This window comes from Embleya sp. NPDC127516 (assembly GCF_044765325.1).
Lineage (GTDB): Bacteria > Actinomycetota > Actinomycetes > Streptomycetales > Streptomycetaceae > Embleya.
In genome coordinates this window covers 1-55,435 of the sequence record NZ_JBIWJT010000029.1, presented here as the reverse complement: position 1 = coordinate 55,435, position 55,435 = coordinate 1, and the positions used below count along the sequence as shown (strand labels likewise).

The 55,435-nt window shown below is 70.0% G+C and carries 56 protein-coding genes and 3 pseudogenes (1 of these 59 cut by a window edge); 35 read left to right on the top strand and 24 right to left on the bottom strand.

The genetic code is table 11. The features are described 5' to 3' along the window. Positions 1-640, top strand: the 3' portion of a protein-coding gene (locus ACIRL2_RS39125) for an alkene reductase (RefSeq protein WP_402238785.1). Its footprint begins 458 nt before the window's first position; 640 of the gene's 1,098 nt are visible here — the last part of the coding sequence; the start codon falls outside the window, past its left edge; the stop codon is at positions 638-640. Positions 641-1,420: 780 nt separating this feature from the next. Here the strand turns inward: ACIRL2_RS39125 and ACIRL2_RS39120 are convergent. The 4 genes and pseudogenes from ACIRL2_RS39120 to ACIRL2_RS39105 form a co-directional block, all read right to left on the bottom strand. Next, entirely contained in the window at positions 1,421-1,978 is a 558-nt protein-coding gene (locus ACIRL2_RS39120; protein WP_395870840.1) for a hypothetical protein, read from the bottom strand. Positions 1,979-2,406: 428 nt separating this feature from the next. Continuing rightward, a pseudogene (locus ACIRL2_RS39115) lies at positions 2,407-2,595 on the bottom strand (IS481 family transposase); the annotation flags it as partial. Between the two features lie 103 nt (positions 2,596-2,698). After that, positions 2,699-2,812, bottom strand: a pseudogene (locus tag ACIRL2_RS39110) (IS5/IS1182 family transposase); the annotation flags it as partial. A 167-nt stretch (positions 2,813-2,979) separates the two neighbouring features. Further along, positions 2,980-4,254, bottom strand: a complete 1,275-nt coding sequence (locus ACIRL2_RS39105; RefSeq protein WP_395870842.1) for an alpha-L-fucosidase — start codon at positions 4,252-4,254, stop codon at positions 2,980-2,982. A gap of 131 nt (positions 4,255-4,385) precedes the next feature. On the opposite strand from ACIRL2_RS39105, the gene ACIRL2_RS39100 reads away from it, so the two are divergent. Then, positions 4,386-5,174 carry an AraC family transcriptional regulator gene (locus tag ACIRL2_RS39100; protein ID WP_402238783.1) on the top strand — a complete coding sequence of 263 codons (789 nt, stop codon included), beginning with the start codon at positions 4,386-4,388 and terminating at the stop codon, positions 5,172-5,174. 266 nt (positions 5,175-5,440) lie between these two features. Here ACIRL2_RS39100 and ACIRL2_RS39095 read toward each other — a convergent pair whose 3' ends face one another. Both ACIRL2_RS39095 and ACIRL2_RS39090 read right to left on the bottom strand, forming a co-directional pair. After that, a complete protein-coding gene (locus ACIRL2_RS39095; RefSeq protein WP_402238780.1) occupies positions 5,441-6,649 on the bottom strand; it encodes an aspartyl protease family protein in 1,209 nt (402 codons plus the stop codon). Positions 6,650-6,714: 65 nt separating this feature from the next. Continuing rightward, on the bottom strand, positions 6,715-7,302 hold the full coding sequence (locus ACIRL2_RS39090; RefSeq protein ID WP_402238778.1) for an ArsR/SmtB family transcription factor: 588 nt from the start codon (positions 7,300-7,302) through the stop codon (positions 6,715-6,717). 566 nt (positions 7,303-7,868) lie between these two features. Between ACIRL2_RS39090 and ACIRL2_RS39085 the strand changes: the two genes are divergently transcribed. Continuing rightward, a complete protein-coding gene (locus tag ACIRL2_RS39085) occupies positions 7,869-8,081 on the top strand; it encodes a hypothetical protein (RefSeq protein ID WP_402238775.1) in 213 nt (70 codons plus the stop codon). A gap of 301 nt (positions 8,082-8,382) precedes the next feature. Here ACIRL2_RS39085 and ACIRL2_RS39080 read toward each other — a convergent pair whose 3' ends face one another. Together ACIRL2_RS39080 and ACIRL2_RS39075 are read right to left on the bottom strand one after the other, a co-directional pair. Then, on the bottom strand, positions 8,383-8,760 hold the full coding sequence (locus ACIRL2_RS39080) for a GntR family transcriptional regulator (protein WP_395870852.1): 378 nt from the start codon (positions 8,758-8,760) through the stop codon (positions 8,383-8,385). A gap of 4 nt (positions 8,761-8,764) precedes the next feature. Then, positions 8,765-9,598, bottom strand: a complete 834-nt coding sequence (locus ACIRL2_RS39075) for a hypothetical protein (protein WP_402238772.1) — start codon at positions 9,596-9,598, stop codon at positions 8,765-8,767. Positions 9,599-9,845: 247 nt separating this feature from the next. Between ACIRL2_RS39075 and ACIRL2_RS39070 the strand changes: the two genes are divergently transcribed. Beyond that, positions 9,846-10,445 (top strand): hypothetical protein, encoded by a 600-nt coding sequence (locus tag ACIRL2_RS39070; protein ID WP_402238770.1) that lies wholly within the window; start codon positions 9,846-9,848, stop codon positions 10,443-10,445. Here ACIRL2_RS39070 and ACIRL2_RS39065 read toward each other — a convergent pair. The 3 genes from ACIRL2_RS39065 to ACIRL2_RS39055 form a co-directional block, all read right to left on the bottom strand. Beyond that, positions 10,385-11,089, bottom strand: a complete 705-nt coding sequence (locus ACIRL2_RS39065; protein ID WP_395870857.1) for a TetR-like C-terminal domain-containing protein — start codon at positions 11,087-11,089, stop codon at positions 10,385-10,387. The two genes, ACIRL2_RS39070 and ACIRL2_RS39065, sit on opposite strands and share 61 nt — an antisense overlap. A 199-nt stretch (positions 11,090-11,288) precedes the next feature. Then, positions 11,289-11,867 carry an ATP-binding protein gene (locus ACIRL2_RS39060; RefSeq protein WP_402238768.1) on the bottom strand — a complete coding sequence of 193 codons (579 nt, stop codon included), beginning with the start codon at positions 11,865-11,867 and terminating at the stop codon, positions 11,289-11,291. Positions 11,868-12,800: 933 nt separating this feature from the next. Further along, positions 12,801-13,556: an IclR family transcriptional regulator gene (locus tag ACIRL2_RS39055; protein ID WP_402238766.1), complete on the bottom strand. Its 756-nt coding sequence runs from the start codon at positions 13,554-13,556 to the stop codon at positions 12,801-12,803. Here ACIRL2_RS39055 and dmpG point away from each other — a divergent pair. From dmpG to ACIRL2_RS38975, 16 genes are all read left to right on the top strand, one after another. Beyond that, positions 13,485-14,546 (top strand): 4-hydroxy-2-oxovalerate aldolase, encoded by a 1,062-nt coding sequence (gene dmpG / locus ACIRL2_RS39050; RefSeq protein ID WP_402238763.1) that lies wholly within the window; start codon positions 13,485-13,487, stop codon positions 14,544-14,546. The two genes, ACIRL2_RS39055 and dmpG, sit on opposite strands and share 72 nt — an antisense overlap. Before the next feature lie 216 nt (positions 14,547-14,762). Next, positions 14,763-15,548: a 2-keto-4-pentenoate hydratase gene (locus ACIRL2_RS39045; protein WP_395870863.1), complete on the top strand. Its 786-nt coding sequence runs from the start codon at positions 14,763-14,765 to the stop codon at positions 15,546-15,548. A gap of 130 nt (positions 15,549-15,678) precedes the next feature. Continuing rightward, the gene (locus ACIRL2_RS39040; protein ID WP_402238759.1) at positions 15,679-16,770 is read left to right on the top strand and encodes an ABC transporter substrate-binding protein; all 1,092 of its coding nucleotides are present in this window, start codon (positions 15,679-15,681) and stop codon (positions 16,768-16,770) included. A gap of 35 nt (positions 16,771-16,805) precedes the next feature. Continuing rightward, positions 16,806-17,717 (top strand): ABC transporter permease, encoded by a 912-nt coding sequence (locus tag ACIRL2_RS39035; protein WP_402238907.1) that lies wholly within the window; start codon positions 16,806-16,808, stop codon positions 17,715-17,717. Continuing rightward, positions 17,714-18,502, top strand: coding sequence for an ABC transporter permease (locus ACIRL2_RS39030; protein WP_402238756.1), 789 nt, complete (start codon positions 17,714-17,716; stop codon positions 18,500-18,502). Before ACIRL2_RS39035 ends, ACIRL2_RS39030 begins: the two co-directional genes overlap by 4 nt. Next, positions 18,499-19,353, top strand: coding sequence for an ABC transporter ATP-binding protein (locus ACIRL2_RS39025; protein ID WP_402238753.1), 855 nt, complete (start codon positions 18,499-18,501; stop codon positions 19,351-19,353). The genes ACIRL2_RS39030 and ACIRL2_RS39025 overlap by 4 nt, the downstream gene beginning before the upstream one ends. Then, the gene (locus ACIRL2_RS39020) at positions 19,350-20,240 is read left to right on the top strand and encodes a creatininase family protein (RefSeq protein ID WP_402238751.1); all 891 of its coding nucleotides are present in this window, start codon (positions 19,350-19,352) and stop codon (positions 20,238-20,240) included. Before ACIRL2_RS39025 ends, ACIRL2_RS39020 begins: the two co-directional genes overlap by 4 nt. Positions 20,241-20,309: 69 nt before the next feature. After that, positions 20,310-21,158, top strand: a complete 849-nt coding sequence (locus tag ACIRL2_RS39015; RefSeq protein ID WP_402238749.1) for a hypothetical protein — start codon at positions 20,310-20,312, stop codon at positions 21,156-21,158. A 33-nt stretch (positions 21,159-21,191) separates the two neighbouring features. Beyond that, entirely contained in the window at positions 21,192-21,521 is a 330-nt protein-coding gene (locus ACIRL2_RS39010; protein ID WP_395870873.1) for an extradiol ring-cleavage dioxygenase, read from the top strand. Then, positions 21,514-22,632, top strand: a complete 1,119-nt coding sequence (locus ACIRL2_RS39005) for an amidohydrolase family protein (RefSeq protein ID WP_395870875.1) — start codon at positions 21,514-21,516, stop codon at positions 22,630-22,632. The genes ACIRL2_RS39010 and ACIRL2_RS39005 overlap by 8 nt, the downstream gene beginning before the upstream one ends. Beyond that, a complete protein-coding gene (locus ACIRL2_RS39000) occupies positions 22,629-23,342 on the top strand; it encodes a FadR/GntR family transcriptional regulator (protein ID WP_395870877.1) in 714 nt (237 codons plus the stop codon). The genes ACIRL2_RS39005 and ACIRL2_RS39000 overlap by 4 nt, the downstream gene beginning before the upstream one ends. Continuing rightward, entirely contained in the window at positions 23,339-23,944 is a 606-nt protein-coding gene (locus ACIRL2_RS38995; protein ID WP_395870879.1) for a cysteine hydrolase family protein, read from the top strand. Before ACIRL2_RS39000 ends, ACIRL2_RS38995 begins: the two co-directional genes overlap by 4 nt. A gap of 65 nt (positions 23,945-24,009) precedes the next feature. Beyond that, complete coding sequence (locus ACIRL2_RS38990) at positions 24,010-24,231, top strand: 2-hydroxymuconate tautomerase (protein ID WP_395870881.1); 222 nt, start codon at positions 24,010-24,012, stop codon at positions 24,229-24,231. Continuing rightward, positions 24,206-25,642, top strand: coding sequence for an aldehyde dehydrogenase (locus ACIRL2_RS38985; RefSeq protein ID WP_395870882.1), 1,437 nt, complete (start codon positions 24,206-24,208; stop codon positions 25,640-25,642). Before ACIRL2_RS38990 ends, ACIRL2_RS38985 begins: the two co-directional genes overlap by 26 nt. Positions 25,643-25,804: 162 nt before the next feature. Then, a complete protein-coding gene (locus tag ACIRL2_RS38980; RefSeq protein ID WP_402238745.1) occupies positions 25,805-26,020 on the top strand; it encodes a hypothetical protein in 216 nt (71 codons plus the stop codon). A 325-nt stretch (positions 26,021-26,345) separates the two neighbouring features. Next, a complete protein-coding gene (locus ACIRL2_RS38975; RefSeq protein WP_395870884.1) occupies positions 26,346-26,720 on the top strand; it encodes a hypothetical protein in 375 nt (124 codons plus the stop codon). 494 nt (positions 26,721-27,214) lie between these two features. On the opposite strand, the gene ACIRL2_RS38970 is transcribed toward ACIRL2_RS38975, so the two are convergent. Beyond that, complete coding sequence (locus ACIRL2_RS38970) at positions 27,215-27,613, bottom strand: hypothetical protein (protein ID WP_402238742.1); 399 nt, start codon at positions 27,611-27,613, stop codon at positions 27,215-27,217. A gap of 904 nt (positions 27,614-28,517) precedes the next feature. Here ACIRL2_RS38970 and ACIRL2_RS38965 point away from each other — a divergent pair. From ACIRL2_RS38965 to ACIRL2_RS38955, 3 genes are all read left to right on the top strand, one after another. After that, positions 28,518-28,946: a nuclear transport factor 2 family protein gene (locus ACIRL2_RS38965; RefSeq protein WP_395870886.1), complete on the top strand. Its 429-nt coding sequence runs from the start codon at positions 28,518-28,520 to the stop codon at positions 28,944-28,946. A gap of 527 nt (positions 28,947-29,473) precedes the next feature. Then, the gene (locus tag ACIRL2_RS38960; protein WP_395870888.1) at positions 29,474-29,878 is read left to right on the top strand and encodes a metalloregulator ArsR/SmtB family transcription factor; all 405 of its coding nucleotides are present in this window, start codon (positions 29,474-29,476) and stop codon (positions 29,876-29,878) included. Then, on the top strand, positions 29,875-30,384 hold the full coding sequence (locus tag ACIRL2_RS38955; RefSeq protein ID WP_402238739.1) for an SRPBCC family protein: 510 nt from the start codon (positions 29,875-29,877) through the stop codon (positions 30,382-30,384). Before ACIRL2_RS38960 ends, ACIRL2_RS38955 begins: the two co-directional genes overlap by 4 nt. Before the next feature lie 542 nt (positions 30,385-30,926). On the opposite strand, the gene ACIRL2_RS38950 is transcribed toward ACIRL2_RS38955, so the two are convergent. The 3 genes from ACIRL2_RS38950 to ACIRL2_RS38940 form a co-directional block, all read right to left on the bottom strand. Next, positions 30,927-31,895 carry a glycoside hydrolase family 113 gene (locus tag ACIRL2_RS38950; protein WP_395870891.1) on the bottom strand — a complete coding sequence of 323 codons (969 nt, stop codon included), beginning with the start codon at positions 31,893-31,895 and terminating at the stop codon, positions 30,927-30,929. Positions 31,896-32,101: 206 nt separating this feature from the next. Continuing rightward, positions 32,102-32,998, bottom strand: coding sequence for an alcohol dehydrogenase catalytic domain-containing protein (locus ACIRL2_RS38945; RefSeq protein WP_402238737.1), 897 nt, complete (start codon positions 32,996-32,998; stop codon positions 32,102-32,104). A gap of 12 nt (positions 32,999-33,010) precedes the next feature. Continuing rightward, complete coding sequence (locus tag ACIRL2_RS38940) at positions 33,011-33,817, bottom strand: TetR/AcrR family transcriptional regulator (protein WP_402238734.1); 807 nt, start codon at positions 33,815-33,817, stop codon at positions 33,011-33,013. Positions 33,818-34,137: 320 nt separating this feature from the next. On the opposite strand from ACIRL2_RS38940, the gene ACIRL2_RS38935 reads away from it, so the two are divergent. Further along, the gene (locus tag ACIRL2_RS38935; RefSeq protein WP_402238732.1) at positions 34,138-35,727 is read left to right on the top strand and encodes an MFS transporter; all 1,590 of its coding nucleotides are present in this window, start codon (positions 34,138-34,140) and stop codon (positions 35,725-35,727) included. A gap of 771 nt (positions 35,728-36,498) precedes the next feature. Here the strand turns inward: ACIRL2_RS38935 and ACIRL2_RS38930 are convergent. After that, positions 36,499-38,097, bottom strand: coding sequence for an MFS transporter (locus tag ACIRL2_RS38930; RefSeq protein ID WP_402238730.1), 1,599 nt, complete (start codon positions 38,095-38,097; stop codon positions 36,499-36,501). Positions 38,098-38,530: 433 nt separating this feature from the next. Between ACIRL2_RS38930 and ACIRL2_RS38925 the strand changes: the two are divergent. From ACIRL2_RS38925 to ACIRL2_RS38915, 3 genes and pseudogenes are all read left to right on the top strand, one after another. Further along, positions 38,531-38,680: pseudogene (locus ACIRL2_RS38925) on the top strand (helix-turn-helix domain-containing protein); the annotation flags it as partial. A gap of 301 nt (positions 38,681-38,981) precedes the next feature. Next, positions 38,982-40,205 (top strand): NAD(P)/FAD-dependent oxidoreductase, encoded by a 1,224-nt coding sequence (locus ACIRL2_RS38920; RefSeq protein ID WP_402238727.1) that lies wholly within the window; start codon positions 38,982-38,984, stop codon positions 40,203-40,205. Between the two features lie 10 nt (positions 40,206-40,215). Further along, on the top strand, positions 40,216-41,181 hold the full coding sequence (locus ACIRL2_RS38915; protein ID WP_402238724.1) for a sigma-70 family RNA polymerase sigma factor: 966 nt from the start codon (positions 40,216-40,218) through the stop codon (positions 41,179-41,181). Positions 41,182-41,558: 377 nt separating this feature from the next. Here ACIRL2_RS38915 and ACIRL2_RS38910 read toward each other — a convergent pair whose 3' ends face one another. After that, positions 41,559-42,029 carry an ArsI/CadI family heavy metal resistance metalloenzyme gene (locus ACIRL2_RS38910; RefSeq protein ID WP_402238722.1) on the bottom strand — a complete coding sequence of 157 codons (471 nt, stop codon included), beginning with the start codon at positions 42,027-42,029 and terminating at the stop codon, positions 41,559-41,561. Between the two features lie 40 nt (positions 42,030-42,069). Continuing rightward, positions 42,070-42,249: a hypothetical protein gene (locus ACIRL2_RS38905; RefSeq protein WP_402238719.1), complete on the bottom strand. Its 180-nt coding sequence runs from the start codon at positions 42,247-42,249 to the stop codon at positions 42,070-42,072. Between the two features lie 74 nt (positions 42,250-42,323). Between ACIRL2_RS38905 and ACIRL2_RS38900 the strand changes: the two genes are divergently transcribed. Then, on the top strand, positions 42,324-42,677 hold the full coding sequence (locus tag ACIRL2_RS38900) for an ArsR/SmtB family transcription factor (protein ID WP_395870941.1): 354 nt from the start codon (positions 42,324-42,326) through the stop codon (positions 42,675-42,677). Here the strand turns inward: ACIRL2_RS38900 and ACIRL2_RS38895 are convergent. After that, complete coding sequence (locus ACIRL2_RS38895; protein ID WP_402238905.1) at positions 42,620-43,555, bottom strand: NAD(P)-binding domain-containing protein; 936 nt, start codon at positions 43,553-43,555, stop codon at positions 42,620-42,622. The two genes, ACIRL2_RS38900 and ACIRL2_RS38895, sit on opposite strands and share 58 nt — an antisense overlap. A gap of 207 nt (positions 43,556-43,762) precedes the next feature. Continuing rightward, positions 43,763-44,137: an ArsR/SmtB family transcription factor gene (locus ACIRL2_RS38890; RefSeq protein ID WP_395870943.1), complete on the bottom strand. Its 375-nt coding sequence runs from the start codon at positions 44,135-44,137 to the stop codon at positions 43,763-43,765. A 105-nt stretch (positions 44,138-44,242) separates the two neighbouring features. On the opposite strand from ACIRL2_RS38890, the gene ACIRL2_RS38885 reads away from it, so the two are divergent. Genes ACIRL2_RS38885 through ACIRL2_RS38875 form a run of 3 tightly spaced genes read left to right on the top strand, consistent with a single transcriptional unit; the run spans position 44,243 to position 47,163 of the window. Continuing rightward, complete coding sequence (locus ACIRL2_RS38885) at positions 44,243-45,730, top strand: FAD-dependent oxidoreductase (RefSeq protein WP_402238716.1); 1,488 nt, start codon at positions 44,243-44,245, stop codon at positions 45,728-45,730. Positions 45,731-45,769: 39 nt separating this feature from the next. Further along, positions 45,770-47,023, top strand: coding sequence for an MFS transporter (locus ACIRL2_RS38880; protein ID WP_402238713.1), 1,254 nt, complete (start codon positions 45,770-45,772; stop codon positions 47,021-47,023). Further along, positions 47,020-47,163 (top strand): hypothetical protein, encoded by a 144-nt coding sequence (locus ACIRL2_RS38875; protein WP_395870949.1) that lies wholly within the window; start codon positions 47,020-47,022, stop codon positions 47,161-47,163. Before ACIRL2_RS38880 ends, ACIRL2_RS38875 begins: the two co-directional genes overlap by 4 nt. Positions 47,164-47,199: 36 nt before the next feature. On the opposite strand, the gene ACIRL2_RS38870 is transcribed toward ACIRL2_RS38875, so the two are convergent. From ACIRL2_RS38870 to ACIRL2_RS38860, 3 genes are all read right to left on the bottom strand, one after another. After that, entirely contained in the window at positions 47,200-47,982 is a 783-nt protein-coding gene (locus ACIRL2_RS38870; protein ID WP_395870951.1) for a sulfite exporter TauE/SafE family protein, read from the bottom strand. A gap of 329 nt (positions 47,983-48,311) precedes the next feature. Beyond that, positions 48,312-49,406, bottom strand: coding sequence for an ACR3 family arsenite efflux transporter (gene arsB, locus ACIRL2_RS38865; RefSeq protein ID WP_402238709.1), 1,095 nt, complete (start codon positions 49,404-49,406; stop codon positions 48,312-48,314). Further along, on the bottom strand, positions 49,406-49,717 hold the full coding sequence (locus ACIRL2_RS38860; RefSeq protein ID WP_402238708.1) for an ArsR/SmtB family transcription factor: 312 nt from the start codon (positions 49,715-49,717) through the stop codon (positions 49,406-49,408). Before ACIRL2_RS38860 ends, arsB begins: the two co-directional genes overlap by 1 nt. 61 nt (positions 49,718-49,778) lie before the next feature. Here ACIRL2_RS38860 and ACIRL2_RS38855 point away from each other — a divergent pair, with 61 nt between their 5' ends. Further along, positions 49,779-50,579 carry a low molecular weight phosphatase family protein gene (locus tag ACIRL2_RS38855; protein ID WP_402238707.1) on the top strand — a complete coding sequence of 267 codons (801 nt, stop codon included), beginning with the start codon at positions 49,779-49,781 and terminating at the stop codon, positions 50,577-50,579. Further along, complete coding sequence (locus ACIRL2_RS38850) at positions 50,506-50,859, top strand: arsenate reductase ArsC (protein ID WP_402238705.1); 354 nt, start codon at positions 50,506-50,508, stop codon at positions 50,857-50,859. The genes ACIRL2_RS38855 and ACIRL2_RS38850 overlap by 74 nt, the downstream gene beginning before the upstream one ends. A gap of 232 nt (positions 50,860-51,091) precedes the next feature. Here ACIRL2_RS38850 and ACIRL2_RS38845 read toward each other — a convergent pair whose 3' ends face one another. Further along, positions 51,092-51,238, bottom strand: a complete 147-nt coding sequence (locus ACIRL2_RS38845; RefSeq protein ID WP_402238703.1) for a hypothetical protein — start codon at positions 51,236-51,238, stop codon at positions 51,092-51,094. Between the two features lie 1,235 nt (positions 51,239-52,473). On the opposite strand from ACIRL2_RS38845, the gene ACIRL2_RS38840 reads away from it, so the two are divergent. Beyond that, the gene (locus tag ACIRL2_RS38840; RefSeq protein WP_402238701.1) at positions 52,474-54,165 is read left to right on the top strand and encodes a hypothetical protein; all 1,692 of its coding nucleotides are present in this window, start codon (positions 52,474-52,476) and stop codon (positions 54,163-54,165) included. A 700-nt stretch (positions 54,166-54,865) separates the two neighbouring features. After that, complete coding sequence (locus ACIRL2_RS38835) at positions 54,866-55,135, top strand: HGxxPAAW family protein (protein WP_402238698.1); 270 nt, start codon at positions 54,866-54,868, stop codon at positions 55,133-55,135. Positions 55,136-55,435 lie beyond the last annotated feature (300 nt).

Sequence of the window (55,435 nt, the reverse complement as noted above, 5' to 3'; positions counted from 1 at the left end):
GACGGTCGGCGACTTCGCGCGTGCAGCTCGGCGTGCGATCGAGGCGGGCTTCGACGGCGTGGAGATCCACGGCGCGAACGGCTACCTCATCCAGCAGTTCATCGCCGACAACACCAACCTGCGCACGGACGAGTACGGCGGCTCGGCCACCGGCCGCCTGCGGTTCGCGATGGAGGTCGTCGAGGCGGTCGTCACCGAGGTCGGTGCGGACCGGGTGGGGCTGCGCATCTCGCCGGACAACGCCGAGAACCAGCTCGCCGAGTCCGACGCACGCACCACGTACCGCGCGCTGGTCGACGCACTGGACCCGCTGGGCCTGGCCTATCTGCACGTGCTGGAGAACGGTGCGTACGGAGCGATCGCGGACCTGCGGACGCGCTGGTCGGGGACGCTCGTCGCCAACACGAACGGTCCGGTGCCGAGCAGCCCCGGCGCGGGGGCCCGGCTGGTGCGGGACGGGCACGCGGACGTGGTCGCCCTCGGCCGCCTGTTCATGACGAACCCGGACCTGCCCGCCCGCCTGGCCAACGGCATCCCGCTGGCGGGGCCACCGACGGAGCACCTGTACGGGGGAGGGGCGGAGGGATACATCGACTACCCGGCCGCGACGGATGACCCCAAGGTCGCGGCAGTCGCATAATCGCCCGGTGCGCGGCCCCCACAGGGATGCTGTCGGCCGATCCGAGCCTGGTTGCTTCGCCCCGCCGCTACGCGGCGGGGCGAAGTGCCGGCAGGGGGATGGCGCGGGCCGAGGCGAACCTTCGGGGGATCCACACTCACCACAAGACGTACCGCCGCGACGGAGGGTCAGGCAGGGACATGTCCGGCCTCTGCCACGTCCTCGGCCTGGTCCACCAGCTCGCTACCCAGGACGCGGGCGACAGCACGAACGGGCTGGTCAATGAGTTGAACTCGCTGCTGGAGAGTATGGCCAACGTGTCCCATGTCCTCCGAGTCTCCTGGCGGTGGTTTGTTGTCAGCGGGTCGGAGTCGCGGTATGCCGATAGGAGGGAACGTCGCCTGCGCCTCGGGGCGCCCCCAGGGTGATTGTGGGGCGGGGCGCGTGGTGGTGCGTGACAGAACCGTCGGGTTCCCAGGAGTGTGGGTGCAGGGCGTGACGCCCCCCTTGTGTCGGGGTGCGGTTCCAGCGGTTCGGATCTGCGCGACTGCGATGGCGTGTCTCACACGCTGGCCCCGGCGTCGTTGTTCGCGCGTCGGGTGACCGACGGCTTGGACCCGAAGTACCCGCTGTTCGCCGTGTTCTCGCTGACCGGCGCCCACAGCGCCCAAGGCAGCCGTGCGGTCGGGGTGGGCTGGGGTCTGCCGGGCGGCCGTGGTGTTCGTGGTCCCGCCGAGCCTGTACTACGCCCGCGCCGGAATGCGGCGCGGGCACTGGACGGACCGGCACTCGAGCGTCACATCAAACGCCGTTCCGCGGGGCCGAGGCGACGATGCGCTGGTAGTCGTGCCGGTCACGCGGGACTTGGGGTTCCTCCAAGGCTCGGACCGAGACCGGTTCGCCGACGGGTCCGATCACCGCTCCCATGATGTTCTCCCAGGCGAGACCTTCGGCGTAGAAGTCGATCCCGTACTGCGCGACGATCTTCGGCTGCCCGTCGACTGTCATCGCCCAGTACTGGCGTTCGTAGGCGATGGAGTTGTGCTCGTCCCCGCCGCCGACGTCGGCGGCGAAGCAGGTGCCCCATCCGGGTACCTCGTACTCCACCGCCACGTACAGCGGGCGGCGTACCGGTGTTGCGGCCCTCTTCGCGATCTCGGCCAGTCTCTCGGCCGACATGCGCCGGGGACGCATGAACGGGGACGTCATACTGGTCCCGGGTGAGGAGTACATGAAGGCCTCCGTACGCGCGACCCGCAGTTCGAGCCGATCGTCGGGCTCGGTGAGGTTGGCGACGTCCTGCGCGTACACCGCAGTAAGGAATTCCCGGAAGAAGGTTACGGCCTCGTCGATGTTCACGTCGCCTCTCGCTCCCTCGCCAAGAGCCGCACGTCTGGCTCCGACCGCATACGGTAGCGCACGCGCGGGCGGTGTCCGGGTTCGGCTGTGCACGATCTCCGAGGCCCGCGCCAGGGGTTGGCCGCAGACAGGGGGATCATCCACGCCTCGATGTCCGAACCTACCGCCGGGCCGCGGATGCGGGCCGGAGCATGATCCGGCACGGACGTTTCTCGTCCTCCAATCCACGCCCGACGGTGCCCCGTTGGCGACGGTTGAGGTGCAGCAGCAACTGCGGCTCGGTCGAAACCTCCCGCATGGCCGGGGGTGGCCACGGCGACGAACTGCGAGTGGTAGTCGGGCTGTTGCTCCGCCGTCCACGAGGAGTCGTCGGCCCCGATCGCGAGTAAGGGCGCGGGGGCGTCGACGTAGTCGCGCCACCCACCCAGGTACTCGCGTGCGCGTTCACGGAACGTGATGGCGGTCTCCTTCCTCTCGTCTGTGAGGATTTCGCCGTAGGCGAGGCCGGAGTGGTCGTCGACGGCGTTGTGGAGGTAGGCGAATCCGGCGTTGGACCTGGTTTTGCGTCCGACGGCGCGTCGGGCGGCCCGGATATGGCTGGAGTCGATCCCGCGACCAGTCGAGCTGTTTGGCCGCGTGCGGTCTCGCGAGGAGAATCGCGTGCAGCCGATCCCACACGCCGGCCTCGTTCCAGGCCGCGAGACGACGCCAACACGTCATCCCCGATCCGAACCTCAACTCCTGCGGCAGGAACTCCCACTGGATACCCGTATGCAGGACGAACAGGGTCCCGCACCACGCGCGCCGATCCGGCGCACGAGGCCGCCCGGGCACCGATCTCGGCGCCGGCTCGGGTAGCAACGGCTCGAACAGGGAGCACAGTTCGTCCGAAACGATCGACGGACGCGACTCGCCTCTGCGCACACCGGGCCCAACGACCGAACAAGCCGATAGGCACACCGAATGCACTGTTTGTTGGGACCGCTTATCCGGACCCGCGGTCAGTTTCGTCCCTGGCCCCGATAGAGCTCGAGTTCACCGTCGAGCTCGACGGCGAGGACGGTCGCGTACTCGTCCTGGTCCTTTTCCGCAGGGGCGTTGATCCAGGTGATTCCGGGGACCTCGCCCAGGCCGCCGGTGACGTGGTGGCTCAGTTCCGTGCCGGTGCCCACTACGGTCGCGTGCTTGACCCGGGTGCGCAGACCCTTGAGGGCGAGGTGCTCGCGAAGGGTGCCGTAGCAGACCAGGTAGACGGTTCGCTGATCGGAGGAGAGGGTGCTGGGCCCGTAGTGGTGCCCGGGCGGCAGACCGGCGCCAGTGCCGTGGACGGCCGCATGGTGGCGGGCGATCCACGCGCCGAGGCCCTCCAACCGGGACGACTGCTCGGCGGTGATGCGGCCGTCGGCCATCGGGCCGACGTCGAGCAGCAGGTTGCCTCCCATGCCGATGGTCTCGGTGAAGTAGCGGACGAGCTGACGCACGCTCTTGTGGTTGTTGTCGGCGTGCCGATAGCCCCAGGAATCGTTGATCGTCAGGCACAGCTCCCAGGGGCCCGTGGGCGCCCGGAGGGGGATGCCCTGTTCCGGGGTGGCGTAGTCGCCCCGGGAGAGCATCCGGGCGTTGAGGATGGTGTCCGGGTTCTCGGCGAGGATCATGTCGGCGAGCACGTCCGTGCCCCACTGCTGCTCGCTGCGCTCCCACTCGCCGTCGAACCAGAGCAGGTCGGGCCGGTAGCGCTGCATCAGTTCGCTGACCTGGCCGTCGCGGTAGGAGAGGTAGCGAACCCAGGCGGCGGGGTCTTCGCGGCCGTCGGCGGGCTCGACCAGTGTGTTGCCGGGGATGTACGTGTGATGGGACGGGTCGGGGTGGATCACGCTGGCGTAATCGGGGTGGTTCCAGTCGGAGTGGGAGTAGTACAGGCCGACCTTCAGGTCCTCGCCGCGCAGGGCGTCGACGAATCCCCGGACGAGGTCTCGGCCTGCGGGGGTGCGCTTGGCGACGTTGAGGTCGCCGCACTCGCTGTCCCAGAGGGCGACGCCGTCGTGGTGACGCGCGGTGAGGACGGCGTAGCGCGCACCGGCACGCTTGAACAGCGCGGCCCACGCGTAGGGGTCGTAGCGGGCGGCCGTGAAGCCGTCGAGCTGCGCCAGGTACTGCTCGCGGCTGACGGTTCCGTCGTACATGGCCCAGGATTCCGGGATGCCGTCGACGGCATAGATCCCGTAGTGGACGAAAATGCCGAGCTTGGCATCGGTGAACCAGGGCTGCATGGGCATGGGGTGCTCCTTGAAGAAGGTGTCGGGAGGTGGGAGGGCATCCGACTCGAGTGGTTACTGATGTGCACAGTAGAACCAAGTAGGTGCTCCTGACGTGGGCCAGGTTCACCAGTTACTGGTAATTTCTCACCATGGTCGAAACTTCGGCGAGGCATATCGCCCACCTGGACTCACCTCCGCGCGTGGCGCAGGTCGGGGTGGGAGTGCACGGGCTGGGGATCGAGCGTGAGGTGTTCCAGCTGCCCGAACTGTGGCAGCTGCACCTGTACCGCTACAGCGCCGAGTTGATCGTCGACGGGGTGGCCCACGAGGTCCGGCCCGGCTGTGCGAGCCTCGTTCCACCCGGCGCGGTGGTGGAGTTCCGGTACCGGGGCCGCTCGGAGCACCTGTACGCGCACTTCGAGCTCGGGACCACCGGTACGCCTCACCGAGTACCAGCCGTGCTGGACTGCGGCGCGGAGGCGCCACATCTGTCGGACGCACTGCTGAGGGCCGTAGCGTGGCACTCGATGACCCCGTTGCGGGCCGCCGCAGAGGTGTGGACAGTGCTGTGGGCGCTGGCGGCCGGCGAGGTGCCACAGGCGGAGGAGCGCCATCCGGCACTGGCTGCGGCGCTGGCCCACATCGAGGTGAACATGGCGAGTCCGCTGACGGTTCCGACCATCGCCCGGGCCGCGGGGGTCTCGCACAACCAACTCACCCGCCTGTTTCGCGTCGCCTTCGCCGAGACCGTGGTCGCCTATCTGCGGCGGCGTCGCCTCCAGGTCGCCGCGCACCTGTTGCGGAACTCGACTCTGGCGATCCCAGCGGTCGCATCGCAGGTGGGAATTCCTGATCTGCAGGCCTTCAACAAGGCCTGCAGACGTGAACTCGGCGCTTCGCCACGCACTGTTCGTGCGGGGCGCAACGACGAACACTGACTCGGCGACGCGGCAGGTCGTGGTGCGGGCCGACGGGGGCGATTCGTTCCGGGACCACTGACCAGTCCAGGGGATCACCATGACAATGCGTACAGGCCGCACCGAACGCTCCAGCGGGCGGCGCCGCTCCGTGCGCTGCACGAGCCGGTCACCGACCTCGACGAACCCCAGCGGTTGCGTTTTCGCAGACGGGCCCGACTCTCACGGTGCGGTCATCCCGGCAGCGATCCGGTTGTGGTTTCGCGAAATCGCGGTCAGGGCTGGGCTTATGCGAACAGGTACTCCCTGCGTTCGAAGTCGATCGTCCAGGTGAAATGGCGGAGGTACCCCCAGGAGATCAGCGCGTCCACGCGGATTCCGCCCCAGTCGCCGAAGTCGCGCCAGACGCGATCCGTTACGGGGTAGGCGGTCATTCCCTCTCTCGATGCCGTGCCGATGGCAAGCGTGCCGGGGAGTTCGGCGAACCGGCCGGTCTGCGGCCTGGCCACTCCCCACCGGGCAAGAGTGCGCCGTGGCACGAGCATCGCCACCTGTCCCTGATCGGGGGTGAGCGCCACCAGGCCCGAGTCGACGAACAGGTTGACGCCACTGATCCCATCGACGCGACCACGGGCGATCATCAGGTGATCGCTCCACAGGCCGAACGGTGCCACGTGCTGTGCCGCACCGAGACGGGCCAGATGCCGGGCGCGGGCGATGTTGTCGCCACGGCGGGACAGGACGAGACGCCGATTCGGCGCGTCGACCGTCGTCAGGAAGCGCTCCAGAATGTTGGTGCCGACGATCGGCCCGAGCGGGACGTCGAAGGCCGCGGCCGGCGGAAGTCCCTTTTCATGCACGGCCACGGGCACGTTGCGCAGACGGATCGTCCCGATCTCCAGATCGGCCAGTCCGTAGCCGACCCGGTGCCGGCCGAGCGCCGCGAACTCCCGTGCCGAGGCAATCGTGTCGATCCCGTGGGCGGCCGCAAGTTCCCGCGAAAGGTGCACGAATGAGCCGCCGGTGTCGAGGCGGAGTACGGTCGGTCGGTCATTGAGGTGCCCGGCGAAACCGGGCATGAACGGCGTGAGCGGGTCGTCGGTGAAGGGGACGTCGACGACGCCGTCGATATCGATTCCGAGGGGCCGCTCAACGGCCAGGCGCAAACGTGCTCCGATCGCGCCGCGTCGCGCAAGGCCCCGTCGTTCCGCCAGCGTCACGGCGCCTGGGATGTCTCCTCGGTGGATGTGCGCACACAGGATCGGTTCGTTCAGTTCATCGAGACGTTCGTAGCGAGGGGCGATCATCCGATGTGTGTTGATGGCGCCGTCGTAGTTGCCGAGCACGGAGTCGGCGAGAACGAGCACGTGCCGTGCTTCGTCCACGGCATGCCCCGTAGCGAGCAGGTTCGCCGCGAGTTCGCGGGCGAGCGGTAGATCCCCGGCCCGCCAGGCGTCCCAGGCCGGCTGCGCGACGCGGGTGGGCCGGGAACGCATGCCGAGTCGGCGTGTCACCGCCCGTCCGGCGCGCGCCAGTGCCTCGGTTCCTCGTGACACCCGTGTCACCCCCTCTCGTCCTTCGCGGGTGGCAGCCGAATCTCCTGCCGCCCGTCGGCCGTGACGTCCTCCCCGGGGTAGATGGCGAGGACGAGTTGATAGGGCCGACCGTCCTCCTGGTCGGCCGCCGAGAAGCGTTCGCCGAGCCGGACCAGCTCGTCGGCGAACGCGCTCGCGTCGCCGGGAGCGATACGAACGCCGAGTGTCAGGGCCACGATGGGGTCACTCGACTTGTCGGGCAGTCGCGCCAGCGCGGCCGACAACTCACTGCGGGCGAAGGTCAGCGCGATCTTGTGTGGTGCGGTCATGTCGGTCGGAGCGGGCGCGACCGTGAAACGCTCGGCTGACGCCGCGTAGTACTTCTCCAGGTTCCGACCCGTGTCCCGCTTCTCGACGAGGATCACCAAGCCGGCACTTTCCAGGATCCGGATGTGTCGGGTGAGGTTGGCGGGGTGGACGTCGAGCCTTCTGGCGACCTGCGTTGCCGTGGCGGCACCGTCGCGCAGGGCATCGAGGATCGCCATGCGCGTCCGGTGCAGGTACGCCGCAATCTCGGCCTCGGTAGTGAGAACTCGTCTCGTCTTACTAGACATACGACTAACGTTAGCACTAGTGCGAACGATGTTGCTTCCCGCTCCGGCTCACCAATGCGGCCTGGGAGGATGGTGGGCGGGGGCAGGCGCAGCCAAGGACGGTTTCAGCTCGGCGCGGCAAGCGGGCCGGCGGCTTCTTGCGCTTGATCGCCGTGTCCTCGGCGAGCCGTCCGGGCCGGCGTTGATCAACCAGGTGGCCCGGCGGGCGGTGAGCGTCCGAGCTTGACTCTGAAGCTCCTACAGATGGTCAAGGAGCCGTCGACACTGCGGGGTCGCTCCTCGAGTCGCAGGTCAGGTAGCGGTAGCCCTCGCGCGCTACGAAGCGCTCGAGGCATCTGAAGATGTCCTTCGTCTCGAGTCGTTCAAGGGTGCGTCGTGCGACGTAGGCGCGGGTGCGTGGGTCGTGGCGCATGCGGACGCGCACGATGGCGCGCAGTGCGCGGTGGCCTGGCGGTCGCTGCCGCGGTTGAGTCGGTGGCGGTCGGTGCACCGGCATTCTCACGCTCGTCCTCGCCGGCGGCCTCACCACCGCGAACATCGTCCGTCTTCGGATCTTCCATCCGCGTGTGCACCCGCCGGCCATGCTGATCCTCGGCGCGGGCGGCGCGCTGCTGCCGCCCCTCGTACCCGGCCACCCGGACGGTGGCACGGACATCCTCCTCGCCGTCCCGGCCGGCCGGCGCACCCTGGGCCGACTCGACCGGTCGGTCCACCACTTCGCCCGGGTCGACGGGCCGGCAAACGGTCTTGGGCGGCACCAGGACCGGTGCTTTCGGTGACGGCTGCGGGGCCGGCGGCCGCTTCGGTCACGGCTTGCCCGGCCCGCAGCGTGGCGCCTCGCCCGTCCCGGACTTCTGCGTCGATTCGGTTCGTCAGCTGCTCGGAAGTTGCTCGAACCCACCCTGTCGGCCTGGCGGGGCGAACGCCGCGGCAACGGCCTCGACTTCGGCTGAACCCGGAACCAGGCACAACTCGCAGGACAGTACGCTCTTTTACCCACATCGCCCTACGCGAGAGTCCCGGCGCGGCGTCGTTCCCGGATCGTTGCGGGTCGCCGGCCGGCAGGTGCGAGACGGCCGGTCAGGACGAGGGCGATGTCGCGGTGCCGTTGGTCAGTGCCGCTCGGACGATACGGATGGCCTCGTTGGCGTCGATGCCGGTACCGGCGATGACGGCGGCGTACTCGGCGGCGGCGCGGCGTGCACGCTCGCGTCCCTCCTCGCCGGCCGCGGCCACGAACGAGCCGGCCGCTCGGCGGGTCTCGATCAGCCCTGCCTCCTCCAGCTCCCGGTAGGCCCGGCCGACGGTGTTGGCGGCCAAGCCGAGGTCCGCGGCCAGGCGGCGGATGGTCGGCAGCCGGGTGCCCACGGCCAGCGTGTGGTCCCGGATCTGCCGGGCGAGCTGCGCGCGGAGCTGCTCGAACGGCGGGACGGGCGAGGCCGAGTCGATGACGATCACCGGTTCACCGGCCGCTCGTGGCGTGCCGCGCCACCGTGCTGCTCCGGGCGGTCCGCGCGGTGATCAGGACGAGCGTGACGGCGCCCAGGACGACGAAGACGAGCCAGGCGGCGTTCCACCAGCCGAGCGCGGTGTCGAAGACCGACGCGACCGGCAGGCACCACACCACGGTGGGCGTGGCGGCCTCGCGGGCGTCCTCGACCCGCATGATGACGTCGGCGGTCAGCGAGACCTCGTCGTCGGCCACGACCGGGTGCGTCAGAATATGGCGCAACTGCACGACCGTTGCGACCGCGACCCCGCACAGGGCGATGAGCAGGACGAGTGCCGCGTGGCGCGCGGCGGAGTCCCGCACGGTCAGGGCGGCGATCGCCAACGCCGTCGCGCCCGCGAACGTGGCAACCGCGAACGCGGCCCGCGGCCCGCCGAGAACGGTGCGCCAGCCGAGCCGGACCGGGTGGGCGACCCGCCGCGGCAACGTCGCGCCGGCCCGTCGATCGACCCGCCGTACCCACCTGTCCAGCAGCGACTGGGCGAGCACCAGAGCGGCCACCGCCGCCGTCAGGACCGGCAACGACCAGTGCCGGTAGGGCCCGGACCCGTCATCCGAGGCGCCGGCGGGCCGGTCGGTGACGTAGATGAGGGCGACCACCATGATGAACACGGCCAGCAGGACGTGAGCGGCCAGACGGGTACCTCGCCGGGCCGCCAGACGCGCGGCCAGCAAAGGTGTCGCTCGGACGTCGGCCAGGCCGTGCCCGGCCAGCCACACGCCGGCCCGCTCGAGATCCGCCGGGCGCGTCGACCGGGCACCATCGGGAGTCGTTCCTGTCGACATGACGCCCCCTTGTCTCATCTCTTGCCTCAATAGGGTGCGTCAAGGCTTGCGACAAGTCAATGGCGAGGTGGTCGTCGGCGGCGTCCTCCTTCGCCCTTCGTCCTTCGATCCGAGTCCGCCCGTTTCCCGGGCGACTCCTCGGATCGTCGACTTCCGGCTCCGCGCGAAAGGCCACCGGCCACGCGTTCGGCGTCACCGCGCGGCATCGCGCGGCATCGCGCCGAGGGTGTACCCCACGGCGCCTCTCGTGGCGCCATCGCGCCGCTCACCCGGCGAGCGGCCGGGCAACAGCCTTCCTCTCGAGAGCGTCGACGCCGACAGTCGGGTCGACCTCTTCGCGGCACAGGCCGAGAGGGTGACGGGCGGCAGCACGTACATGAGCGTTCGAGACAAGAGGGAGCGCCAACTTCGGCACGCGCCCAAGCGATTGGCCGATCCCAACCTCCGCTTGGTGACGCTCCCGAACGCGAACAAGGCCGTCGGCACCTACGAGGACTCTCGACTGCCGAACGAGCGCGGAGTCGCGGACGACGGAGCCGAGGCCGTGGAACACCTCGGACTCGTCCTGGGCGGACTCCAGGTTGCGGACGTGGCGGCCCAGGTGGCGCTCACGATCCACGCGGACTATGTCGACGAGACCGAATTGCGACCCCGCGAACATCAGTACGCGGCGGCGGGCTCGATGCTCGATCAGGTGGTCGCCTGGGGCACGGCCCTGCGATCACTGCGCTTGGGTGACGATCTCAGCCGTGTTCACCGCGCGTTCCGGGTCCGTGCATCGAGTCGTCACCGGATCTTGTCGCTGTCGGCGGGACCTCGCGACGGCGAGCCGCCGTCGGTGACGTGAGTTCCAGCGGATGCTTTCACGATGGGGTCGGTGCTCGCGAAGACGCCGGCGAGGGCGGCGGTGTGGACCGCGGCCGCGGCGCGGTCCGCGAGCGCGGTGTCGAGTGGCCGGCGCACGACGAGCATCCGGTAGTAGACCGGCGCGCCCAGCGCCGAGATGAGTTCGACGCCGTCGGTCTCGGCGGGCAGTTCACCGCGTGCGATCGCACGCTCGACGATCACCGCGGCGCCGGCGTTGCGGTCGGCGAAGAAGTCGTGCAGGGCGCGTTCCGCCACCGGATCCCGGGTGGCGCCCGCGACGATGGTCTCGATCAGGGTGCGGAATCGGATGTCGTCCCGGTACAACGCCACGATCGACCGCGACAGTGCCCGAAGGTCACCGTTCAATGATCCGGTGTCGGGAAAGGGAAGCTCGTTGAAACTGATCCACGTCAGGAGGTCCACGATCAAGCCTTCGACCGTGCGCCAACGCCGGTAGAGGGTGGCCACGTGCACACCGGAGCGACGCGCCACGTTCTCCATGGTGAGTCCGCCCCGTTCGGGCTCACCGAGTTCCGCCAACACAGCGCTCAGTACCTCCGCGCGGGTTCGCGCCGTGCGTCCACCGGGACGAACGGATCCGGGCGTGTGCGCTGGTTCACTCATGGCCGGCACCGGGCTCCACAACGGTCGGACAGTCGGACTGGCAGTACGCCCGCGGGGGGTACCCGTGTTCGACGGTGGCCATTCCCCGCGCCGGCGATTTCGGGGTGAGAGCCGAGTTGTTCGGGCGAGCGATACGGGACGGACGCGTGCGCGGGGAAGAACCACGTCTCGGACTCCCGTCGAGAGGGCCGACCGTCTCTCATCGGTAGCGCTCCACGGTATGCCTGTGTGGTCGGGGGCCGGGTGTTCCCGCGTTGATCGGGTAGCCCTCGAGCCAGGAAGCCCGAGGCAGATCGATGGTGAACCATACGGCCTTCCCGTCGGGCAGCGGGTGCCAGCCCCAGGCGGTTGCGATTGCCGCCACGAGCGCGAGGCCGCGGCCCGAGTCCTTGAGTTCGGCGGGGTCGGTGGTGTCGGTGGTGTCGGCGGCCCGGGGGTGAGCGTGGCCGTGGTCCTGGACGGCTACGGTGAACACGGATCGTTTCGGGTCGTGCACGAATCGCACGGTGACATGGGCTCCGGGTGCGTGTCGGACCGCGTTTCCGTGGAGTTCGGAAACCAGCAGAACGGCGTCGTCCACCACCTCTGCGGGAGCTCCGATGCCAGTCAGCCGGAGCCGGACGAAGTCGCGGGCGGCGCGGGCGGAGCGAGGATCGGAGGGGACGGTCAGATCCGCCGTCACGTCGCCGTCCGCGACCTTGGCGCGCGGCGCCCCGGGCGAGCGCTCGGTGGGAGGAGGATCCGCCCGGCGGGTGCTCGGGAAAGCGGACCGGGCCATTGGGCAGGTGATCGAGTGATTCACGGTGGTCTCCGCGGCAGTGGGCTGTCGGATGGCTTCCTACTTGGCCCCCGTCCGGACGCGCCCCGGTCTCTCCGACGACCGACGAGGCGATGCCCTATATGGACACCTTAACGCGATATGTTTCGTATTAGAAGGCTATGACGATCGGGACATTCGAGAGGAGAGGAAAGAGGGGCGCCCGCGCGTGCTCCGAACCGGTCGACGGGCAGGCAGGACGAGGCACCGCATCGTCACCTGGTCATCTGCCGACTTCTTCGCGGCGTACGACGTGACCGGGCCGGTACTCGCCGCCCACGGCGACAAACTCGCCCGCGCCGTCCGGGGTGCGGACGACAGGGTCCTGATCAACCACCCCGCCCGATCCGGCCCGGTGGTGGCCAATCCTGGTCCAGGGGCCGTGGGTGGTGGCGTCGCTGTCGATCCTGCGTTCCAGCCTGCACCGCCGGGGGCACGGCATCCGTGGATCGTGGTTGCCGCGTTCGCCGGCCTGTCCATGGCGCTGTCCCTCACCCACGCCCTCATGACCGTCCAGGGCGTCGTCGCCGTCCTTCCCGCGGTGGCGACCACGGTCTGTTTGCACCAACTCGTACGCCAGATCACCCTCACCCGACCACGCGGTTCCGGGGATCCGGCTTCGGCCCCGTCGTCGATCTGCGATACCGCGCCACCCGTGTTCCGAGGGTGGTGTCGTGGATTCCCAACTCCCGGGCGACATGGGTGATCGGTCGAGGACCGTCCACACCGATACCAGGGATGCCGTTCCTTGCGACTGCCGGTCCAACTCGAACCGAAGGGCTCCGAAGGGTTGGACGACCTACGAACGGTGGGCGCGGGTGCATGTCGAGGTGCTGGTGCATCCGTGCGGCGTCGGTGGGTCCGGGGAAGGGCGGCTCGTCGATCCGGAGGGGCTCAGGCGCCGGCCCGCAGGACGCGCGACAGGCCGAGCGCCGTGGTGCGGACCGCGGGTGCAAGCTGGGCGGGCCGGAAGCGGGATCGGGGTACGGCGACCGAGAGCGCGGCCACGGCTTCCCCGCCGCTGAACACCGGGGCCGCTATGCAACTCACGCCCAGCGCCGACTCCTGGTCTTCGTAGGCCAGGCCGGACGCCTGGACCTGCTCGATGGCCGTTCGGATCCCGGCCGGCTCGGTGATCGAGTGTGGTGCCAGCCGCGGTAGCAACGCGGCCAGCACCTCTTCGGTCAACTCGGGGCTGGAGAAGGCCAGCAGTGCCTTGCCGACACCGGTACAGGTCAGGGGCAGGCTGCCACCTATCCGCGACGGCATCAGCGGTGCGCCGTGGCCGTGGATGCGCTCGACGTAGACGACCCCGTGCCCCTCCCGGACGCCCAGGTGCACGGTCTCCCGGGTGGCCTCGAAGAGATCCTGGAGGAACGGCAGCGCTGTCTCCCGCAAGATCGAGGCCGAGGTGGCGCTCGTGCTTGGTGCCGATCTGCCGTATCCGGACTGCACCGTGGCCGAGGTCTTGCGGGCGGTGGACTTCGCGCTGCCCGCGCTGGAAATCGTCGACAGCCGGATTGCCGACTGGGACATCGGCTTTGTCGACACCGTGGCCGACAGCGAAAGGGCCGCACGATGACCGCCACCCCACCGTCCCTGTACGTCCAGGACGTAACCCTGCGCGACGGCATGCACGCCGTCCGCCATCGCTACTCCGTGGGACAAGCGAGTACGATCGCCGCCGCGCTGGATGCGGCGGGGGTCGCCGCGATCGAGATCGCCCACCGCGACGGGCTGGCCGGTTCCAGCATCACCTACGGCGTCGGCGCCCACACCGATTGGGACTGGATCGAAGCCGTCACCGCCGCCGTCCGGTACGCGGTGCCCACCACGTTGCTGCTGCCGGGCATCGGCACTGTGCGGGAGCTGAAACAGGCCCATGCACTGGGCATCCGGTCGGTACGCGTTGCCACGCACTGCACCGAGGCCGACATCGGCGCCCAGCACATCGCCGCCGCCCGTGAACTGGGCATGGACGTAGCCGGTTTCCTGATGATGTCCCACATGGCCGAGCCCCCCGAACTGGCCCGGCAGGCCAAGCTGATGGAGAGCTACGGCGCCAACTGTGTCTACGTGACGGATTCCGGGGGCCGGCTGACCATGGACGGCGTACGGGATCGCGTCCGCCCGTATCGGGACGCCCTCGACCCGGGCACCGAACTGGGCATCCACGCCCACCACAACCTCGCCCTGGGGGTGGCGAACACCGTGGTGGCCGTCGAGAGCGGAGTGACCAGGGTCGACGCTTCACTGGCAGGCCAGGGCGCGGGGGCGGGCAACTGCCCACTGGAGGCGTTTGTCGCGGTGGCCGATCTCATGGGCTGGCATCACGGTTGCGACCTCTTCCCGCTCATGGACGCCGCCGACGATCTCGTCCGCCCTCTCCAGGATCGAGAAGTCCGCGTCGACCGCGAAACCCTCACCCTGGGTTACGCGGGTGTCTACTCCAGTTTCCTGCGCCATGCCGAATCCGCAGCTCGGCGGCATGGGTTGGATACCCGCGCGATCCTCGTCGAAGCCGGTCGCCGCGGCATGGTCGGGGGTCAGGAAGACATGATCACGGACATCGCGCTCGACCTGACGGCGCGAGGCGCCGGGGACACCGCAACGAGCGCCTCGGCAGTCGCGGGAGATTAGCTGCTATCAATGTATTGATTACAGTCTTTTCATGTTCCATACTCCAACCATCGACGCATCCCGTCGGGTCAGGAGGCACAGGAATGAAGACCTCGTGCAGGCACACCGCGGGCGCCTACGGGCCCCTCCGGCCGGCCGTGACGTTAGGCGGCCGCACGCCGGCCCCCATCCGAGACGCGGCCGACTCCCGACCGCGCGGAACCGAAGGAATGCCAAATGGCCGAGTGGACCATCGAGACGGCTGTCGATGAACTGCTGAGCAGGGAGCGGCGGATTCAGGACGGCGGCCGGATCACCGATCAATGGCCGGACCTCGACCTGGACACCGCGTATCGGGTCCAGGACGCGCTTCTGGACCGCAAGACGCGGGCCGGTGAGCGTGTCATCGGGGTGAAGCTGGGCTTGACCTCCCACGCCAAGCAGCAACGCATGGGCATCGACTCGCCGTTGACCGGGTGGCTCACGGACGCCATGTCGCTGCCCGCAGGCCCTCCTGTGGCGCTGGACGGGATGATCCACCCCCGGGTCGAGCCGGAGATCGTGTTCACCATGGGCCGGCGGCTGGCCGGTCCCGGAGTGACGCCGGATCAAGCGCTGGCCGCGGTCGCCACCGTGCACGCCGGGTTCGAGGTCATCGACAGCCGGTACCGCGACTTCAGCTTCGCACTGCCGGACGTGGTGGCGGACAACGCCTCCTCCTGCCGCTTCGTCGTCTCCGGCGAGGCGCTGGCACCCGGCAGACTCGACCTCGCCACCGAACAATGCCGTCTCGACGTGGACGGCGAGACCGTTGCCGTCGCCACCGGCGCCGCCGTCCAAGGCCACCCGGCTGCGGCCCTGGCCCTGGCCGCCAACGGCCTTGCGCGGCGCGGGTTGGCCATCGAAGCGGGCTGGACCGTGCTGACCGGCGGGCTGACCGACGCGGTCGTTCTGACACCCGGCACGCGGATCACCGCGGAATTCGGCACGCTCGGCACCCTGGTGCTTTCCGGGGCCATCTGACGGTTCGTCGAGTCCGCCTCCGCTTTCCCCGACCACCACGGGACCGCCCGACAGCGCGCCCCGTCCGCACCACCCGGCCGCCGACCTGCGGCGCCGATCATCCCATCACGCGCACTGCTGCCCTTCCGATTTGGAATCCGCCCCCTCCCGGATCAGTCGTGGCGTTTCGGCCGGGGCGGCGACAGCGCCCGTTTGCGATCCGCGGGCGGTAATCCAGGGCGCTACCCGAAGCATGAGAAGTAGGGAGTCCGGTATGTCATTCTCACGGCGCAAGAGATCGATCGCAGTCGCGGCCACAGCCGCATTCGCCTTCGCCGCCACGGCCTGCGGGTCAAACGGGGGCGGCGACAAGGGGGCGGGTCCGACCCGGATCAAGCTGGGCGTCATACCCATCATCGATATAGCCCCGGTGCAACTCGGCATCGAGAAAGGTTTCTTCGCCGACCAGAACCTGGAGGTCCGCACCCAGAACTCGCAGGGCGGCGCGGCGATCGTCCCCGGCGTCGTCAGCGGCGACTTCCAGTTCGGCTACTCCAACATCGTCAGCCTGCTGATCGCCAAGAGCAAGGGCGTCCCGGTACGCATGGTGTCCGTGGGCGCCCGGGCCTCCGGCGACGAACTGGACGACGGATCGGGCCAGTTGATGGCCAATGACCCGAACATCAAGACCGTCGCGGATCTGGCGGGCAAGAAGATCGCCGTCAACACCCTCCGGGGCATCAACGAGGTCGCCATCCGGTCCACTCTGAAGAAGAACGGTGTCTCGGGCGGCGTGGCGCTGGTCGAGGTGCCCATCCCGAACATGCCGGCCGCACTCCACTCCGGCCAGGTGGACGCCGCCATGCTCGGCGAGCCGTTCACCACGGTCGCGGAGAACCAGGGTGCGCACCCTCTTCCGGTCAACTACGCCAGCATGGGCCACGGGCTGCCGTTCGCGGCCTGGTTCGCCTCCGAGCCCTACGCCGCCAAGAATCCTCAGGTGGTGCAACGCTTCACCACCGCCCTCGAACAGTCGCTGCGATACGCCCAAGCCCATCCGGACGAGGCGCGTGCCGTCCTGAACCGCTACCTCAAACTCGACGACGGTGTCGGAGCCAAGGTGACGCTGCCCGGCTGGGACCCGACGACGAACCGGGACGAAATCGAGACCCTCGCGCGGCTCGCCGTCGATACCGGCTTGATCGACAATCTCAAGCCGCTCGATCAGTTGATGAACAAGTAGCCCACCAAGCCCAGTTCGAGGAGTCGGAGATGGATGTGAAGCTTCAGCCGCGCGGCGGGACCCGGCGGGCGGACGCGCCGCCGGCCGCCGCGAAACACCCGCCGGGGAGGGATGCTTCGGACGGCCCCGGCCGCGCCTCCGCGAGCCACACGTCCCGCGCCCGCGCCTGGGCGCGGACGGTTCCGGACCCGGCGCTCGGGGTGCTCGGCATCGTGTTGCTGGCCGGCATGCTGGAAGCGCTGCCACGCCTGGGCATGGTCTCGGCGGACTACCTGCCGCCCTTCAGCGACATGGCCGCGGCGCTGGCAGACGAAGCCGACGAGCCCTCCTTCTGGCAGGCGGTGCTGGACACGCTCAAAGGCTGGGGGTACGGGCTGGCCATCGCGGTCGGCGCGGGAGTCGTCCTGGGACTGCTCATCGGCAGCATCGAAGTGCTGCGCAAGGCCACCGCATCGACCATCGAGTTCCTCCGCCCGATCCCCTCGGTCGCACTGGTCCCGTTGGCCGTGCTGGTCTACGGCACCGGTCTGGAATCGAAGCTGCTACTGGTGGTGTACGCCTCGTTCTGGCCGGTGTTGCTCCAGATGCTGCACGGGGTTCAGGACGTCGACCCGGTGGCGAGCGACACGGCCCGCAGCTATCGACTCACGCCGTGGATCCGGCTGCGCCACCTGGTCTGGCCGACCGCACTTCCCTACCTCGTGACGGGCATCCGGCTGGCCGCTTCGGTGGCGCTGGTCCTGGCCATCAGCGCGGAACTTCTCATCGGCAGCCCCGGCCTGGGCAGCGAGATCGCACTCGCACAGTCCAGTAACGCGGTACCCACGATGTACGCCCTGGTCATCGTGACCGGCGCGCTCGGGGTCCTGGTGAACGTACTCGCCCGGGTGCTCGAAAGGCGCGTGCTGTTCTGGCACGCATCCGTGCGGACGGAGGCTGCGACGTGAAGACGCTCAAGAACGGCGTCAAGGGCCTGCTCTACATACTCGGGCTGCCTGTGGGGTTGTTGGCACTGGCATGGTGGATGGCCGCCCGAAGCGACAGCTTCTACTACCCGACGCTCGACGAAGTCCTGACCGCGTTCGGTGACACGTGGTTCTCCGCACGGATCGTCGACGACGTCCTGCCCAGTCTCGCCAGACTGGCGGTCGGTTACCTCGGGGCGGTACTGATCGGCGTGAGCCTGGGCGTGCTGCTGGGGTCCCATCGTCGGTCCAGGGCACTGCTCGAACCGGTGCTGGAGTTCTTCCGCGCCATTCCGCCACCGGTGCTCATTCCGGTGCTCATGCTCTTCAGCGGCATCGGCGACACCATGAAGGTTGCCGTGATCATCGCCGGTTCCGTCTGGCCGGTGCTGCTCAACACCATCGAAGGGGTCCGGGCGATCGACGACGTGCTCGTCGACACGGCGCGCTGCTACCGGATCACCGGAGCCGCCCGACTGCGGCGGTTGGTGCTGCCGGCCGCGAGCCCGCAGATCGTCGTCGGAATGCGGCAGGCGCTGTCCATCTCGCTCATCCTCATGGTGATCAGCGAGATGTTCGCCAGCTCGAACGGAGTCGGCTTCGCGATCGTGCAGTTCCAGCGGAGCTTCGCCATCCCCGAGATGTGGAGCGGAATCCTGCTCCTCGGCCTGCTGGGCTTCGCCCTGTCCTTGCTGTTCCGCCTGTTCGAGTCCCGGGTCCTCGGCTGGTACCACGGGCTCCGCCGTTCCCAAAGGGGAGAGAGATGACCAGCACCGACGCGGCCCCCGCCGCGACCACGGGCCCCACGAGCCCGGTACTGCTCGATGTCCGGAAGGTGCGGAAGACCTACGAGAGCGCCGGGCGGAGCGTGGAGGCGGTGCGTGACCTGACGTTCGGCATCCGCACCGGCGAGCTGGCCTGTATCGTCGGCCCCTCCGGGGCCGGCAAGACGACCCTGCTCAAGTGCGTCGCCGGGCTCCTGGCGCCCTCCGACGGTGAGGTGCGGCTGAGCGGCCGCCCGGTCCACGAGCCACCGAAGGACATGGCCGTGGTCTTCCAGGAGTACGGCCGCAGCCTGTTCCCCTGGATGACGGTTGCACAAAACGTCGCCTTGCCGCTGAAGCAGAAGAAAGTACCGCGTCAGGAACGCGACCGGCTCGTGACGCAGGCTCTGGAGTCGGTCGGGCTCAAGGATGCGCCCGCCGCCTATCCCTGGCAGCTCTCCGGCGGCATGCAACAGCGAGTGGCGATCGCCCGCGCCGTCGCCTACCAACCCGCCGTGTTGCTGATGGACGAGCCGTTCGCCGCCGTGGACGCGCAGACCCGCGCGGAACTCGAGGACCTCACCCTATCGTTGTGGCGCGACCTGGACATGACCGTGCTCTTCGTCACCCACGACATCGACGAGGCGGTGTACCTCGGTCGGCGGGTTCTGGTGCTCTCCGCGTCCCCGACCGTGGTGATGGAGGACATCGCCGTCGATCTGCCCGACGAACGCGAGCAGTTGGCCACGCGCGCGCTACCACGCTTCGCGGAGCTGCGCGCGCACGTCTACGAACAGATCCAGCGCGCCAAGGTGTTCCACACCGCGGCCGCCGCGACCGGGGATCCGGCATGACCGCGGGGGAGCCGGACGGGACCGGCGTCTTCGTCGACACCATGGCGGAGCTCACCTGGTACGAGGTGGAGCGGGCGGCCCGGGACGGCGCCGTCCTGCTGTGGGCGTTCGGCGTGATCGAACAGCACGGCCCACACCTGCCGACGGGTACGGACGTCTATCTGCCCAGCGCCCGGCTGCGCGCCGTTCGCCGCCTGCTGGCACACCGGGGCATCGAGGCGCTGATCGTGCCGCCCTATTACTGGGGCATCAACGTGGTCTCCGGCAGCTTCCCCGCGTCGTACGGTATCCGGCCGGAGCTGATGCGGGAGGTCATGGCCGACCTGCTCGCCGGGATGGCCAGGGACGGCTTCCGGCACGTCTTCTGCTTCTCCGGACACGGCGACGCGCTGCACAACCGGACCCTGTACGAGGGTGTGCGGGTCGCCCGTGAACGCTGCGGCATCGACGCCAGCTTCGTGCTCGAGCCCGCGCTGGTCGACCGCCTCGGCCTCGACCCCGGCGACCGGTGTCTGACGGTGCACGGCACCGATCCGGCGGACTCCGAACCGGTCGGGGGAGTGGAGCAGCCGCAGTACGCCGATGTGCACGCCGGGCGCGCGGAGACATCGGTGATGACGCACCTGCACCCCGACCTCGTCCGCGAGGACGTCCGGGCGGGGCTGGTCGCCACCGACCTGGGGCCTGCCGAACTGGCCGTGTGGCGGCGGGGGTTCGACGATGCCCGGCGCACCACGCCGCTCGGCTACTGCGGTGATCCCGCCGCGGCCGACCCCGACGAGGGCCGGCGAGCCCACGCCGCGTCCGCCGAACTGGCCGCGGACGCCATTCGGACCCGGCTTGGGCTCGGCCGAAACGCGGCCGGCACCGGATCCGCGAGTGACTGAGAGAACACGAAGCGACGCCCAATCAGATATATTCATTATTAGATTTCAAGAGACGGAGCGCAGGAGCGAATGGCGCAGATCAGCATGGCCATAGCCGCCAGTCACACCCCTGGCCTCACCGGATGGTTCGACAAGGCGCCCGAGGCCGACCGACTCGTGGTCAGGCGCGCGTACGACACGATCCACGAAGCGGTCGTCGCCTCACGGACCGACGTGCTGCTCGTGGTCGGCAACGACCACGTGGCCAACGCACGACTGAGCGACTACGCCGACTTCACCGTCGGTCTCGCCGAGCGGCACTCCGGCCCCGACGAGTGGTTCAAGCCCTGGCTGCGCGTCGCGGACTACTCGCTGCCCGGCGCCCCGGCGGTGGCCGGTGCCCTTTTCGAGGCCCTGAAGGACAGCGGCCCCGACATCCGCGCCGAACACGGCAACCTACGGTTCGACGACAATCTCTCCGTCCCCGCGGCGATGGCCGATCTGGCCGGCACCGGCGTGGCGGTGATTCCCATCCTGCAGAACTGCACGGTTCCCCCCGTGCCCGACGAACGCGCCTGCTACGCCTTCGGTCAGGCACTGGGTGAGGCCATTCGCACCACGCTGCCCGCCGGACTCCGAGTCGGGCTGTTCGGTTCCGGCGGTCTGAGCCACGAACCCGGCGGCCCCCGCTACCTGGAGATCGACGAGGAGTTCGACCACTGGTGGCTCGACTTGCTGGAAGACGGGGACCACTCCGAGATCCTGGCCCAAGCGACGTTCGAGCGCATGGAGGAAGCCGGCTCCGGGGGCACCGCCGAACTCCTCTCATGGCTGGTCGTGATGGGCGCCATCGGACCGCGGCCCCTGACTCGTCTGGGCTATGCGGCAGTCGACGAGTGGCGTTGCGGAGTCGGCGCCGTGCAGTGGCTTCTCGGTTGACACCCCGCCGACGACACGAAAGGACGAACCGCTGTGGCGCTTGACCGTTTCAACCCGCTCCTGCGGGCCAACGACCTGGTGCAGGATTTGAAGTGGAACGGCGAACTGCGGGCCCGCTTCGAGTCACACGAGGCCGAGGTGCTGGCCGCCTATCCCCTGACCGACGAGGAACGCACCGCCATTCGCGAACGTGACTACCGCCGGCTGCACGAACTCGGCCTGCACCCCTACCTCCTCGCGCAGCTTGCCCGGCTCGTCCACGGCACCGGCGAGAAGGCCGGCAGTTCCGAGGCCGCCACCATGCTGCTCCGCTCCCTGCTCGGTGACGACTACGAGACCTACATGGCGGAACGCAGTGAGTGATCAGCCCACCGGTGCGGTGATCCCACGACAGACGCCGGTCGTCGACATCCACACCCACGCCATGCCGATGCCCTTCCTCCGCCAACTCGAACGCGAGGGCCTCGCAGACCTGTCCGGCGCCGCGGAACACGTGCTGACCCTGGACCCGGCGCTCTGCGGCTTGCCTCCGGACGCGCGGGTGCCGTTCGCCCCGGAGCAGCACGACATGGCCCGCCGACTGGCGCTGCTCGACACCACCGGCGCGGACCACCACGTGGTCGCCGCACCGCCGTTCCTCTTTGCTTCCGAGTCCGACGACCCGCGCCTGGTTCTGGACGTCACGCGGCGTTCCAACGATGCCCTCGCCGAATTCGTTGCCGGCTCGGGCGGTCGGCTCTCCGCTCTCGCCACGGTGCCGGTCGGCCTCCCGGGCTCGGCCGACGAACTCGCCCGCTGCCTCGACCGGCTCGGCATGGTCGGTGCCACGATGGGCTCCTTCGGCGGCGGACGAGAACTGGACGACCCGATCAACGAGGAGCTGTGGACGGCGCTGGCCGAGCGCCGCTGCTTCACTCTCCTGCACCCCAGCAGGGTCTCCTCCCGCGACCGGCTCGCCGACTATCACCTGGTGCAGCTGCTCGGCTACCCGGTCGAGACCGCGCTGGCCGCGTCTCGGCTCATCTTCGGTGGCGTACTCGACCGCCACGACCTCGTGCTGTGCCTGGCTCACGGCGGTGGCTGCGCTCCCGCCCTCGGTGCGCGCCTGGACCTCGGATGGCACCGCAAGCCGGTGGCCCGTGTGGTGCGGAACACGCCCACCGACTACCTCCGCCGGCTCCTCTACGACACCGCCGTTTTCGATGTCAGGGCACTGAGCCGACTCGTCGAGGACATGACCGCCTGGAACGTACTACTCGGCACGGACAGCCCCTTCGACCTGGTGGACCGCAGCCCGGTGCAAACGGTGCGGGCCGTCGGGCTCGACGAGGACCAGGAGGCGGCGATCCTCGGCGGCAACGCCGCCGCCCTGCTGCCCGCGCTCGGCCTGACGCCCACCCTCGGCCGACCCATCGACGGTCGGCCGGCTACTCTCGCGAATTCACTCCGACCAGTTGAAGGACACCTGCCATGAGCAGCCAGGACACCACGGTTGAGTTTCGCCAGGCATCGCGCGCCGAAGCGGTGGCCAAGCGGATCGAGACGCGGATCGCGGAGCAGAATCTGCCCAGCGGCTACCGGCTCGGCACCAAGCAGAGCCTTCGTCAGGAATACGACGTGGCGGTCGCCACGCTCAGCGAGTCGATTCGGTTGCTCCTCTCGCGCGGCACCATCTCGGTCCGCCCGGGTGTGAAGGGCGGCATCTTCGTCGCCTCGCCACCCGCTCTTGTTCGCCTCGGCCGCAAGATGCTCGAACTCAGCGGCGACTCGGTCTCCGTCTCGGACTGTCTGGTGGTCCGTGACACGCTGGAGCCCTTGGTCGCCCAGGAGGCGATGCGGCACCGCACTGCCTCCGACGTGGCCGAACTGCGCCGGCTGGCGATGGCGATGGCGACCAAGGGGCTGGACACCGCGGGCTACCTGGCCGCCAACTGGGCGCTACACCGCCGGATCGCCGAGATCACCCCGAACCAGATCCTGCGCCACACCTACATCTCCCTGCTGGAGTTCGTGGAGAGCCGCCTCAAGGGTGTCACCGCCGACGAGCCGACGGAGGTGAACGCACTCGGCCCCGAGGTCCACCGAGAACTGGTCGAGGCCATCGCCGACGGCGACGCCGACCGCCTGACCCGCGTACTGGACGCGCACGCCTGCCTCACCGTCGCCCACCGGGGGACCGCATGACCGCCCCTGGTACCGCATTGCTGGTGATCGACATGCAGAACGACTACTGCCACCCGGAGGGCGTGTTCGCCGCCGCCGGCTTGCGGGTGACCGACCCCGAGGGGCTCGTAGCCGGCATCAATTCCCTGGTCGCGGCGGCGCGTTCGGCCGGCGCGCCGGTCATCTGGGTGCGGATGGAGTGGCAGGACCGCGGCGACGTGGGCCTGCTCGCCGAACGCAGCCCGTTTCTGCGCGAACGCGGGCTGCGGCGTGAAACCTGGGGCGCCGAGCTGATGACGGGGCTGGACCGACGGCCCGAGGACCATGAGGTGGTCAAACCCCGGTTCAGTGCCTTCCATCGCACCGGGCTCGAACAACTGCTGGCCCGGCTCGGTGTCACCACCCTGGTGCTGGCCGGGGTACGCACCGACTTCTGCGTCGAGTCAACCGTCCGGGACGCCTTCTTCCGCGACCTGCGGGCAGTCGTGGCCCGAGACGCGGTTTCCGGGTACTTCGACGACCTGCACGAGAACAGCCTGCGGGTCATGGGCACCGTCTTCGCCGAGGTGGTGCCCGCCCCGACGGCCGCCGAGATCCTGGCAGGCCGCCGACGGCCGGCCTGAACACCACCACGACAGCACAGGCCAAGCACGACTCGAGCGCACGCGTGATCTGAGAGGAAAGCGCCATGCCCCTGGTCGAAGTGACCCTCGTCGAGGGCAGAACCCCCAAGCAACTGCGCGCCCTGATCGGCGGCATCACGGACGCCGTGGAGCAGACCATCGGCGCACCCCGGTGCAACATCCGCGTCATCCTTCGCGAAGTCCCCGCCACGCACTGGGCGAGCGGTGACGTGACCATCGAAGAAAAGAGGAACGAGCACCATGGACCTGATCCCACACCTCATTGACGGCCGCGAGACCGAGTCACGCGGCGCCGCCCGGTTCGACACGGTGGACCCGTGGACCCAGGAACCCTGGGCCCAGGTCGCGCTCGGCGGCGCGGACGAGGCCGGCGAGGCCGTCGCCGCAGCCCGCCGCGCCTTCGACACGGGGCCGTGGCCGAGAATGGGCTTCGCCGAACGCGGCGCGATCCTGCACCGTCTCGCCGATCTGATCGACGAAAACAGCCATGAGCTGGCGATGGCCGACACCACGGACATGGGCAAGCCCATAACCGACAGCTCCGGCAAGGACGTTCCCCGGTCCGCCATGAACTTCCGCTTCTTCGCCGACCACGCCCGGATGACCGCGGCAGACGCGCTGCCCATGGACAGCGGTCACCACGCCTACTCCCGATTCGAGCCGGCAGGCGTCGTCGCCGCCATCGCGCCATGGAACTTCCCGCTGATGTTGGAGACTTGGAAAATCGCTCCCGCGCTCGCCTGGGGGAACACGGTGGTCCTCAAGCCCGCCGAGGACACCCCGGCCTCCGCCACCATCCTGGCGCGACTCGCCCTGGCGGCCGGCATGCCACCGGGCGTCCTCAACGTCGTGCACGGCTTCGGCCCCGGTTCGGCGGGTGAGGCGCTGACCAACGATCCCCGAGTGGACCGCATCACCTTCACCGGGGAGACCGGCACAGGTCGGGCGATCGCCCGGGCCGCCGCCGCCAATCTCACCCCGGTGAGCCTGGAACTCGGAGGCAAGGGCGCCAACGTGGTCTTCGCCGACGCCAACCTCGATTCCGCCGTCGCCTGGTCGGTCAAGGCCATCTTCGGCAACGCGGGACAGGTCTGCCTCGCGGGGAGCCGCCTTTACGTCCAGCGGGAGATCTACGACGCGTTCCTGGCGCGATTCTGCGCCGCAGCCGAAGCCCTCGTGATCGGCGACCCCAAGGACCCGGCCACCCAACTCGGCCCGCTCGCCTCGCAGGAGCACTACAAGAAGGTCCGCTCTTTCGTGGAAGGCGCGCCCGAAGACGGGGGCACCATCGCGATGGGTGGCCTGGGCGACGGCTGGGTGGTACGTCCCACCGTCATCACCGACGCACCCTCCACGGCGCGGGTCTGCCGGGAGGAAGTGTTCGGGCCGGTGGTTGTGATCACCCCCTTCGACACCGAGGCGGACGCCGTGGCTGCGGCCAACGGCACCCCCTACGGCCTCAACGCCATGCTCTTCACCGAGAACCTGTCCCGGGCCCATCGGGTCGCCGCGGCCCTCAAAGCCGGTACGGTATGGGTCAATTGCTTCTTCGTGCGCGATCTCCGTGCCCCGTTCGGCGGCGTGGGAGACTCCGGTGTCGGACGCGAGGGCGGCAACTTCAGCCGGGAGTTCTTCACCGAGCCGAAGGCGGTCGTGATGGCCGTCGACGGGGCCTGAAACCCCCTACGGACGCCACGCCCCGGCCGCCGCGCCGGACGCGCCCGTCCGGCGCGGCGGCCGGGGACAGCGCATCCCCTTGGTCCTGCGGATCTCGCGTCTGTGACCGCGGTTGTCGGTGTACCAATGAATGCGGTTCCGACACGAAAATACGGTGCACCTGTGCGGGTCAGGCAACCACGATGGGGTCGAAGCGGACAGCCCCACACCAACCCCACCGTCCGGCCCGACCTCGTTGCGGAACTGCCCTCGCGCCCCAAGGCGTTGGGCACCGGCAGCGACGTCCTGGCACCCGACACCGGCCATCGGGGCACCGTCGTGGTCATGGCCACCCGCGGCATCACCACGATCCGCGGCCCCACGGCACCGTCGAGGTGACCGCACGGGCGGGTGAGCCTCCGGCCGATCTCTCGCCACGCCGTCGCCACGCCGTGTCCGAGCCGTTCACCGCGCCGACCTTGCGCAGGGTTTCGAGGTCATCGCTCATGCACCGCCGCAGAACGGCGTGGGGTGGCTGGTTCGGGGTCAGCCGGTGGTGGGGGTTTCTCCGGTGAGTGCGGGGAGGTTGACGACGGTGTCGGTGTCGGTGTCGGTGTCGGGGGCGGGGGCGTGACGGTGACGGGTTTGCTGTGTTCGCTCCAGTCGATGGTGTTCTGCGTCCCACCGGTGCGCCTGGACGGAGTGCCGAATAGAATCGGCTTCCATGTCGAACCCTGACGAACTGCTCGTGGACATCTCCGCCATGGTGGAGTCCGAGCAAAGCAATCAGATGTCGCTGACCGTGGTGGTCGGCGGAGCCGTCATCACCGGCCGCTTGGCCCCGGAAGCCGTGTGGCGGGAGCGCGTGTCCGAGGTCCTGAGGAACTCGGACCGCCTCGGCCCGTTCTCCGACGTCTTCGCGGTGGACCGGACGCCGGGTCGACCCGACCGCGGCACCGCGCCCACGCACCTGCACTTTCATCTTGCCCGGGTGTTGCAGGGCAGCCTCGGGATCCCCGAGACGGGTGGAATGTATCGCGTCGCGATCAAGGACATCGGCGCCTGGACCGTCGGTGATGTCAGCTATTCCGACCAGTGAGGTGCGCCGTACCTGACCCGCTTCATCAGGGACAAGCAGCCGGCCGACGTCAACGCGGGCGAGTGCAGCGGCGACGCGGATCGCCAGGCCACTTCGGATCTTGGCCGCGTGGCTTGGGTTTTGCTGTCTTGCTTGTCCGTGTCTGGCCTGTGGCCTGTGGTTTTGCGGAATCTGGGACGGATGGTCGGTTCCGTTGGGAAACCCGTGGGCGGAGGGTGAGGTCGCCTCGAGGATGCTGATCTTGATGTGATGTGGCGATCGGTTGGCTGTGTGTTCGTGCGTAGGAGCCGTGCTTGGAGGTTGTTTGTCCGGCTGCGGCGGCACCGCGCCGGCGTCCCACAGCAGCTCCCGCAACACCCGCTCGCTCTCGGAGACCCCGTCGACGAGCGACAGCGGCGTCTGCGCGGACGACAGGGAGATGTCGGGGTTCGCGCCGGCCGCCGGCAGCAGCCGGATGCACTCGGTCTGAGCCGTCCTCAGGTCCTCGTCGAAGGTCAGGCAGCGGAAGCAGACCCCGAGCGGGCTGTCGTCGTCGGAGTCCACGGCGCCGAGGTCGGCACCGGCGTCGATGAGGTGCCGTACGACGGCGGGGTCCGGGATGCTGCCGATCGTGAGGCTGTCCACGGCGGCGTGGAGCCGGCGAGGAACTCGGCGTCGCCCCCGTCGGCGAACCACCGCCCGGCGGCGACCTCCTCGGTCGTCGCCGCCCTCCGGTCCGCGCCCGCTCCCAGCAATGCCGCGACGACCTCGGCGGACCTGGCCGCCGCCGCCAAGTGCAGCGGCGTGACCCCGGAACCGTCGAGCGGCCCGAGCGCGGCCCTGTCCCGCAGCGCCCGGTTCACCGCCGCCGAGTCGCCGGCCGCACAGGCCTCCGCGAAATCCCCCGTGGACATCCAACTTCCCCTTCGTCGACGGATTCCGGTCATCCCCAGAACCCGGCGGCACGATGCCGCCTCGGCGCAAACGCGTAGGTGGGGCGCCGCACCCTTGCAAATGGTCGGCCCCTGGGGAGCTGAGGTGGCGCTGCCAATCGGTCGACCGGTGCCGGAGGTTCCACTCTGGGTCGATGGCGGCGAGCTGCTCCGCGCGTGCCGGGTGCGTTTCACCGTTGCCCTGGCGCCATTTGTGCAGCTGCCGCCCGATGGGGGAGGCCCTCGATGGTTGCGTCGACCGGCGCGGCCGGGGGTCGCCGTGGAGTCGGGCGTATTCGCGGGCGTGGGTGAGGGCGTCCCGCCGGCCCTGTTCTTAGGCGTCCCAGACCATGCCCGGCGCGTCGAATTCGGCGATCCGGGTGCGGTTCCCCGGACCTCTTGGCTGTCTCCCTGTCCGGCTGTCCTTACGATTTTCGGGCTCGGCTCGGCCAAGTCCGTCGATATCGCGGTGTGGCGACGTTCGCGGACGTCGCGAAGGGCGATGCGTGTGGGGTAGGGCGGAAGTTCGTGGAGCCACTGCCGTTCGAGCGCGGCGTGCAGCACACGACGAGGATGTGGCGCGCCTGTCGCCCCTCAAGCACGCCAACCTCGGTTGCCCGGGCCGCTACAGCTTCGCGGCATCACAACCGCGCGGCTGACTGAGGCCGCTGCGCGACGCGTGACGGTCCGACAGCGACGACGACGCATCATGACGCCTGATCGAGTGACTGCTGCTCGTGCGGCACTTTGGGCGGCCTGGCTTGCCGTGCATTTCTCGTCGGCTGGATCACGACCTGGCGTGCACGAACGCGACAATTGCCGAGCCGCACGGGAACTTTGGAGCTCACCAGCGTGGTGCCCTCATCGCAGGGGCCATGATGGGATCATGCCGAATCACAATGTGAACCACGACTTGTCCGAAGAACTCCGCGCTGCCGAGCGGCGGCTGCAGTCTGCCCAGTTGGCTTCCGACGTCGGTGAACTGGCTGGGCTGATCGACGATGCCGTCTGGTTCAGCGGTCCGGACGGGAAGATCTACTCCAAGCAAGATGATCTCGATGCGCATGAGTCGGGGCACCAAGTGCTGCACCGTGTCCAAGAAGAGGAGTTGCGTGTGCTGGCCACCCCGACCGCCGGTGTCACCTGGTTCCTCGGCGTGTTGGAGGGAACTGTCGGCGGTCAGCCATTCGCTGCCCGCATGCGCTACACCCGGACGTGGATTCGCGATGAGCAAACAGGTTGGAAGGTCATCGCGGCGCACGCCACACTGCTCACGAACATCACTGACGATCAGCCGGGTGCAAGCGATGACTGACCAGGGCCTGTACGGAGTTGCAGTTATTCGGCGGGGTGAAGGCTGCGGATCCAGATGATCGTGCCTCGGAGGTGGATCCTCTTGCCGGCATTGATGCCCTGACCTGCGGCGGGGACGTTGGCGGAGGTCTTGACGCGCTGAGTTGTGTGGTCGGCGTGCGGCAACGATGCCTCCCGCCACAGCCGACCGGCGACGAAGGCGGCAACTTCGTGGGGCGCCGGTCGAGCAGGCACCGGCGGACCACTCGTGGCGGGTTGGTTCGACCTGAGCCGGACCGGTCGCGGCGCGGCGGAGGGGAACGGCGGGATCGGCGAGGAACAACCCGCAACCACCACGCTCGAGGGCCCGCGCGCACCACGCGGGCGCGCCGAGAAACGCGAACCGCCCTCGCCCGAGGTTGCCATCCCCCGACGGAGCACCTCCGCCCGGGAGCACCGTTCTCGCCGGAGGGGTGGGCGGGCCGACAGGAGCGAGCCGGGGTATGCCGGCGCTTGCGAAACGCGTAACCATCAAGTTACGCTTTTCGGGTGGAGGAGATAATCGGAGCAATCGCCGACCCCGTACGCCGGGAGATCCTGGTGCTGCTGCGCGAGGCGCGCCTGTCGGCCGGCGAGATCAGCGACCGCTTCGCGATCAGCCGCCCGGCCGTCAGCCGCCACCTGCGCGTGTTGCGGGAAAGCGGCCTGGTCCGCGACGAACTCGTCGGACGGCACCGCTATTACGTCGTGCAGCCCGACCGCTTCGACGAACTCGCGGCCTGGCTCGCCCGGTTCGCCCGCCCCTCGGTCTGGGAAAGCCGCCTCGACGCGTTGGAGACCGAGGTCCACCGCACTCGCCGCGAGCGCCGCGCAGCCGCGGGAACTCCCGGCCGCGTCGCCGAACCACCCGCTTCCGCAGCCCCTACCGCGCATGGAAAGGCAGAGACCGCGTGACCGACATCCCCACCCCCACCGGCCGACTCCACCGGGTCGACAACGGCGTCGACCTGGTTCTCACCCGCACCTTCCGCGCCCCCGTCGAGGACGTCTGGGCCGCCATCACCGACCCCGACCGCACCGCACGCTGGTACGGCCGCTGGAAGGGTGAGGCCGCCCCCGGCCACACCATCAAGGTCCAGCCGGCCTTCGAGGACCAGGCCCCCTGGACCGACATGCGCATCGACGCGTGCGACGCCCCGACCCGGCTCGCACTCTCCGCATCCGACACGTTCGGCGACTGGCACATCGAACTGCTCCTGACCGCCGACGACGACGGCACCACCGAGCTGCGCTTCACACACCACCTGGCCACAACCGACGGCATCGGCGACATCGGCCCCGGCTGGGAGTACTACCTCGACATGCTCGCCGCCACCCACGCGAACACCCCTCTGCCCGCATTCGACGACTACCACCCCGCACAGAAGCCCTACTTCGACTCCCTGGCCGCCGATTCCTGATCATGTTGTCAAGCAGCGAGGGTGATGGGTGGTGTGGGCTGGTGGCACCGTCCGTCACGAAGCAGTGCCCACAGGACGGTGACACGACGGCGGGCGAGGGCGAGGGCGGCCCGGGTGTGTCGGCTTGCCCCCGGCCCGTTCGCGGTCGTAGAACCGGCGGGACTCCTCGCAACAGTGGATGCTGATCAGCACGGAGGTGCGGGCGCGGACCACGTCGAGTTCGTGGCGGCGTCCTGGTTGTTGCCGACCGGCTTGTGGCTGACACCGAAGTAGTACTGACACCGTCCCCGGTCGTCAGGTGCCAGTACTCGCCGTTGTTGTCACCGTTGACCGCACCGGGCGGCGCTGTCCATCGCCTCGCAGCCGGCGCGGAGGCGGTGAGGTAGCGCAGGCGGGCGGCGAGGCCGCGTTCGGTATCGACGGGCGAGGCGACGCCGTCGGCGTATAGGGGTTGCGTCACGTATCGGGCGGTGTCTCGCTGGTGTCAGGAGAGGACAAGGGCGGGGCCGGCACCGCGACGGGGGTCTCTTCGTCTCCCTCGGTCATTGCTTCGCGGCGATGTCGTGGTAGCGCCGCGCGACCTCGTGGAATGCCTCCTTGGGTCTGCGCTCACCGTCGCTGGTGATCGCTACGACACCGAAGCCGGCTTTGTCGAGGTCGAGGTCGGGGTCGTCGTGGTGAGGGAAGTCGGGCATGGCGTAGGTGAACACGAAGCAGCCGCGCACGCCCTCCGCGTCGTACTGATCGATGAGTTCGCCGAGATAGCGGGCTTGAACGGCTTCGTCGCGAGGGTGGTCGCCGCGAATGCGCGGGGGTGTGGCGAACCAGTTGACGATCCAGAAGGAACCGGCTCCCCGCTGGTCGGCTCCGGTGAAGGCGCCGCACCCGAACTCGGTGATGACGACGGGCTTGTCGTGGTCGCGGACCAGGGCATGCAGGCGGTCCGGGTAGGTGGTGTGGTTGCGGGCGGAGCGGTAGAGGCTGACGCCGACCAGGTCGAACAGCGACCAGTCGACGTGCTCCCATCCGGCGGCGGCGTAGGTGAGCGGGCCGTCGAAGCGGCGCCGCGCGGTGGCCACGGCGGTGGTGAGCAGACTGTGCAGCCGCCTGTCGATTCTGCGCCGCAGCAGGCGACGGAATCGCAGGATGAGCTTCAGGCGCAGGAACGACCGGGGGCCGGGGACGATGCCGGGCACGGTGTGGGAGAACTCGCTGCCGACCAGGAGCGTTACTCGGTCCGGGTGTTGTCGGCGCAGTTCCTCGGCTGCCTCGGCGACGGTGTCCAGGTGCTCCAGCAGCTTCGGCTGCGGCAGTTCGGGAACGCTGGGGCGGATGTAGACGTCCAGGCCGGTCTGGAGGGCGGTGCGGGCGGCGTCGATCAACCGGATCCCCTCCCCGAGGAGCATCACTGTGGTGCAGTGCAGGTCCCGGACGATGACCTCCATGTCCCGCCGCACGTCATCCGTGTTCGCCTCGCTCACCAGGTAGGAGATGCCGCGGTCGGTCAGCATGCGTAGGGCTCCTGTCGACGCGGACCAGCGGTGATGAGGCGAAGGGCGGCGGCCGCGCGGGCTCGCCGAAACCACGGCAGAGCGGCGGGAGAAGAGGGCACGGGCATGAGGATCCTTGGGGTCCGGGTCGACATCGGTCCGGTCGACGCTAGAGAGATCGTCGGCGGGCGGCATCCGTCTTTCGTCCAGGAACGCATGACTTCCGTCTACCTGATCGAGTCCACAAGGGGTCCGTAGTCGTAGCCCTCCGAGATCCGGCACTCCCGCACCGCCGACCACACCGCAGGCTGACGGCTGCCGACGCAGCGTCTCTTCACGTCGGCGCCGCCCCCCGGCGAATACCCGTGGCCGGACACGGGGACGGGGTGGGGGCGTGCATGAGCCGCGGCAGGCGGGGCAGTTCGGGTACGCGGTGTCGCCTCCGCCCGCTTTCGAGAGCGCCGGAGCGCGGGAGTACGTGCGCTCGTTGCAGGCGGTCGTTGCGCGGATCCGGGGCCAGAGGTGTGGGGCGAAGGTGGTCCTGGGCGTGCTGGTGATCGCCGGCTGTTCATGGTCCCTGGCTGGGAGCCGATGGCCGAGGAGTACCGGGCGATCGTCGTCGTCCTGGGCCCGGTCCTCGCGTTCGGCGCGGTCGTGGCCGTCGTCGGGTCGACCGTCGCGATGAACCGGTCCCGGCGGATGGCCGACGAGCAGCAGGACGTGCTGCGCAACCACCCGTGGCAGGTGTTGCCGTGCCGCATCTCGCCACCACCGAGGACATCACACCGCGGCAACGGCCGGCGCCTACCCGGCTCCGCCGGGATCAGTTCGCTCGCTTCGGACACCGTGCGTTCGGCGAAGCCGCCCGTGCCGCCGGTGCCGGCCAGGACACGTCGTCCCAGCAATGGCGGGTCCACCCCGTCGCCGGCAGCGCTCACCCGTCCGGCGACCATGCCGCCGGAAATGAAGGGCAGCGCCGGGCGCTCGTGCCACCGGTCGGTGTCGGCCCGCATCTGCGCCTCGGCGAACGTCACTCCGGCGACCGCGACATCGACCACTACGTGTCCCGCTCCGGCGACCGGATCCGGCGCTTCGCCGAGGACCCTCGCCCGCCGCCGCGTCAACGTCGTGTGGGATCAGGAATCGGTCGCTTCGGTCGCGTTGCTCGTCCCGACGGACTCGGTGCGGGTGGCGAGACGTGCTCCGATCCCGTCGAGAATGCCCTTGATGCCCTCGTCGAAGCGTTGTTGCAGGTTGACCGTCAGCGGCGGTTGGTCGCCGAACGCGTGGGCCAGGCGGGGGTAGGCGTCCGCGAACTCGGACGCCGGGATCTGGTGCCGCGTCTCGTTCCACCACTGTTCGTCCGTGAGGCCGGTGCGGCGGGTCAGTTCCACATCGTTGGCGTGGATCAGGGCCATGCCCTGAGTGAAGCCGGTGATGGTGAGCAGCAGGTTGGCCTGTTCGTGGATGGAGAGGCCGAGTCCATCGAAGGCGCTCAGGGCGCGTTCGCCGTCGGCCGCGGCGTTGTGGTTCCAGCGCATGCGCGAACCGACCATGGCGTACTGGAGGATCCACGGGTGACGCTGGTAGAGGCCCCAGTCACGGCGGGCGGTGTATTCCAGGCCGGCGCGCCAGCCGACCGGGAGCGGGCCGGGCTGCGGCTCTTCGCCCAGGGCCAGCGCGACCATGTGGTCGATGAGGTCGTCCCGGCCCGAGACGTGGCGATACAGCGACATGGTGCCCGCGCCGAGGTAGGCGGCCAGTCGACGCATGTGCAGCGCCTCCAGGCCCTCGGCATCGGCGAGGGCGATCGCGGCGCGCACGATGCGGTCCAGTGACAACTGGGTCCCGGGCTCGGCCGCGGCGTCGGTGACAGCTACGGCTCCGGCGGAGTCGGTAGGGGCATCGGCATCGGCACCGGCGCCGGCCGAGGTGTCGGGCATCCGCCCGTCCGAGGGCGGTCGGGGTGCGCCGGCAGGGTGGCGCTGCCGTGCCCGGTAGGCCTTGGCACGGCAGGACCGCGAGCAGTAGTCGCGGGGGCGCCCCCGCCCGCCGGTCGGGATCGCCGCGTGACACCAGGCGCACTGGGCCATGCTCGCCTCTCTCGGTTTCGACACGAAGACATGCGTGACGTAATTCCGGCGTGACGATATCTGCTCCGTGTCGAAATGCGCAATCACCAGCATCGATAATGCGTTGATGTCACAAGTGGTCGTGCGTATTGTGTACGCAACCGTCGTGTGTGTCGCAGCAAGGGGATCTCATGTCAACGCCTGACCAGCCCGGGGAGACCGTGTTCAAAGCCGGCACGCGGGAGTGGATCGGTCTCGCCGTCCTGGTCCTGCCCTGCATGCTCGTGTCGATGGACATGTCGGTTCTGTTCATGGCGCTGCCCTTCCTCAGCTCAGACCTCGAGCCCAGCAGCAGTGAACTGCTGTGGATCATGGACGCCTACGGATTCCTGCTCGCAGGTCTGCTCATCACCATGGGCACCGTCGGCGACCGCATCGGCCGCCGACGCCTGTTGCTCATGGGTGCGGTCGGGTTCGGCTCCGCGTCGATCCTCGCGGCATACGCGACCAGTCCGGCCGCACTGATCGCGGCCCGCGCGCTGCTCGGGGTCGCGGGTGCCACCCTCGCACCGTCCACGCTGTCACTGATCCGCAACATGTTCCACGACCCCGGCCAGCGCAGCGCCGCGATCGGCATCTGGACCGCCGGTTTCGCCGGCGGCGGAGTGCTCGGCCCGATCCTCGGTGGTGTGCTCCTCGAACACTTCTGGTGGGGCTCGGTGTTCCTGGTCAACGTGCCGGTCATGCTGCTGCTCTTGGCGCTGGGCCCGGTGCTGCTGCCGGAGTTCCGCGATCCGCGGCCCGGCCGGTTCGACGTCCCCGGGGCGGTGTTGTCGCTCGTCGCGGTCGTCGGTGTCGTCTACGGGATCAAGAAGATCGCCGAGAACGGCTTCTCGTGGACGTATGTCTCGGTCAGTGTGGTCGGGGCGGCCGTGGGGGCGGCCTTCCTGCACCGCCAGCGGGTCATCGAGCATCCGATGCTCGACGTCACGCTGTTCAGGTCGCGGGTGTTCAGCGTCTCGCTCGGCACCAACTGGCTCATGATGCTCGGGCTCGTCGGATTCGGGCTGTTCTCCTCGCAGTTCCTGCAACTCGTCCTCGGCATGGGCCCGTTGGAATCGGCGCTGTGGTCGCTGCCCGCGTTCCTGGTGATGCCGGTGGGTGTCGCACTCGGTACCGTGCTCGCGCCGAGAATCGGCAAACCCAACGTGATCGTGCTCGGATTGACCATCTCGGGCGTCGGATACCTGATCCTGTCCCGGATCCAGGCCGATGCGAGCGTCTGGCACCTGCTGGTCCCCAACGCGGTCACCGCGTTCGGCATCGGTGCGGTGTTCGCTCTGGTCACCGATCTCATCCTGGCGGCGGCACCACCCGAGCGCGCCGGTTCCGCTTCGGCGCTCTCCGAGACCGCGGCCGAGTTCGGCGGCGCGCTGGGCATCGCCGTGTTGGGGAGCATCGGTACGGCGATCTACCGCGGTCACCTCCAGGACAACGCGCCCCGGGCGCTTTCGCCGGAGCAGGTCCACGCCGCCCAGGACACCCTGGGTGGAGCGGTGGAGACTGCGGCCGTCGTCCCACCGGAGACCGGGCGGCAGTTGCTCGACGCTGCGTTCGAGGCGTTCGCCCGCGAGATGCGGGTGATCGCGTTCGTGGCCGCGGGTCTCATGGCGCTGACCGCCGTCCTGGTCGGAACGCTGCTGCGGGGCACTCGCGGGAACGAAGCCGTCCGAGCAGAACCGGCCCCCGAACCGTCAGCCGTGTCGTCACCGGCGGGCTGACCCCCGGCAACGAGCGACCCGCGGGACTCGCCCGGCCGCGACCGGCCGGGCACCCCGCAGCGCTCGCGACGTTGTGGGCAGCCCGACCGGGTTCTCCGCGTCAGGCACAGGAACGCACCGACCCGCGCGAGCACAGCCGGACGCCGGGCCACCGTCGGGGTGTTCCCGTACCTGACCCACAAGACATCCTGGTTTGCGGTGATCGAACTCCGACGAGACGAACGGGACGGTCGTCAAACATCGGTGAGCCCGGTCAAGGTCCGATGAGACTGAACCTCTCGTCGGCTGGAGGCGGCATCGGAACGTGAGACCCGCCGCGAATCCAACGAGGTCACCTGAGCCAACGACAACGTTGTGTGAGACGGGACTTCGGGAGACACCGGCCGCATCCGACCCCCCCGGTTCGGTCTCTCACAAACGGTCGGATGAGACACAGCGGGCGACACCGCGAAACGTGCCCGAATCGCCCCGGGTTCCGGTCGCACAATTACTCGCACAACCTCGCGCGTGTGCGAGACGGTTCTGCGTCGCTGAAAGGCATGGAATGGACCCCGGCACGGTGTCAGCTTTCGAGGTCGGTGCGCTGGTGGCTGGAGACGCCTGCACGTGGTATCCGGGGGCGGGTAGCAGCCGCCGTACAGCCGTTAACGCCCGAGGTTGATCGTGGCTCCGTGGGGTGATCGCGGTTCGATGAAGTCCCTTGTTCGCGTGCCTGTTTGATCATCTGCCTCCGTCGACTTCGGAAGCATTCCGAATCGATCGGTCATGCGGTCATCGGGCGGCGACGGTCTCGGTGTCCTGTGCCTCGTCCGATGCAGCCGCAGGGGTGGCATGCTTCGGGCCGCGGACGGCGATGTACACGAGCAGTACGCCCATGACGGCGACGCCTGCCCACATGGACTGCTGCCATCCGTCGACGAAGGACTGTCGTGCGGCGTGGATCAGGTCCGCCTCGTGGGGGCCGGCGCTGCCCGAGGCCTCGAGCGCGTTGGCGATGCCTTCCCGTGCGGTGTCCGCGGTCTCCTGGGGGATGCCGTCCAGCCTGTCGTCGATGGCGTTGCGGTAGCCGGCCGACAGGAGCGCGCCGAGCATGGCGACGCCGAGTGCGGTGCCGAATTCGCGGGTGACGTCGTTGAGCGCGGAGGCGACGCCTTGGTTCTCGCTCGGCAGCGAGCGGGTGATCGCCTCGGTGGAGGGCACCATGGACAGGCCCATGCCGATGCCCATGACCACAATGCCGGGCAGGATCGACAGGTAGCCGCCGTCGACGGAGGCGAACAGGGCCATGAGCGCCAGGCCGGCGCCGGTCAGCGCGATCCCCGCGGCCATGGTCGGGCGGGCGCCGATCCGCGCGGCGAGCCTGGGCGCCAGGTTGGAGGACAGGATCATCGCGATGGCCAGGGGCATCAGCGCCGCCGCGGACAGCAGCCCCGACCAGCCGAGCACGGCCTGGAGGAACGGGAAGAGGACCACTTGGGTACCCGCCTGGACACCGAAGACCACTACCAGCGTGATCGAGCCGCCGGACAGGCCGCGGTCACGGAACAGCCGTACGTCCAGCAACGCGGCGTCGCGGCGGTGCAGTTCCCAGGCCACGAAACCGGCCGCGGCGACGAGACCGACGGCGAGGCCGATCAGCGTCGCCGGTGCGGTCCAGCCGCGCTCGGGGCCCTCCTGCAGGACGAAGACCAGGCCGGCAACGGCGACGATGGAAACCAGTCCGCCTATGGTGTCGAAGGCGTGGGCGGAGCGCTCACGGGAGTTGGGAACCGACTTCAGCGTCATGCCCAGGGCCACGACGACCAGGGATACCGGCAGGACGAACAGCCAACGCCAGTCGGCGACGTCGACGAGAAGGGCGGACAGGAACATGCCCAGGACGCCGCCGCCTCCGGCGACGCCGGTCCACACGCCGATCGCCTTTCCACGCTGCTCCTCGGGGAAGGTGGAGGTGATGACGGCCAGGGTGATGGGCATGATCATTCCCGCACCCACACCGCTCGCGGCGCGCGCGGCCAGCATCACCTCGGCAGTCGGGGCCACGGCCGCCGCAATGCTCCCGACGCCGAAGACGGCCAGCCCCGCGACCAGCATGGGCTTGCGGCCCAAGCGGTCACCGATCGCGCCGAGCGGAAGCAGCAGCGCGGCCAGGGTGAGGGTGTAGATGTTGACGATCCACAGGACCGTGCTCTGCGAGGTGTCGAAGTCGACGGCCATCTCCGTCTGGGCGACGATCAGTCCGGACACGGACGCGATGACGGCCATCAGCGCCATCGACACGGCGATCAGGATCGCGCGCAGCTGACGCGCATCCGGCGCACCACCGCTGCTGCCGTCAGCGGGTACCGCCTGTACAGGGCTCGTACTCATGAGGATTCCTCTCAAAAGGGCATACGGAGTCAGCGCCAGAGCAGAACCGTTCACCGAGTGAATGGGGAGGGTTCCGACCGCCCCGCGCAGCGCTTGGCGGGGTGGCACGGTGAGCCGGTGCGGGGCCACGTCAGGTGGAGGCGCCCTGTGCCGCGGCGAGGGCCCCGTCGGTGTCGGCGGCAGCCATCGGGGCGTTCGATGTGGGAGACCGCCCCGCGCCCCACGGCGAAGGCTTCGGCTGGGGCGGTCAGGTCTGTGACGTTGCAGGCCGGCCGCACGCCCAGGTCCTCTCTTCGGGTCGCTTGCTCTCGGGGAGTTGAGCGGAACAGCGACCCGATTCCTGACAGGAACTGCGAGTGGCATGAGTCACAGAGCGGCAGGAGCGCAGCCCGACTGTGCTCGTGACGGAGGCCGAGCTGAACGAGGTGGGCTGGTGCCGATCGCCGTCGACATCAACGTCATGCTCGCCAAGCGAAATATGTCGGTGGGTGAACTCGCCGACCGCATCGGCATCACACCCGCCGACGTTGCAGTGCTCAAGGACGGTCGCGCCACGACTGTCCGTTTCACCACCCTCGCCGCACCGTGAGGATCAAGGGCCGGCAGACGCATGGTCCTTGCCGTGCGGGTGCGACGGTTCGCGTGCGACCGGACGTGCTGTTCGCTGAGCGGTCGACCCCGCTTCGCTGCTGTGTTGCAGGGGCCGCACCGCCCCTGCCCGCAGCCGCACCGTGCTGACCCGGCGGAGCTTGTGCGCCGCCGCGGTCATTCCCGGGAGGTGCTCCTGCTCGCCCTGTGACCCACGCCACACGCAGTTCCTGTCAGGAATCGGGGCGCTGTCCCGCTCAACTCACGAAGAGCAAGCGAACTGACAGGAGCGAGACATGAAGCACCGCATCGTCGTCCTGGGCGCCGGCTACGCGGGGGCCTACGTCGCCGGGAACCTGGCGCGCCGGCTGTCCCCGGCGGAGGTCGAGGTCACCGTGGTCAACGCCGTGCCGGACTTCGTCCAGCGACTGCGGCTGCACCAGCTCGCCGCCGGCCGGCAGATCGACGCCCCGAAACTCGCCGACGTCTTCGCGGGCACCGCGATACGGCTGCGCCTGGCCAGGATCACCGCCGTCGACCCGGAGCGCCGGGTCGTCACGGTGGCCGACGCGAACGGCGGCGGCGAACTCGGCTACGACACACTCCTGTACGCGCTCGGCAGCCACGGCGACAACGGCGCCGTCCCCGGCGCGGCCGAGCACGCCTTCGACATCGCCGCCCGGCCCTCGGCGCTGCGCCTGCGCGAGCGCCTGGACAGTCTGGGTGGGCGGGGCGAAGGCGGGAATGCCTTGGTGGTCGGCGACGGGTTGACCGGCATCGAGACCGCCACCGAGATCGCCGAGTCCCGGCCCGGGCTGTCGGTGACACTGATCGCCCGCGGCGAGCTCGGTGCCCGGCTGTCCGCCGGGGCCCGCGGCCACCTGCGCCGGGCCTGCGACCGGCTGGGCGTCACCGTCCTGGAGCACACCAGCGTGGAAGCTGTCGAGGCGGCGCGGGTGTTGTGCGCGGACGGCAGCGTCCTGGCGTCGGATGCGACCGTCTGGACGGCCGGGTTCGCGGTCGACCCCCTCGCCGCCGCCGGCGGGCTGGAGGTCACCGACCAGGGTCGGATCGTCGTCGACCGCAGCATGAGGTCGGTGTCGCACCCGAACGTCTACGCCGTCGGCGACAGCGCCTACGCCATCGGCGACAACGGCAAGCCTCTGCCGATGTCCTGCGCGACGGCCGGCTACACCGGCATGCAGGCCATGAACGCGATCGTGGGAGGCCTGACCGGCCGCAAGGTCGCGAACGTCAAGCTGGTCTACGCGTTCAACCACATCAGCCTCGGACGACGCGACGGGCTCTGGCAGACGGTCGACGACCAAGCCCAGCCGAAGCCCAAGTATGTGAGCGGCCGCAAAGCCGCTCGAATCAAGTCGGGCATTCTCAAGCTGTCGCTGTGGACCACCTCGCACCCGACCTTCTGCCTGCCCACGCGCAAGCACCGCCTGGCCACCGCACCGAACACAGCCACCGACCGGGTGGCCGCCGACAAGCCCGGCCGCGCCGCCGCCTAGGGTCGTCCCCGTGGACAACAGCACCGCCGTCGACCGCTTCGACATCAACCGGTTCGAGGCCGGCCGCAACCGGCTGGCCTCGCTGGCGTACCGCATGCTGGGCTCCGCCGCCGACGCCGAAGACGCCGTGCAGGACGCGTTCCTGCACTGGCAGGCTGCCGACCGGCAGCAGATCAAGGCGCCGGAAGCTTGGCTGACCAAGGTCGTCACCAACCTGTGCCTGGACAAGCTCCGCTCCGCGCACACCCGCCGCGAACGCACCGCCGGCGCCTGGCTGCCCGAACCACTCCTGGCAGGCGACCCGATGCTCGGCCCGGCCGACACCTTCGAGCAGCGCGAATCGGTCTCCCTCGCGATGCTGACCCTCATGGAACGCCTGACACCGCTGGAGCGGGCCGTCTACCTCCTGCGCGAGGCGTTCTCCTACCACCACGCCGAGATCGCAGACATCCTCGACATCACCGACTCCGCCAGCCAGCAGCACCTCCACCGGGCCCGGCACCGCATCACCGCCGAGCGCCGCCGCAGCGGCGGCGAAGTCGACCCGGCGTCCGCCCGCCGGATCGTCGAGGAATTCCTCGCCGCCGCGTCCTCGGGCCGTACCGAACGGCTGGTGGCGCTGCTCACCGACGACGCCATCGCCGTCTCCGACTCCAACCTCGCGGGCCTGGCCGAGAAGCTGCTGCGCTACGACACCCCGCAGCGCATCGCCGCCATCGCCCGGGCCGGCTTCAAACCCGCACCCGCGAAACGCCGACTCGCCGGCGGCCCGCCCGCCGCCCACTACGCGGTCGTCAACGGCGCCCCCGCCATCCTTTTCGTGCTCGCCGACCGGGTCGTCGGCTCCGTCACGTTCGACATCGCCGACGGCAGGATCGCCACCGTGCGCGGCATCGCCGCCCCCACCCGCCTCGCCCGCCTCACCCAAGCCTGGCGTCGGCAGGAACCGGACACGCCGCTCATCACGCAGTGGTGATCCGCCGCCGACCGGCACCCAAGGGCACGTCCGGCGCCCTGCAGCCGTTCCCGGACCCGTCGTTCCCCAATGCCGACAGCGACGGCGAGTACAGCTACCTCCGCCCCCGCGAGGCGTACTCCGTCAAGCGACGTATCCAGCGTGGAGAACAGCAGTTCCAGAGCTTCTACGATTCCGTCTCCACCAGCCACACCACCTTTGACTCCGGCAACCCGGTACGTGACCAGGCCGGCCAGGCCGCGATCCCGCCCCGTCCCGGCAGGTGTGCGGGTCCGACGACGGTGCATGAGTGGCCGCCGCGGGTGGCCGCTCGATCGGTGTCGCCCGCCGCTGCGCCGCGGGGTTTGCGTTGCACCGACGCCGAGCCCGCCCGGTCCTCAGCCGCAGCAGCCGCTCGTGACCTGTTCGCCCGCGCCGGCCCCTGCCGGGGTGTCAGCAACGGGGGTGCAGCAAGCACTGTCGGGTGCCTTGGTCATGGTGTCGGCGTCGGCCTTGACCACGTAGACCTCCCAGGGTTCGTTGCCCGGGCCACTGACCCAGACCTTGTCCTGGAGGGCGAAGCAGCAGGTGGTGTCGTTCTCCTCGCGGGTGGTCAGGCCGGCGTCGGCGAGGCGATCGGTGGCGGCGGTGACCTGGTCGGTGGTCTCGACCTCGACGCCGAGGTGGTCCATGACGGTGTCGTTGCCGGGCTCGCCCTGGATCAGCACGAGCTTGAGCGGCGGCTCGGCGACGGCGAAGTTCGCGTAGCCCTCGCGGAGCTTGGCGGGTTCGGTGCCGAAGAGCTTGGTGTAGAAGGCGATCGAGGCTTCGAGGTCGGCGACGCGCAGGGCGAGTTGGACGCGGGACATGGTGATCCTCCGGTGGGTGCGGGGTGGTCGGGTGGGCGGTTCAGCGGGAGTACGCGGACACGGACGCGCCGGTGCGGTCGAGGTGGGCCCGGGCGCGGCAGCGGTTGTCGCAGACCTCGCCGGTGCCCTCGGGCAGGACGACGTCGCCCAGGCGGCGTTCGCGGCGGTGGGCGCGGGCCGCGTCCAGGGTGCGGCGGGCGTTTTCGATGACGGCGTTCACGACGACCTCCTGTATTGACGTCTGTCGATACAAGAGAGTTTGGCTCTTGATTCGTCATCTGTCAATATCGAAGGATGTCGAAGTCTCTGGGGTTGGACGTGGTCGGGTCGAGCGGGGCGGCGTGCTGCCCGCCGGTGGTGCGCGAGGCGCTGGGAGTGTCGGACGCGGAACGCCTGGCGGTGATGTTCAAGGGGTTGGGTGATCCGGTGCGCCTGCGGTTGTTCTCGGCGATCGCCTCGCACGCGAACGGCGAGGCGTGCGTGTGCGACCTGCCGGACGTCGGCCTGTCCCAGCCGACGGTCAGCCATCACCTGAAGAAGCTGCGCGAGGCCGGGCTGGTGACCAGCGAGCGCCGGGGCACGTGGGTGTACTACCGAATCGATCCGCAGGCGCTCGCGATGCTGGCGGGCGTGCTCGCGGCGGGCTGACCCGACACGGGCCCGGTCGGCGCACGGTCTTGCGGAGTCGGTTCAGGACGTGGGCGGCGTCGCGGGCGGAGCCGCGCAGGCTCGCGGAGGACAGGCTGCGCTGCCATTCCAGGCCGACGTAGCCGAGACCGGGACGGTGGTGGAAGCGCCCTTGTCGTGCGGCGGCAGGCCGTCGGTGTCGAGGGCGCCGGCGGCGTCGAGGTAGTCCAGGGGGGCGGTAGCCGGTGGCCAGGACGACGGCGTCGAGGCGTTCGTCGGGGCCGTCGGCCCATACGATCGAGTTCGTGGTCTGGTGGGCGAACATCGGCCGCGGGTTGGGGTTCCCGGTCTCGAGTGCCGCGTGATGGCGGCCGTCGTCGATGACCGCCATGGTCCTGCCGCCGAGTTGCGAGTGGGGCGATGTCGAGGACGGTGTGCCCCAGCCACCAGTGCAGCTCCCTGCCCAGCACACGCTGCCTGGCCCACTTCAACGGGCCTCGCGTCGCGAGCGAGACGCGGGCGACGTCGGCGAGGTCGACGGCTCTCTGCACGGCCGAGTTGCCGCCGCCCACGACGACGACCCGCATGCCGTCGAAGTCCTTGGGGTTGCGGTAGTGCGAGGCGTGCAGGACCCGCCCCTCGAAGACGTCCAGGCCGGGGAGAGCGGGAAGGTGGGGGCGGCCGAAGCCTCCGGTCGCGGCGATCACCCTCGGCGTCGACAGTCGCGCGCCGCCCTCGGTTTCGACGAGAAGGGCGTCGCCGTCGTGGGTCACGGCGGTGACCCGGGTGTCGGTGCGGATGTCGGCGTCCGGGCAGGCGGCGTAGGCACGGAGGTATTCCACGACCTCGTCGCGGGTGGGGTAGCGGTCCGGATCGCCAGGGAACGGGGCGCCGGGCAGGGACGAGAACCGTGCCGGGGAGAAGAGCGTGAGGCTGTCGTATCAAGCGCGGCGGGTCGCTGGTGTCGGTGCGCGACGGTCGGGCGGTGCGCTACCGCGCGGACCCCGAGCGCATCGCACCGCGACTGGACGCGCTCAAAGGCGTACCTGATCCAGTGCTGCCGGCCCACCGGATGCGGGGCGACTCCAACTGTTGAGGCGCGAGGGTCAGCCGCAGTCGGCGCCGGTGCGGCAGGCGTCCAGGCCCTCGGGGCTGGCCGAGGCGAGGGTGGCGAGCAGGCGCATCGGGGTCACCAGCGCCTCGCAGCACAGCGCGTACACGTTCGCCCGCCCACGCGGCGTCACGGTCACCAGGCCCTGCTCGCGCAGGGGCGCGAGGTGGTGGCTGACCAGGGTCTGGCCCATGCCGGTGGCGTCGGTCAGCTCGCGCACCGTGTGCGGGCGCTCGGCCAACAGCAGCACCAGGGTGAGCCGGTTCTCGTCACCGAGCGCCTTCAGGAGCGGGGCGAGGGTGTGTGCCCGGGTCGCGGCGGTGTCGCCGACGGCGGGGTCCATCAGCAGAACGTCGAGCGTGTTCGTCATGACCCCATTGAACCACGGCGCATGTTGCTATCAACAGTATTTACTGTTTACAGTTGCGTTTGTTGTCGAGCAATCATCGTCGTCGAACGTTCGAGGAGCCCTGCCATGAGCACGCCACAGCAGCAGACCCGCCCGGTCGTGGTCATCGGCGCCGGCCCGATCGGCCTGGCCGCCGCTGCCCACCTGATCGAGCGCGGCCTGGACCCCCTGGTCCTGGAGGCCGGGCCCGCCGCGGGCGCGGCGATCCGCGAGTGGGGACACGTGCGGCTGTTCTCGCCCTGGGAGTACGACACCGACGCCGCCGCCCGCCGCCTGCTGGAGCCCACCGGCTGGACCGCCCCGCCCGCCGGCGAACTGCCCACCGGCGCCGAACTGGTCGACGCCTACCTCGCCCCACTGGCCGCGACCGAGCAACTCGCGCCGCGCATCCGCACCAACACCCGCGTGATCGCGGTGGCGCGGCGCGGCGTGGACAAGACCCGCACCATCGACCGCGACACCCACCCCCTGTTCGTGCGGGTCGCCGGCGCCGACGGTCGCGTCGAGGACATCGAGGCGGCGGCGGTGATCGACGCGTCCGGCACCTGGGGCCGGGCGAACCCCCTGGGGGAGTCCGGACTGCTCGCCCCCGGGGAGGTCGAGGCGGCCCCGTACATCGCCGGCGCCCTGCCCGACGTTCCGGGCCGTGACCGCGACCGCTTAGCCGGCCGGCACACCCTGGTCGTCGGCATGGGGCACTCGGCCGCGAACACCCTGCTCTCGCTGGTGGAACTCGCCGACGCCGAACCGGGCACCCGGATCACGTGGGTGGTGCGCGGCGCGTCGGTGGCGCGGCTGTACGGGGGCGGCGACGCCGACGGGCTCCCGGCGCGCGGCGCGCTCGGCTCCCGGGTCAAGCAGGCGGTCGAGGCGGGCGCGATCACCCTGGTCCGCAACTTCACCATCACCGGCTTCGCCCCAGCCGAGCAGGGCGTGACCGTCGCCGGCACCACTCCCGACGGCCGGCGCGAGATCACCGTCGACACCGTGGTGGCCGCGACCGGCTTCCGTCCCGACCCGGACATGCTGCGCGAGGTCCGCGTCGAACTGGACCCGGGCACCGAGGCCCCGGTGAAGCTGGCGCCGATGATCGACCCCAACTTCCACTCCTGCGGCACCGTGCCCCCACACGGCGAACGCGAACTCGCCCACCCCGAGACCGACTTCTACATCGTCGGCATGAAGTCCTACGGCCGCGCCCCCACGTTCCTGATGGCGACCGGCTACGAGCAGGTCCGCTCGATCGCCGCCGCACTCGCCGGCGACCGCGAGGCCGCCGACACCGTGCACCTGGAACTCCCGGAGACCGGCGTGTGCTCCACGAACCTGCCCGGCGAGGACGAGGCCGGCGGCGGCTGCGGTTCGACGTGTGCTCCGGAGCCGGTCGTCGAGGAAGCCTCCTGCTGCGGAACCCCGGCCGCCGAGCCGGAGCCGGTCGCGGCGTCGTGCTGCGGGACACCCGCCCCGGAACCGGTCACCATCGGTGCCGGGGTCGGGTTCGCGACCGGGCGGGTGCACGGCTACTCGGGCGACGCCGAGCGCGCCGATGCCTGACCCCCGTCACGGCCGGCGCCGCGCCGAGAGCAGGCGCCGGTGACGGCACCCACCCGCACCGCCCGCGCAGCCGCGACCGAGGATCCGCATCGGCCGCGGCTGCGCGCCGTCCTGATCGGGTTGTGCGTCACCGAGATCACCAGCTGGGGCATCCTCTACTACGCCTTCCCCGTCCTCGCGGGCGCGATCGAGGACGACACCGGCTGGTCCCCGCCCGCCACCACCGCCGCGTTCTCCGCCGCGCTGATCGTCGCCGCCGTCGGCGGCATCCCGCTCGGCCGCGTCCTCGACCGACGCGGCCCCCACGCCGCCATGACCCTGGGCTCGGTCCTCGCGACGGTGGCCGTGATCGCCGTGGCCGCCGCTCCCAACATCTGGTGCTTCACCGCCGCGTGGCTGCTCGCCGGGGCGGCGATGACAGCCGTGCTCTACCAACCCGCGTTCGTCGCCCTCACCCGCTGGAACGCCCCGAACCACGTCCCCGCGCTGACCACGGTCACCCTCGTCGCGGGCCTGGCCGGCACCGTCTTCGCCCCACTGACCGCGACGCTGGCCGACCACCTTTCCTGGCGCGGCGTCTACCTCGTCCTCGCCCTGATCCTTGCGGGGGTCACCATCCCCGTCCACGCGGTGATCCTGCGCCGCCCGTGGCCGAAGGCGCCCGCCCCCGCCCCCGCCCCCGATGCGGCGCGGGCCCATGCGAACGCGGGAACGCGGTCGGTGGTGCGCAGTCGCCCGTTCGTGCTCCTGGTTCTCTCGCTGACGATCGCGTGCTTCGCGATGTACGCGGTCATGATCAACCTCGTCCCGCTCCTGACGGAGCGCGGCGCGAGCACCACCCTCGCCGCCTGGGCACTCGGGCTGGGCGGCGTCGGCCAGGTCGCCGGACGCCTGGGCTACGCCGCCCTGGCCCGTTCGACGAGCGTGCGCACCCGCACCACCTGGGTCCTGACCACGGCCGCCGCGACCACGATCGTGTTGGCGTTCGTGCCGGGGCCGGTGTGGCTGCTGATCTCGGTCGCCGTCCTCGCCGGCACCGCGCGCGGCATCACCACCCTCCTGCAGGCCACCGCGATCCCCGACCGGTGGGGCACCGCGTCCTACGGCGCCCTGTCCGGGATCCTCGCCGCGCCGATCATGGCCGCCTCCGCCCTCGCCCCGTTCGCCGGAGCCGCCCTGGCCGAACCCCTGGGCGGCTACCCGCACATGTTCGCCGTCCTGGCCGTCCTGGCCGTCGCCGGCACCCTCCTCGCCCTCGGCAGCATCCCCACCACCGATCCGGAGAAGCAGTGACCGACATCGCCCCCACCGGCGCGCCCACGGTCACCGTCACCCGCATGACGCCCGCCCGCGCGAGCGGCGTCCTGGACGTCTACGGCGACGCCGACCAGGCAGATCAGGGCGTCATCATGTACGCACCCCGCAACGCCTGAGGCCGGCCGACGGGCGGCGCCCGGCGACGGAAGGGTTCAGCGCGTGCCCTGGACGGCGTACAGGACGCCGACGGCGGCCGCCAGGGCGCCGAGGAGTAGCCGCAGCGCCGTCTCGGGCACGTGCGGCTGCAGGCGCGCGCCGAGGTACCCGCCGATCAATCCGCCGAGTCCGCACGCCAGACCGAGCAGCCACTGCGGGGCGACGTCGCCGGGCGCGACCACGGACAGGGCGGCGTAGGTGCCCGCGCCGACCAGGGAGGTGACGAACGTGGAGGCCAGCGCGGCCGGGGCCACGACCGCCACCGGCATCCCGCGGCCCACGAGGATCGGCCCGAGAATGGACCCGCCGCCGATACCGTAGATCCCGCCGACCGTCCCGACGCCGAGCGCGAGCGCGAGGGTGGTCCGCGGCGAGGGCGGCGCCGCGGTTCGAGCGCGGGCCGGACGCAGCGTGCGCGAGCACAACCAGACCCCCAGCGGCAGCAGCAACGCGGCGACCAGCAGCCGGAAGACCCTCGGCCCGGGAACGGCGAACACCCGCACCGCGGCGCCGATCACCACCCCCGGCGCGCTGCCCAGGATCAGCAGCCGGGCAAGGGGCCCGCCCAAGGCCCCGGCTCTGCGGTATCGCGCGAGGGCACCGGGCCCCGCAACGACGTTGAACAGCAGGTTCGTCGGCGTCACCGCCGGGCTCGGCACGCCCAGCACGCTGACCTGTACCGGCAGGAGGAACACCGCGCCCGAGACACCGACCGGGGCGGTCACGACCGATATCAGCATGCCCGCGGTGAAGCCGAGCAGGCCGCCGGACCACGTCAACGCCGGCCCCTTCCCGAACCACCCGGATTCCCCGGGCCAGTATCGAACGTGCCCGACGGCGCCGGACGGGCAGGGCCACGTCGTCGGCCGCACACCGCGCGGCCCGCACGAACGCCGTCGGGTGCGGCGCAGGCGCAACGATCCGGTCGGGCCCAGCCGGTCGACCCGCGGCACTGCCGACCCACGAGATCACCGACGGGATGAGCTCGGCGATCATCCGCGCCGGCAAGCCGGGCGCCTGCGGCTGCCGACCTTTCCGGCGGCCCTCGGGGGAGGGCTTCGCGGTGGGGGCACGGGCGCGGGGAGCACCCGGGCCGCCATCCGGAAGGTCACACGGACGAGGACTCTCGCGCGCGCCGCATGAACGCCAGCGACACGTAGACCAAGGCCACCAGCACGGGCACTTCGATCAGCGGGCCGACGACGCCCGCGAGGGCCTGGCCGGACGTGACACCGAAGGTGCCGATGGCGACCGCGATGGCCAGCTCGAAGTTGTTGCCCGCCGCCGTGAACGCGAGGGTGGCGGTGCGGTCGTACGGGAGGCCGATACCGCGTCCGATGGCGTAGGAGCCGAACCACATCACGGCGAAGTAGACGAGTAGGGGCACGGCGATGCGGGCGACGTCGCCGGGCTCGCTGGTGATGGTGTCGCCCTGGAGCGCGAACAGGATGACGATGGTGAACAGCAGCCCGTACAGGGCGACCGGCCCGATCCTCGGGAGGAACTTCGTCTCGTACCAGTCGCGTCCCTTGGCCTTCTCGCCCTGGCGGCGGGTGACGAATCCGGCCAGCAGGGGGATGCCGAGGAAGACGATCACGTTGACGGCGATCTTCCAGAACGACACGTCCAGGTGTTCCCCGTCGCCCAATCCGAGCCATCCGGGCAGCAGATCGAGGTAGAACCAGCCCAGGACGCCGAACATGACGACCTGGAAGACCGAGTTGAGCGCGACCAGCACCGCAGCGGCCTCGCGGTCGCCGCACGCGAGGTCGTTCCAGATGATCACCATCGCGATGCAGCGAGCCAGCCCGACAATGATCAGGCCGGTGCGGTACTCGGGCAGATCCGACAGGAACATCCAGGCCAGCGCGAACATGATCGCCGGGCCGATGATCCAGTTGATCACCAACGACGACGCCATCAACTTGCGGTCGCCGGTGACGGTGTCCAGGCGGTCGTAGCGGACCTTCGCCAGCACCGGGTACATCATCAGCAGCAGGCCGAGCGCGATCGGCAGCGAGATGCCGCCGATCTCGACCTTGGACAGCGCGTCGTCCAGACCCGGGATCAGCTTGCCCAGGCCGATCCCGATCGCCATGGCCAGGCCGATCCACACCGGCAGGAACCGGTCCAGGGTGGAGAGTTTGCCGACGATCGCGGCGGAGCCGTCCGTCGTCGCGGGCGGGCTGTCGGTGGCGGTCATCAGCAGGGCCTCTTCCGGGCGTTCGCGGCGGTCTCGCGTGCGGTGGCCGCGAGATCCCCCAGGGCGGTGGCGACGACGTCGAGTGCCTCGGGCCTGAGGCGGTAGTAGACGAAGCGCCCGCACGGCTCGGTGTCCACCAGGCCGGCCTCGCGCAGCACCTTGAGGTGGTTGGACAGGTTCGTCTGCCTCGCGCCGGTCTCCTCGATCAGGTGACACACGCACAGCGCCTCGCCCGCGAGCAGCGAGACGATGCGCAGGCGCAGCGGGTCCGCGAGCACCTTCAACACATCAGCATCGACTGACATCATCATGGACTGATACGTTACTGGTGTGGGACGCGGAAAGCGAACCCCCGATCCGAGGAGCCCAGCCATGCCCCGCGCCCTCGTTGCCCTGCCGGCCGGCGGCGAGCGGCGCCTGACCACCGCGTACGCGGGCGTGTTCTCGGCGACGACGGTGCGATCCGTGCTGTACGCCTCGTGCGAGGCGTTGGCCGCGGCCGCCACCGTGACCAAGCATCTGCCGCTGCTCGCGGAGCGGTTCGCCGCCGAGCGCCTGGACGCGCTCGCGCACACCGCGAACGCCGACCGCGAGCCGCGCGTGTTGTTCGTGTGCGCCGCGAACTCCGGGCGCTCCCAGATCGCCGCCGCCCTGTTCAACCGGCACGCCGACGGCGCCGCGAGGGCGTGGTCGGCGGGCACCGCACCCGGCCCGGAGGTCGAGGCGGCCGTGGTCGCCTCGCTCGCCGAGATCGGCATCGACGCCGGCCAGGCGTTCCCCAAGGCGATCACCGACGAGGTCGTGGCCGCGGCCGACGTGGTCATCAGCCTCGGCTGCCTCGACGCCCTGCCCCCGATCGCGGGCCGCCGCTACGCGGACCGGCCCGTCGCCGACCCCGGCGGCGGCCTGGCCGAGACCGTCCGCACCATCCGCGACGAGATCGACACCCGCGTCACCGCACTCCTCACCGACCTGCGCACCACCACCGCCACGCCACACTCCTGGCCGTCCGGCTCCACACCTGTACCGAAAGGACCCCGCCATGTCCGACAAGCCCTCCGTGCTGTTCGTCTGCGTCCACAACGCCGGCCGCTCCCAGATGGCCGCAGGCTTCCTCGAACACCTGGGCCAAGGCGCCATCGAGGTCCGCTCCGCCGGTTCGATCCCCGGTGACCAGGTCAACCCGGCCGCGGTCGAGGCGATGAAGGAGGTCGGCATCGACATCTCCCACGCGACCCCCAAGGTCCTCACCACCGAGGCCGTCCAAGCCTCCGACGTCGTCATCACCATGGGCTGCGGCGACGCCTGCCCGATCTTCCCCGGCAAGCGCTACCTCGACTGGGCCCTCGACGACCCGGCCGGCCAAGGTGTCGACGCCGTCCGCGCGATCCGCGACGAGATCGAGAAGCGCATCAGGACCCTCATCACCGAGATCACCGGGGAACAGGACTGAAGAGGCGACCGACGCGGGACGGCGAAGCCGGGTCGTCGACAGGGGACATCGAGCGGATCAGCGTGCGGGTATCACCGTGTTCAGGATGGTGCCCACCAGGCCGAGGCGATCGTGGACGAGGGTGTACCAGGCCCAGGTACCGCGCTCTTCACGAGTCGGTAGCCCCACGTCGATCAAAACCTTGAGGTGATGACTGATCGTGGGCTGACGCAACCCGAGAGAACCCGACAAATCACAGACACAAGCCCTCCCCGCCGGGGGACGTGGCGATCAGGCTCAACAGTTGCAGGCGCGTGGGGTCGGCGACGGCGTTCAGCGTGGTGGCCAGGGCTTCGGCATCCCCACGAGCCAAGGGAATTGCCTCGTCGTGCTGTGGCATGTGCCGTCCCGGTCACTCGTCATCCCCGCATCGTCCACCATCCGACCTCACGACAGATGAACCCAACCCCGGCCCCGGATGAACAGGCCCCCGGCATCGCTCGGCACGCACATCCACGCCGCCCACCGACGCGTGCACATACGCCGCCGCCGAATGGAGGTCATCGATCGGCCGCTTCGCCCAGGTCGTTCCCACGCCCGGAAGCGCCTCGACGACTCCGACCGTGACGGGCAGGGACGACCGATCACCCTCGCGCCAGGGCGCCCGGCGAGCGGTCACTTCGGAGGGAACCCGCCGCCCAGTCCAAATCATTCAGGGTCAAACCGATGGACCGATCCAGGGCTTCGTTGTCGGCAGGACCCGCGAAGCCGGTCGCGTCCGAGCAGAGTCTCGGCAACTCGTCCCGGCTCACCGGCGGAGTTGGCCAACACGGCGGCGGAACGCCACGCGTCACCCAACCGGCTCGCCATCGGCCGCCACCGACCGGGCGCGTGCATCGGCCCACCATTCGCGATGACCTCGACGACGGATTCCAGCGCGGTTCGCGCCTCGGCACTCGTCAACACCTCCGCCACGCGCGCAGAACACGCAACTCGGCCGACCCCGGCAGGGACACGGCGTCGCGACGGAGCAGGATCCGGCGCGCGTCCGCCCGCGTTCCCGTACACATGCGCGAGGCAGTCACACTCAGGACGGAACGGATTGGACTTGCCTCCTGCAACCACGTTACAACCGTGACAACAGGGCTTTCCGGGACATCTCGTACGGTCTCGACAGCCCCCGAGATTCCAAGAGGCCCTGCCCTCATGCGCCGACAGCAGCAACATCACCCCACCGAGGATCCAAGTCCTGTAAACCGACGCCAAGTTCGGTAAGAAGACGGCTTCTCAGCCGTCACCCGGACGGCCAAGGGAAGTACCCCGGCCAATCTCCAACATCTCGGCCCCCACACGAAGCACCATCCCCGGAATCACGTCGCCGTCCCGGAACAACGGTCGCGTTTCCCCAGTCGATTCCGCCGGCCTGCCGATTAGCGTCTCGCAAGGTGGGCCCGGGAACCGGGCCGTCCGCACATGTGGGTCGAGAGCCCGTGTCCGAACAACAATGAGACCCGAGGACCCATGGCCAACCCGTCGCTCCTCCCGGTTGGCATCGACGAAGCCGCGGCTGAGCCCCCCGACCCGTCGGTACCCGGCCCCCTCGCACGGTTTCGACGTCGAAACGCGTTGGCCGTGATGGTGCCCACGATCGTGTTGGGAGTGCTCGGGTGGCGGCATCGGGCTCTCGCCGACGACGGCGTCATCTTCCTGCGGACCGTCCGCCAGATCCTCGCCGGCAACGGCCCCGTGCTGAACGTGGACGAGCGCGTCGAGGCCAATACGAGCACGCTGTGGCAGTGGCTGCTGGTTCTCCTCGGCGCGATCACGCCGGGCGACCTGGGGTTCGTCGCGGTCATGGCGGGGCTGGTGCTGACCACGGCGGGAGTGGCCGTCGCACTCGACGCCACCAGGCGCCTGTACACGGAGCCCGCGGGCAGGTTGCTCCTTCCCGCGGGTGTGCTGGTGCCACTGGCGGTGCCGGTCTTCTGGGACTACGCAACCGCCGGTCTGGACACCGGGCTCGGCACGTTCTGGCTCGCCGGGTGCTGGTGGCTGCTCGTGCGTTCCCGCGGCGGGACGAGCGCGGGTCGGGCGTGCGCGGATTCCGTCTGGTACGGGCTCGGGGTCCTGGTGCGGCCCGATCTGGCGCTCGTCACCGGGGTGTTCCTCGTGGGTGCGTTGCTCGTGGCGCGGCCCGGCCGCGGCGCGTGCGTCGCACGGATCGCGGCCGCGAGCGCGCTGCCGATCGCGTACGAGGTCTTCCGTGCCGGCTACTACGGCCTGCTGGTCCCGATGCCCGCGCTCACCAAGGAGGCCGGCACGAGCGACCCGGGCCGCGGAATGCGCTACCTCTGGGACTTCACCGCGCCCTACGTCCTGTACGTGCCGGCCCTGCTGTTCCTCGCCGTTCTCGCGGCCTGGTCGATCCGGTCGCGGACCGACCGGCGCAAGCTGGTGGTGCCGCTCACACCGATCGTGTCGGCCCTGGTGGTCACGGTCTACGTGATCAACCTCGGCGGGGACTACATGCATGCCCGGATGCTGCTCCCGGCGATGTTCCTCGCGCTCATGCCCGGGTTGCTACTGCCCGCGACACGCTGGACGAGCCCGGCGGCCGCGATCGTGGGGGTGTGGGCCGTGGCCTGTGTGGGCCCGTGGCACCCTGCGGCCTACCACGGGCACGACGCCTCGACGACCGCACGGATTCGCGACAGCGACATCCGCATCACCGGCACCTCCAACGCCGACCACACGCGTGACTGGGTCCTCACGTTCCCCGGACTGCGTGAGTCGACGGCCGCGGGATTGGCCGCGAATCGTCCCGTCCTGGTGCGACTCGGACCCGATGGCCGGCCCACCACGATGCTGCCGCTGAACCCGGATCACGCCCCGGCCCGAGTATCCATCCCGGGCGGCTTCCTCGGAGTCACCGGCCAAGTGGTCCCGCTCGACCAGTACATCGTCGAGGTCTGGGGCCTGGCCAACAGCGTCGGCGCGCACCTGGAATACACGCCGGGCTGGCAACACAAATGGCCGGGCCACCGCAAACTCATCGACGACGTCTGGCTCCTCGCCCTCGAACTCGACCCTGCGATGCACGAGTTGTCGGCGCCCGGCGTTCCGGGCGTCACCCCCGAGAACCTGGCCGCCGCCCGGCACGCGCTCTCGTGCGGCGACCTGAAGGAACTCCTCGACTCCACCCGTGCACCCCTGAGCCCGAGCCGCTTCCTCCGCAACCTCGCCGGTTCCCACCACCGCACGACACTGCGCATCCCCCGCGACCCCGTGGCGGCGGAACACAAGTTCTGCGGAGACCGGCCGAAGTGAATCCCGCCCGCGCGGGTGTCTGCGGAGAGCAGGGCCATCCGGATCGGGCCCCGGACCACCGGGCACCGATGATCGAGTGGTCGATGCTCGTGCGGGTGATGTCGCGGCGTGCGGGGTCGCACTCACAGCCGCGTTCGTGAACCCGTTCGTCGCCGGAGCGGCCTGCGCCGCAGCAGCCCTTCCGTAGCCCACGGCTGACCATTTCGGGGCATCGTCCACGGTGCGGTTGAGGTGAGCCGAAGTCTGAGTGTGGGAGAGTTCCCGGCCGGCCCGGAAGAGAGTGGGTCCGGGTCGGCGGGAGCTCTCCCACCATCTCCGAACCAGCGGGGCCCGGGGGCGGTGGGCACCGCCTGGAGGAGGAGAGCGGGGCCGACGACGCCCGGTTCGTCGCGGCGCCGGGCGAGTACGGGTACGGCGTCACCTTCGTGACCGCCTGCGCCCACCGCAAGAAGCGCCCGCGCCGACCGCCGACGAGGACGCGTCGGGAAGCGGGGTGCCTACGGCTTGACTCCCTGGCATCGGCCTGTGCCGAAGGGGACTTCGCCTCGCCGGCATGGCTCGTGCTCGGCCGACATGGTGCGCGCCGGATCGGGTAGAGGGCATCACCGGACGAACTTGCGGGGCGGTTTCGGGCGGGCGCATCGGAGTACCGATGGTTGTTTCGGGAGCCCGGGCCGAGGGATCGAGAAGGGGGAAGCGGATGAGCGCGCAGCATGGTGCATCGGCGGCGTCGTGGACGGGGATTTCGGTGATCCTGGTGGGTGCCTTCCTCGGGGGGTTCGCCGTTGTCCTCGCACGGCCGTGGTTGTTCGCCGTCGCGGTGGGCATAGCCGTGCTCGGTGTGGTCGCGGGCAAGGTGATGTCCGTGCTCGGGTTCGGGGCGGCTCCCGGCTACCACCGGCCCGTCGACGAGGCGACACGGGAGGCATGGGCCGCACAGCGCCCCGTGCCCCCGGACAAGGACGTCTGAGGGACCTTTCCGCCGATCCGTGGAACGCACCTGCTCCGCAGCGGTGTTCAGGCCGCGGCGCCGCGTGGCGGCAGGTCTCGGCACGTCCGCGGCCACGAGGCCCGGGCGGAGGGGATCGCGGAGAGTGTTGCGCCGGCGGCTCCGCCTTGGAGCGGGCGGGCCGTCACGTCGTGGTGTCGGCTCCGGGTGGGTCCACGAGGGCGTGGATGCGGGCGGCCAGTTCGGGGTGGGCGGCGGTCAGGTGTGGGCGGGTGGCGTTGAGGGGGTCGATCAGGGCGGCGGGGTCGTCCTGGCCCAGGG

Coding starts and splice junctions, on each gene's coding strand:
- ACIRL2_RS39015 (WP_402238749.1), top strand. CDS start 20,310: ATGGCGCAGATCAGCATGGCCATAGCCGCCAGTCACACCCCTGGCCTC.
- ACIRL2_RS38840 (WP_402238701.1), top strand. CDS start 52,474: ATGGTGCCCACGATCGTGTTGGGAGTGCTCGGGTGGCGGCATCGGGCT.
- ACIRL2_RS39020 (WP_402238751.1), top strand. CDS start 19,350: ATGACCGCGGGGGAGCCGGACGGGACCGGCGTCTTCGTCGACACCATG.
- arsB (WP_402238709.1), bottom strand. CDS start 49,406: ATGACCGCCACCGACAGCCCGCCCGCGACGACGGACGGCTCCGCCGCG.
- ACIRL2_RS38985 (WP_395870882.1), top strand. CDS start 24,206: ATGGACCTGATCCCACACCTCATTGACGGCCGCGAGACCGAGTCACGC.
- dmpG (WP_402238763.1), top strand. CDS start 13,485: ATGACCGCCACCCCACCGTCCCTGTACGTCCAGGACGTAACCCTGCGC.
- ACIRL2_RS38900 (WP_395870941.1), top strand. CDS start 42,324: ATGTCGAAGTCTCTGGGGTTGGACGTGGTCGGGTCGAGCGGGGCGGCG.
- ACIRL2_RS38990 (WP_395870881.1), top strand. CDS start 24,010: ATGCCCCTGGTCGAAGTGACCCTCGTCGAGGGCAGAACCCCCAAGCAA.
- ACIRL2_RS39045 (WP_395870863.1), top strand. CDS start 14,763: ATGGCCGAGTGGACCATCGAGACGGCTGTCGATGAACTGCTGAGCAGG.
- ACIRL2_RS38935 (WP_402238732.1), top strand. CDS start 34,138: ATGTCAACGCCTGACCAGCCCGGGGAGACCGTGTTCAAAGCCGGCACG.
- ACIRL2_RS38855 (WP_402238707.1), top strand. CDS start 49,779: ATGCCCCGCGCCCTCGTTGCCCTGCCGGCCGGCGGCGAGCGGCGCCTG.
- ACIRL2_RS38995 (WP_395870879.1), top strand. CDS start 23,339: ATGACCGCCCCTGGTACCGCATTGCTGGTGATCGACATGCAGAACGAC.
- ACIRL2_RS39000 (WP_395870877.1), top strand. CDS start 22,629: ATGAGCAGCCAGGACACCACGGTTGAGTTTCGCCAGGCATCGCGCGCC.
- ACIRL2_RS38965 (WP_395870886.1), top strand. CDS start 28,518: ATGCCGAATCACAATGTGAACCACGACTTGTCCGAAGAACTCCGCGCT.
- ACIRL2_RS38930 (WP_402238730.1), bottom strand. CDS start 38,097: ATGAGTACGAGCCCTGTACAGGCGGTACCCGCTGACGGCAGCAGCGGT.
- ACIRL2_RS38910 (WP_402238722.1), bottom strand. CDS start 42,029: ATGTCCCGCGTCCAACTCGCCCTGCGCGTCGCCGACCTCGAAGCCTCG.
- ACIRL2_RS38835 (WP_402238698.1), top strand. CDS start 54,866: ATGAGCGCGCAGCATGGTGCATCGGCGGCGTCGTGGACGGGGATTTCG.
- ACIRL2_RS39075 (WP_402238772.1), bottom strand. CDS start 9,598: ATGTCGACAGGAACGACTCCCGATGGTGCCCGGTCGACGCGCCCGGCG.
- ACIRL2_RS38940 (WP_402238734.1), bottom strand. CDS start 33,817: ATGCCCGACACCTCGGCCGGCGCCGGTGCCGATGCCGATGCCCCTACC.
- ACIRL2_RS38845 (WP_402238703.1), bottom strand. CDS start 51,238: ATGCCACAGCACGACGAGGCAATTCCCTTGGCTCGTGGGGATGCCGAA.
- ACIRL2_RS38920 (WP_402238727.1), top strand. CDS start 38,982: ATGAAGCACCGCATCGTCGTCCTGGGCGCCGGCTACGCGGGGGCCTAC.
- ACIRL2_RS39025 (WP_402238753.1), top strand. CDS start 18,499: ATGACCAGCACCGACGCGGCCCCCGCCGCGACCACGGGCCCCACGAGC.
- ACIRL2_RS39095 (WP_402238780.1), bottom strand. CDS start 6,649: ATGCGTTCCCGGCCCACCCGCGTCGCGCAGCCGGCCTGGGACGCCTGG.
- ACIRL2_RS38890 (WP_395870943.1), bottom strand. CDS start 44,137: ATGACGAACACGCTCGACGTTCTGCTGATGGACCCCGCCGTCGGCGAC.
- ACIRL2_RS39060 (WP_402238768.1), bottom strand. CDS start 11,867: ATGGCCCGGTCCGCTTTCCCGAGCACCCGCCGGGCGGATCCTCCTCCC.
- ACIRL2_RS39055 (WP_402238766.1), bottom strand. CDS start 13,556: ATGGCGGACGGCGTGCATGCCGTCGCGCAGGGTTACGTCCTGGACGTA.
- ACIRL2_RS38950 (WP_395870891.1), bottom strand. CDS start 31,895: ATGCTGACCGACCGCGGCATCTCCTACCTGGTGAGCGAGGCGAACACG.
- ACIRL2_RS38975 (WP_395870884.1), top strand. CDS start 26,346: ATGTCGAACCCTGACGAACTGCTCGTGGACATCTCCGCCATGGTGGAG.
- ACIRL2_RS39100 (WP_402238783.1), top strand. CDS start 4,386: ATGGTCGAAACTTCGGCGAGGCATATCGCCCACCTGGACTCACCTCCG.
- ACIRL2_RS39065 (WP_395870857.1), bottom strand. CDS start 11,089: ATGAGTGAACCAGCGCACACGCCCGGATCCGTTCGTCCCGGTGGACGC.
- ACIRL2_RS38860 (WP_402238708.1), bottom strand. CDS start 49,717: ATGATGATGTCAGTCGATGCTGATGTGTTGAAGGTGCTCGCGGACCCG.
- ACIRL2_RS38970 (WP_402238742.1), bottom strand. CDS start 27,613: ATGTCCACGGGGGATTTCGCGGAGGCCTGTGCGGCCGGCGACTCGGCG.
- ACIRL2_RS39090 (WP_402238778.1), bottom strand. CDS start 7,302: ATGTCTAGTAAGACGAGACGAGTTCTCACTACCGAGGCCGAGATTGCG.
- ACIRL2_RS39105 (WP_395870842.1), bottom strand. CDS start 4,254: ATGCCCATGCAGCCCTGGTTCACCGATGCCAAGCTCGGCATTTTCGTC.
- ACIRL2_RS38885 (WP_402238716.1), top strand. CDS start 44,243: ATGAGCACGCCACAGCAGCAGACCCGCCCGGTCGTGGTCATCGGCGCC.
- ACIRL2_RS38850 (WP_402238705.1), top strand. CDS start 50,506: ATGGCCGCAGGCTTCCTCGAACACCTGGGCCAAGGCGCCATCGAGGTC.